General features: G+C 59.9%; 53 protein-coding genes, 1 tRNA gene and 1 pseudogene. 34 read left to right on the top strand and 21 right to left on the bottom strand.

The window, feature by feature from the left end:
* Positions 1 to 115: 115 nt before the first annotated feature.
* Positions 116 to 475 carry a PilZ domain-containing protein gene (locus HX801_RS08295; RefSeq protein WP_008432342.1) on the top strand — a complete coding sequence of 120 codons (360 nt, stop codon included), beginning with the start codon at positions 116 to 118 and terminating at the stop codon, positions 473 to 475.
* Positions 476 to 491: 16 nt separating this feature from the next.
* Here the strand turns inward: HX801_RS08295 and HX801_RS08290 are convergent, their stop codons facing one another.
* Genes HX801_RS08290 through HX801_RS08265 form a run of 6 tightly spaced genes read right to left on the bottom strand, consistent with a single transcriptional unit; the run spans position 492 to position 7,147 of the window.
* The gene (locus HX801_RS08290) at positions 492 to 1,823 is read right to left on the bottom strand and encodes a DUF58 domain-containing protein (RefSeq protein WP_177021871.1); all 1,332 of its coding nucleotides are present in this window, start codon (positions 1,821 to 1,823) and stop codon (positions 492 to 494) included.
* Between the two features lie 7 nt (positions 1,824 to 1,830).
* Complete coding sequence (locus HX801_RS08285) at positions 1,831 to 2,811, bottom strand: MoxR family ATPase (RefSeq protein ID WP_008432346.1); 981 nt, start codon at positions 2,809 to 2,811, stop codon at positions 1,831 to 1,833.
* Positions 2,808 to 3,965, bottom strand: a complete 1,158-nt coding sequence (locus tag HX801_RS08280) for a DUF4350 domain-containing protein (protein WP_177021870.1) — start codon at positions 3,963 to 3,965, stop codon at positions 2,808 to 2,810. Before HX801_RS08280 ends, HX801_RS08285 begins: the two co-directional genes overlap by 4 nt.
* Positions 3,962 to 5,491: a DUF4129 domain-containing protein gene (locus HX801_RS08275; RefSeq protein WP_008432350.1), complete on the bottom strand. Its 1,530-nt coding sequence runs from the start codon at positions 5,489 to 5,491 to the stop codon at positions 3,962 to 3,964. The genes HX801_RS08280 and HX801_RS08275 overlap by 4 nt, the downstream gene beginning before the upstream one ends.
* Complete coding sequence (locus HX801_RS08270) at positions 5,478 to 6,458, bottom strand: stage II sporulation protein M (RefSeq protein WP_003214164.1); 981 nt, start codon at positions 6,456 to 6,458, stop codon at positions 5,478 to 5,480. Before HX801_RS08270 ends, HX801_RS08275 begins: the two co-directional genes overlap by 14 nt.
* Positions 6,455 to 7,147: an RDD family protein gene (locus HX801_RS08265; RefSeq protein ID WP_003214165.1), complete on the bottom strand. Its 693-nt coding sequence runs from the start codon at positions 7,145 to 7,147 to the stop codon at positions 6,455 to 6,457. Before HX801_RS08265 ends, HX801_RS08270 begins: the two co-directional genes overlap by 4 nt.
* 189 nt (positions 7,148 to 7,336) lie before the next feature.
* Here HX801_RS08265 and sbcB point away from each other — a divergent pair, with 189 nt between their 5' ends.
* Positions 7,337 to 8,764, top strand: coding sequence for an exodeoxyribonuclease I (gene sbcB / locus HX801_RS08260; protein ID WP_177009697.1), 1,428 nt, complete (start codon positions 7,337 to 7,339; stop codon positions 8,762 to 8,764).
* A gap of 90 nt (positions 8,765 to 8,854) precedes the next feature.
* On the opposite strand, the gene mvaT is transcribed toward sbcB, so the two are convergent.
* A complete protein-coding gene (gene mvaT, locus HX801_RS08255; protein WP_008432352.1) occupies positions 8,855 to 9,229 on the bottom strand; it encodes a histone-like nucleoid-structuring protein MvaT in 375 nt (124 codons plus the stop codon).
* A gap of 349 nt (positions 9,230 to 9,578) precedes the next feature.
* Between mvaT and purU the strand changes: the two genes are divergently transcribed.
* Together purU and HX801_RS08245 are read left to right on the top strand one after the other, a co-directional pair.
* Entirely contained in the window at positions 9,579 to 10,427 is an 849-nt protein-coding gene (gene purU / locus HX801_RS08250) for a formyltetrahydrofolate deformylase (protein WP_003209762.1), read from the top strand.
* A gap of 84 nt (positions 10,428 to 10,511) precedes the next feature.
* Positions 10,512 to 10,712: a hypothetical protein gene (locus tag HX801_RS08245; RefSeq protein WP_023659227.1), complete on the top strand. Its 201-nt coding sequence runs from the start codon at positions 10,512 to 10,514 to the stop codon at positions 10,710 to 10,712.
* Positions 10,713 to 10,722: 10 nt separating this feature from the next.
* On the opposite strand, the gene HX801_RS32245 is transcribed toward HX801_RS08245, so the two are convergent.
* Together HX801_RS32245 and HX801_RS32240 are read right to left on the bottom strand one after the other, a co-directional pair.
* A complete protein-coding gene (locus tag HX801_RS32245; protein ID WP_371132408.1) occupies positions 10,723 to 11,487 on the bottom strand; it encodes a methyl-accepting chemotaxis protein in 765 nt (254 codons plus the stop codon).
* Positions 11,488 to 11,580: 93 nt separating this feature from the next.
* Positions 11,581 to 12,612 (bottom strand): annotated as a pseudogene (locus HX801_RS32240) (cache domain-containing protein); the annotation flags it as partial.
* 196 nt (positions 12,613 to 12,808) lie between these two features.
* Here HX801_RS32240 and HX801_RS08235 point away from each other — a divergent pair.
* Entirely contained in the window at positions 12,809 to 14,287 is a 1,479-nt protein-coding gene (locus HX801_RS08235) for a helicase HerA-like domain-containing protein (RefSeq protein ID WP_177021879.1), read from the top strand.
* A gap of 121 nt (positions 14,288 to 14,408) precedes the next feature.
* On the opposite strand, the gene HX801_RS08230 is transcribed toward HX801_RS08235, so the two are convergent.
* Positions 14,409 to 14,864 carry a DUF721 domain-containing protein gene (locus HX801_RS08230; protein ID WP_008432358.1) on the bottom strand — a complete coding sequence of 152 codons (456 nt, stop codon included), beginning with the start codon at positions 14,862 to 14,864 and terminating at the stop codon, positions 14,409 to 14,411.
* Positions 14,865 to 15,169: 305 nt separating this feature from the next.
* On the opposite strand from HX801_RS08230, the gene secA reads away from it, so the two are divergent.
* The 3 genes from secA (at position 15,170) to HX801_RS08215 (ending at position 20,231) form a co-directional block, all read left to right on the top strand.
* The gene (secA, locus tag HX801_RS08225; RefSeq protein WP_087693541.1) at positions 15,170 to 17,905 is read left to right on the top strand and encodes a preprotein translocase subunit SecA; all 2,736 of its coding nucleotides are present in this window, start codon (positions 15,170 to 15,172) and stop codon (positions 17,903 to 17,905) included.
* Positions 17,906 to 18,027: 122 nt separating this feature from the next.
* The gene (gene argJ / locus HX801_RS08220; protein ID WP_003209777.1) at positions 18,028 to 19,245 is read left to right on the top strand and encodes a bifunctional glutamate N-acetyltransferase/amino-acid acetyltransferase ArgJ; all 1,218 of its coding nucleotides are present in this window, start codon (positions 18,028 to 18,030) and stop codon (positions 19,243 to 19,245) included.
* Positions 19,246 to 19,286: 41 nt separating this feature from the next.
* Positions 19,287 to 20,231, top strand: coding sequence for a Nudix family hydrolase (locus HX801_RS08215; RefSeq protein ID WP_102369787.1), 945 nt, complete (start codon positions 19,287 to 19,289; stop codon positions 20,229 to 20,231).
* A 148-nt stretch (positions 20,232 to 20,379) separates the two neighbouring features.
* Here HX801_RS08215 and HX801_RS08210 read toward each other — a convergent pair whose 3' ends face one another.
* The 3 genes from HX801_RS08210 to HX801_RS08200 are packed head-to-tail and all read right to left on the bottom strand — an operon-like array spanning position 20,380 to position 23,961.
* Complete coding sequence (locus HX801_RS08210; protein ID WP_008432363.1) at positions 20,380 to 20,958, bottom strand: cob(I)yrinic acid a,c-diamide adenosyltransferase; 579 nt, start codon at positions 20,956 to 20,958, stop codon at positions 20,380 to 20,382.
* 2 nt (positions 20,959 to 20,960) lie between these two features.
* Positions 20,961 to 22,997 (bottom strand): ATP-binding protein, encoded by a 2,037-nt coding sequence (locus HX801_RS08205; RefSeq protein ID WP_003209782.1) that lies wholly within the window; start codon positions 22,995 to 22,997, stop codon positions 20,961 to 20,963.
* A gap of 46 nt (positions 22,998 to 23,043) precedes the next feature.
* Positions 23,044 to 23,961: a putative 2-dehydropantoate 2-reductase gene (locus HX801_RS08200; protein WP_102605681.1), complete on the bottom strand. Its 918-nt coding sequence runs from the start codon at positions 23,959 to 23,961 to the stop codon at positions 23,044 to 23,046.
* Between the two features lie 126 nt (positions 23,962 to 24,087).
* Here HX801_RS08200 and HX801_RS08195 point away from each other — a divergent pair, with 126 nt between their 5' ends.
* Entirely contained in the window at positions 24,088 to 24,573 is a 486-nt protein-coding gene (locus HX801_RS08195) for a YajQ family cyclic di-GMP-binding protein (RefSeq protein ID WP_003209785.1), read from the top strand.
* A gap of 134 nt (positions 24,574 to 24,707) precedes the next feature.
* Positions 24,708 to 25,550 carry a mechanosensitive ion channel family protein gene (locus HX801_RS08190; RefSeq protein ID WP_003209787.1) on the top strand — a complete coding sequence of 281 codons (843 nt, stop codon included), beginning with the start codon at positions 24,708 to 24,710 and terminating at the stop codon, positions 25,548 to 25,550.
* Between the two features lie 191 nt (positions 25,551 to 25,741).
* Here the strand turns inward: HX801_RS08190 and HX801_RS08185 are convergent, their stop codons facing one another.
* Positions 25,742 to 27,013, bottom strand: a complete 1,272-nt coding sequence (locus HX801_RS08185) for an OprD family porin (protein WP_003209790.1) — start codon at positions 27,011 to 27,013, stop codon at positions 25,742 to 25,744.
* Positions 27,014 to 27,896: 883 nt separating this feature from the next.
* On the opposite strand from HX801_RS08185, the gene HX801_RS08180 reads away from it, so the two are divergent.
* Both HX801_RS08180 and HX801_RS08175 read left to right on the top strand, forming a co-directional pair.
* The gene (locus HX801_RS08180) at positions 27,897 to 28,322 is read left to right on the top strand and encodes an HIT domain-containing protein (RefSeq protein WP_003209794.1); all 426 of its coding nucleotides are present in this window, start codon (positions 27,897 to 27,899) and stop codon (positions 28,320 to 28,322) included.
* A 3-nt stretch (positions 28,323 to 28,325) separates the two neighbouring features.
* Complete coding sequence (locus tag HX801_RS08175) at positions 28,326 to 28,532, top strand: SlyX family protein (protein WP_003209796.1); 207 nt, start codon at positions 28,326 to 28,328, stop codon at positions 28,530 to 28,532.
* Between the two features lie 85 nt (positions 28,533 to 28,617).
* Here the strand turns inward: HX801_RS08175 and HX801_RS32160 are convergent, their stop codons facing one another.
* On the bottom strand, positions 28,618 to 29,220 hold the full coding sequence (locus HX801_RS32160) for a cold-shock protein (RefSeq protein ID WP_003209798.1): 603 nt from the start codon (positions 29,218 to 29,220) through the stop codon (positions 28,618 to 28,620).
* 428 nt (positions 29,221 to 29,648) lie between these two features.
* On the opposite strand from HX801_RS32160, the gene HX801_RS08165 reads away from it, so the two are divergent.
* The 18 genes from HX801_RS08165 to HX801_RS08080 all read left to right on the top strand — a co-directional run bounded on the left by HX801_RS08165 (position 29,649) and on the right by HX801_RS08080 (position 43,537).
* Entirely contained in the window at positions 29,649 to 30,122 is a 474-nt protein-coding gene (locus HX801_RS08165) for a Dps family protein (protein ID WP_003209800.1), read from the top strand.
* 209 nt (positions 30,123 to 30,331) lie between these two features.
* Complete coding sequence (locus HX801_RS08160) at positions 30,332 to 30,685, top strand: ribbon-helix-helix domain-containing protein (protein ID WP_043225921.1); 354 nt, start codon at positions 30,332 to 30,334, stop codon at positions 30,683 to 30,685.
* Between the two features lie 218 nt (positions 30,686 to 30,903).
* Positions 30,904 to 31,125, top strand: coding sequence for an FmdB family zinc ribbon protein (locus HX801_RS08155; protein WP_003209804.1), 222 nt, complete (start codon positions 30,904 to 30,906; stop codon positions 31,123 to 31,125).
* A 108-nt stretch (positions 31,126 to 31,233) separates the two neighbouring features.
* A complete protein-coding gene (gene aspS, locus HX801_RS08150; RefSeq protein ID WP_003209808.1) occupies positions 31,234 to 33,009 on the top strand; it encodes an aspartate--tRNA ligase in 1,776 nt (591 codons plus the stop codon).
* 151 nt (positions 33,010 to 33,160) lie between these two features.
* Entirely contained in the window at positions 33,161 to 33,907 is a 747-nt protein-coding gene (locus tag HX801_RS08145; RefSeq protein ID WP_003209810.1) for a YebC/PmpR family DNA-binding transcriptional regulator, read from the top strand.
* Between the two features lie 155 nt (positions 33,908 to 34,062).
* The gene (gene ruvC, locus HX801_RS08140; protein ID WP_003209812.1) at positions 34,063 to 34,587 is read left to right on the top strand and encodes a crossover junction endodeoxyribonuclease RuvC; all 525 of its coding nucleotides are present in this window, start codon (positions 34,063 to 34,065) and stop codon (positions 34,585 to 34,587) included.
* 115 nt (positions 34,588 to 34,702) lie between these two features.
* The gene (ruvA, locus tag HX801_RS08135; RefSeq protein WP_003209814.1) at positions 34,703 to 35,314 is read left to right on the top strand and encodes a Holliday junction branch migration protein RuvA; all 612 of its coding nucleotides are present in this window, start codon (positions 34,703 to 34,705) and stop codon (positions 35,312 to 35,314) included.
* Positions 35,315 to 36,373: a Holliday junction branch migration DNA helicase RuvB gene (gene ruvB / locus HX801_RS08130; RefSeq protein WP_003209815.1), complete on the top strand. Its 1,059-nt coding sequence runs from the start codon at positions 35,315 to 35,317 to the stop codon at positions 36,371 to 36,373.
* A gap of 138 nt (positions 36,374 to 36,511) precedes the next feature.
* On the top strand, positions 36,512 to 36,967 hold the full coding sequence (gene ybgC, locus HX801_RS08125) for a tol-pal system-associated acyl-CoA thioesterase (protein WP_008432379.1): 456 nt from the start codon (positions 36,512 to 36,514) through the stop codon (positions 36,965 to 36,967).
* Between the two features lies 1 nt (position 36,968).
* Entirely contained in the window at positions 36,969 to 37,664 is a 696-nt protein-coding gene (gene tolQ, locus HX801_RS08120) for a protein TolQ (protein WP_003209819.1), read from the top strand.
* A gap of 23 nt (positions 37,665 to 37,687) precedes the next feature.
* Complete coding sequence (gene tolR, locus HX801_RS08115) at positions 37,688 to 38,140, top strand: protein TolR (protein ID WP_161635741.1); 453 nt, start codon at positions 37,688 to 37,690, stop codon at positions 38,138 to 38,140.
* On the top strand, positions 38,140 to 39,213 hold the full coding sequence (tolA, locus tag HX801_RS08110) for a cell envelope integrity protein TolA (protein WP_003209823.1): 1,074 nt from the start codon (positions 38,140 to 38,142) through the stop codon (positions 39,211 to 39,213). Before tolR ends, tolA begins: the two co-directional genes overlap by 1 nt.
* A 17-nt stretch (positions 39,214 to 39,230) precedes the next feature.
* Entirely contained in the window at positions 39,231 to 40,511 is a 1,281-nt protein-coding gene (tolB, locus tag HX801_RS08105; RefSeq protein WP_032868196.1) for a Tol-Pal system beta propeller repeat protein TolB, read from the top strand.
* A 55-nt stretch (positions 40,512 to 40,566) separates the two neighbouring features.
* The gene (pal, locus tag HX801_RS08100; RefSeq protein ID WP_003209827.1) at positions 40,567 to 41,067 is read left to right on the top strand and encodes a peptidoglycan-associated lipoprotein Pal; all 501 of its coding nucleotides are present in this window, start codon (positions 40,567 to 40,569) and stop codon (positions 41,065 to 41,067) included.
* Between the two features lie 6 nt (positions 41,068 to 41,073).
* Complete coding sequence (ybgF, locus tag HX801_RS08095) at positions 41,074 to 41,907, top strand: tol-pal system protein YbgF (RefSeq protein WP_023659229.1); 834 nt, start codon at positions 41,074 to 41,076, stop codon at positions 41,905 to 41,907.
* Positions 41,908 to 42,071: 164 nt separating this feature from the next.
* Positions 42,072 to 42,719, top strand: a complete 648-nt coding sequence (gene queE, locus HX801_RS08090) for a 7-carboxy-7-deazaguanine synthase QueE (RefSeq protein ID WP_003209831.1) — start codon at positions 42,072 to 42,074, stop codon at positions 42,717 to 42,719.
* A gap of 1 nt (position 42,720) precedes the next feature.
* On the top strand, positions 42,721 to 43,398 hold the full coding sequence (gene queC, locus HX801_RS08085) for a 7-cyano-7-deazaguanine synthase QueC (protein WP_043225928.1): 678 nt from the start codon (positions 42,721 to 42,723) through the stop codon (positions 43,396 to 43,398).
* A 63-nt stretch (positions 43,399 to 43,461) separates the two neighbouring features.
* Positions 43,462 to 43,537: transfer RNA gene (locus tag HX801_RS08080), tRNA-Lys, on the top strand.
* A 118-nt stretch (positions 43,538 to 43,655) separates the two neighbouring features.
* Here HX801_RS08080 and pstB read toward each other — a convergent pair.
* The 5 genes from pstB to lldD all read right to left on the bottom strand — a co-directional run bounded on the left by pstB (position 43,656) and on the right by lldD (position 48,694).
* Positions 43,656 to 44,435: a phosphate ABC transporter ATP-binding protein PstB gene (gene pstB, locus HX801_RS08075; protein WP_003209835.1), complete on the bottom strand. Its 780-nt coding sequence runs from the start codon at positions 44,433 to 44,435 to the stop codon at positions 43,656 to 43,658.
* A complete protein-coding gene (pstA, locus tag HX801_RS08070; protein WP_003209837.1) occupies positions 44,435 to 45,307 on the bottom strand; it encodes a phosphate ABC transporter permease PstA in 873 nt (290 codons plus the stop codon). Before pstA ends, pstB begins: the two co-directional genes overlap by 1 nt.
* Positions 45,304 to 46,299 (bottom strand): phosphate ABC transporter permease subunit PstC, encoded by a 996-nt coding sequence (gene pstC / locus HX801_RS08065; protein ID WP_177021878.1) that lies wholly within the window; start codon positions 46,297 to 46,299, stop codon positions 45,304 to 45,306. Before pstC ends, pstA begins: the two co-directional genes overlap by 4 nt.
* A 66-nt stretch (positions 46,300 to 46,365) precedes the next feature.
* Complete coding sequence (gene pstS / locus HX801_RS08060; protein ID WP_003209841.1) at positions 46,366 to 47,382, bottom strand: phosphate ABC transporter substrate-binding protein PstS; 1,017 nt, start codon at positions 47,380 to 47,382, stop codon at positions 46,366 to 46,368.
* A 169-nt stretch (positions 47,383 to 47,551) separates the two neighbouring features.
* A complete protein-coding gene (gene lldD, locus HX801_RS08055; protein WP_003209842.1) occupies positions 47,552 to 48,694 on the bottom strand; it encodes an FMN-dependent L-lactate dehydrogenase LldD in 1,143 nt (380 codons plus the stop codon).
* A gap of 107 nt (positions 48,695 to 48,801) precedes the next feature.
* On the opposite strand from lldD, the gene HX801_RS08050 reads away from it, so the two are divergent.
* On the top strand, positions 48,802 to 49,707 hold the full coding sequence (locus HX801_RS08050) for a LysR family transcriptional regulator (protein ID WP_003209844.1): 906 nt from the start codon (positions 48,802 to 48,804) through the stop codon (positions 49,705 to 49,707).
* Here the strand turns inward: HX801_RS08050 and HX801_RS08045 are convergent.
* The gene (locus tag HX801_RS08045) at positions 49,704 to 51,662 is read right to left on the bottom strand and encodes a PAS domain-containing sensor histidine kinase (protein WP_177021869.1); all 1,959 of its coding nucleotides are present in this window, start codon (positions 51,660 to 51,662) and stop codon (positions 49,704 to 49,706) included. The two genes, HX801_RS08050 and HX801_RS08045, sit on opposite strands and share 4 nt — an antisense overlap.
* A 359-nt stretch (positions 51,663 to 52,021) precedes the next feature.
* Between HX801_RS08045 and HX801_RS08040 the strand changes: the two genes are divergently transcribed.
* The 3 genes from HX801_RS08040 to nadA all read left to right on the top strand — a co-directional run bounded on the left by HX801_RS08040 (position 52,022) and on the right by nadA (position 56,286).
* On the top strand, positions 52,022 to 53,308 hold the full coding sequence (locus tag HX801_RS08040) for an OmpP1/FadL family transporter (protein WP_003209847.1): 1,287 nt from the start codon (positions 52,022 to 52,024) through the stop codon (positions 53,306 to 53,308).
* 128 nt (positions 53,309 to 53,436) lie between these two features.
* A complete protein-coding gene (locus tag HX801_RS08035; protein ID WP_218166016.1) occupies positions 53,437 to 55,008 on the top strand; it encodes a lactate dehydrogenase in 1,572 nt (523 codons plus the stop codon).
* 219 nt (positions 55,009 to 55,227) lie between these two features.
* A complete protein-coding gene (nadA, locus tag HX801_RS08030; RefSeq protein WP_003209852.1) occupies positions 55,228 to 56,286 on the top strand; it encodes a quinolinate synthase NadA in 1,059 nt (352 codons plus the stop codon).
* The last annotated feature ends 32 nt before the right edge of the window (positions 56,287 to 56,318 follow it).

The raw sequence follows: 56,318 nt of genomic DNA, 5'->3' as shown, positions 1-56,318 counted from the left end.
AAAAGTGGCAACGCGTTTGCGGTTGTCGCACCGATATCCGGGGAGAGCGGGCCTTCAGGCTCGTTTCGAATCACTGGAGCGGCCACATATATGGCCATTGGATGGCGACCTCATCATGTTTACTCACCGACGGATCGAGCGGCATCAGTTACCTTGCTTCCTTCAAGTGTTCAACCGCCTGACGGACAAGCCAATCGGCTATCTGGGCAATGTTTCCGAGCAGGGCCTGATGTTGATCAGCCAGTTACCCATGATGGTCGATGTGGAGTTCGAGCTGCGCTTGAAGATCCCCGGGCCTGAGGGTGAGGTGCAGGCGGTAGACCTCACGGCCACCTGCCTGTGGTGTCATGAGGATATAAACCCCCAGCATTACGATTCCGGGTTCAGCATATCCCAGGCCCCTGCCGAATATGGGGAGGTGATCAGCGCGCTGCTGGATTACTTCAGCTTTGATCCGTTGCAGGCCTCTGCCTAGGTGCTGCATCCGGCGTTCATAGCGCGCCGGCTTTTTTCCAGCCCAGGTAGCGGGTCACCAGGGCGGCACCCAGGTCCGAAGGCAGTGTGTCCAGTACCGACAGCCCGTGGGCGTTCAAGCGGTCGTGGAGCTCGTCCCGGGTATTGAGATAGTTGATCGTGCCGCAGTAGGCCAGGGCTTCGGGCAGGGTTTGCACGGGAGCCTGGCGTAACTGGTCAAGGACCTCCTCCCGCAGGCTTGCGACCATTACCCGGTGCTGGCGGCTGATGCGCTTTACGGCGCTGAGTAACTCTTCATCTTCCTCCTCCCGCAAATTGGTCACTACGATCACCAGCGAGCGACGTTTCTGCCGGGCCAGCAGTTGGCTGGCGGCCGCCTGGTAATCGGCCGTACGCCGGGACGTGTCCAGGTCATACACCGCATTCAGCAACAGGTTGAGCTGGCCACTGCCCTTGACCGGCGCCAGGTAGCGCGGCTGGTCGCAGGCAAAGGTGCACAGCCCTACGGCATCGCCCTGGCGCAAGGCTACATAACTGAGCAGCAGGCAGGCGTTGAGCGCGTGGTCGAAGTGCGACAGTTCGGCGTCCTGGCTGCGCATACGGCGGCCACAATCGAGCATGAACATAATCTGCTGGTCGCGCTCGTCCTGGTACTCCCTGGCAATGGGCGTGCGTTGCCGGGCGGTGGCTTTCCAGTCGATCTGGCGCAGGCTGTCACCTTCGCGAAACTCACGCAGCTGGTGAAACTCCAGGCCCAGCCCACGCCGTTGCCGCTGGCGTACGCCCAGCTGGTTGAGCCAGTTGTCCACCGCCAGCAACTGCGCGCCATACAGGCGTGCGAAGTCCGGGTAGACCCGGGTGGCGTCGCTGACGTCGATCAGGCGCCGGGCCGACCATAGCCCCAGGGCGCTGGGCAGATGCACTTCACAGCGGGTAAAGCTGAAATGCCCGCGCCTTTGGGGCCTTAGCCGATAACCCAGTTCACTGTGCTCGCCGGGCCGCAGTTCGATGGACTGCGGCAGGTCCTCCACCGCCAGGCCGTCAGGCACATGATCGAATACCTGGACCGCCAACGGCTGGGGATAATCGTGCTCCAGGCTTACCCGCACTTCCCCCCAGCGCCCCAGTGCCAGGCTGCCGGGCATCTGCCGTCGCACGCGCGGGGACGGCCGGCGGCGCAGGCGGCTGGCATCCAGCAAGGCCAGCAGCAACAGGGCCAGCAGCAGGCCCCACGTCACTGAGTGCAGGGCGTCTGGCACCTTGACCTGTAGCGCCACCAGTGCGCCGAGCAGGATACTCAGGCCCAGCAGTACACCGAGCCAGGTCAACAGCAGGCGGGTTGGTCTCATGGGCGTCTCATTGGCGTGGCGCCGGGACTTGGTCCAGCAATTGCCGGAGCACCTGGTCGACTTCCAACCCGTCGATATCCAGCTCCGGGGCAATACGCACCCGATGGCGCAACACTGCCAGGGCGCAGCCCTTGATGTCGTCCGGGGTCACGAACTCGCCCCCGCGCAGCAAGGCCCGAGCCCGTGCACCGCGAACCAGGGCGATGGAGGCCCGGGGCCCGGCGCCGATGGTCAGGCCCGGCCAACTGCGCGTAGTGCGGGCCAGGCGCACGGCGTAGTCGAGCACCTGCTCATCCAGCGCCAACTCGCTGGCAATCTGTTGCAACAGCAGCACGTCTTCGGCTTGCAGCACCGTGCGCAGCGGCTGTACGTCGAGCATGTCGGCTCGGGACGAGCGGGTGACTTCGCGCACCATGTCCAGTTCCTGCTGTGCCTCGGGATAGTCCATGCGCACCTTGAGCATGAAACGGTCCAGTTCGGCTTCGGGCAACGGGTAAGTACCTTCCTGCTCGATGGGGTTCTGGGTGGCCAGTACCATGAACGGCTGGCCGATGGGCAGCGCCTCGCCTTCAAGGGTTACCTGGCGTTCCTGCATGGCTTCCAGCAACGCTGCCTGGGTTTTCGCCGGGGCACGGTTGATCTCGTCAGCCAACAGCAGGTTGGTGAACAACGGTCCCTTGCGCAGCTTGAACTGTTCGGTATGCAGGTCGTATACGGCATGGCCGGTCACGTCGCTGGGCATCAGGTCCGGGGTGAACTGGATGCGCGCGAACTCGCCTCCAAAACAGCGTGCCAGCGCGCGTACCAGCAAGGTCTTGCCCAGGCCGGGAACCCCTTCAAGCAACACATGGCCGCCCGCGATCAACGCCGTGAGCACGTCATCGATCACCGGGTCCTGACCGATAACCGCCTTGCGCAGTTCGACGCGCAAGGCCTGGGCCAGTTGGCTGGCGCGCTGAATCGGGTCAGTGGCGGGAAATTCGCTCATAGGGCATTCCTGAGGGTTTGCAGGCAGGCCACCTGGCGGCTGAAATCGGCGCTGGAGAGCCGTTTCGTCGCAGGTGGGCCAAGGGCCTGGCTGATAACAAGGGAGGGTTGGCGGGTCAGGCGTTCAAGCACCCGCAATTGTTCGGCTGTATCGAGGTGTTCGAACCCGGGATGACGGCGCCGAGCGGTGCGCTGGATGTCGCGCTGCAAGGCTTGCAGCAAGCTGTCTTGCCCGCTGCGGCGCAACAGGAAGTCGGCACTGGCGTTCAAGTGTTCCTGCAATTGCCGGCGTGCCTTGGGCGCCGGTTGCCGGATCGGACCCTGGCGCAGGCTGGCGTGCCAGAGGCCCAGGGCGATCAGTGCGGCAAGTGCCACCAGTGCCTGGGGGAAGTAGCGCAACAACAGGCTGAACAGGTCCTCGACATCCGTGTTGAACAGCAGAGTGACCTGGGTGCCCTGGCTCAGGTACCAGAGCAGCCACGCGTTATCGTGCAGGCCGATGCCGGGGTTTTTCCACAGGTCGCTGTCGGTGACCACGGTCACACGCCCTTGCCCGAGGTTGACCTGCATCAGGTGCGTCGACCGGGCGCTGTTGGCCGAGAATTGTGCCAGGTGCCTGGGGTCGGTGAGGTTGAAGTCGGTGTCGAAGCTGAAATAGGCCGGCGCTGTTTCGTTGTCCACATAGAGTTTGGTCAGGTCCGGCGTGTTCTTTTTACGCGCGGGTGCCGGAGCGTCGAATTCTTCACTGAAGGATTGGTGTATCTGCACACGATCCAGCAACAGGTCGCCACTTTCACCGGTGTCCTCATCCCACAGCGCTTCGGCTACCAGCAGCAGATGGCCGCCAGCCCGGGTCCACTGCAGCAATTGATCAACCTGGGGCGGGCTCATGTTGCTGCGCTCGCCCAGCAACAGCAGGCTGTTGCCCTTGGGCGAAAGGCTGGCCAGCCGTTCGAGGCTGTTGGCATGTTCCACCACCAGGCCCTGCTGGCGCAGAAAGTGTTCAGCTGCCAGGTAGGGGTTGGCCAGGGCTTCGGGTGAAGGGCCGCGATCGACCACTTCCTGATAAGGAATCGCCTTGTGCCAGGCATAAAAACCGCCGGCTGCCAGCAAGCCCGCGACCAGCAGCCCGACCCACAGCAACGGCCGGTTCATTGCGCCGCTCCCGAACCGAACAGGGTTCGCCAATCGCTGCATAGCTGTTGTTGCGCCAAGGCAGGCGGCAGGCGATGGCCATAGGCAAGGTTTTGCCAGTAACGGGTCAGCTCACCGCTGAATGCCAGCAGCTGCGGTTGTTGCAGTTGGCGGATACGTTCCAGGACTTCACCTTCCGTGTCGGCACTTTTCAGCGGCAGGTTGAAGTCGTGCAGCAAGCGGCTGAGCAACCCACGGTAGAGCAGGCCGAGGGCTTCCCGGGGCTGTGTTGCCCACAGCTGTTCGGCGGCGTCTGCGATGTCTTCGGGCAAGGTGTCAGCCCCCAGTTCAAGGCCGAACAGCTGCGAAGGCACGGGTTTGGCAGCCTTGGGTTTGCGCGGGCTGCGGCGGCTGACAAAGGCATGCAGCCAGTCGCGGTAGCGCCAGATCACCAGTGCCAGGCCACCTGCCAGCAATCCCCAGAGCAGTACTTCAAGGCCCTTGGCGATGTGCTTGAACGAATCACTGTTGAGGTTTTTCAGCAATGCTTCCAGCCAGGCTGGCAGCTTGGCATCACCTGCCGCTTTGTTTTTGTCGGCTGCTTTATCCTCGCCGAAGCGGTAGCGAGTGAGCGTTTCCGGGTTCTTGAACGGTGGCTGCTCCAACAGCGTCTTGATCGAGTGACTGGCCGATTGTGTAGTCAGCGGCGTTTGGGGAACCGGTTCATCAGCCCATGCCGATGGGATCGGCGGAATCAGCGTCAGCCCGGCCACCAGCAACAGCAGCGACGCCACACCGCTCAGGCGCTGGCGCATTCGGCGGAACACCAGTTCCAGGTCCCAGGCTTCCAGCACCGTGCGGCGGTTCAGGTAAAGGCTGAAGCCACAGGCGACATAGATCGGCTCCCAGAACACCAGTATCAAGGCGTAGAACATGTTGGTCAGGTGCTCCAGCCAACGCCAGTCGTGGCCGGCGGTGAGCGCCAGTTGCTGCCAATCCCAGTCGCGTTCGACCTCTTGCGGCAGGAAGAAATAGAACACGGCCATCAACCCGAACCACAGGGCGATTTCCAGGTGCACCCCGATCAGGGTCAGCCAGCGCGCGGCGCCTGCGTTGCGCTGCTGCAACACCCCGAGACGTTGTTGGCGCGCCTGGCCTTGCAGCCCTTCGAGCTGGACCACCGGCATCTCGAAGCTACGGCTGAGGCTGAAGCGCCGCCAGGTCAGGCTGGCCAGCAGTTGGCCCTTGAGCAGCCGCGGCGATTGGCGCAGCGCTTGTTTCAGGCTGGGTGTTTCGCCGAACAGGGCCTTGGACAGGATATACAGTGGCAGGCGGTCGAATGCCGGTTTCAACCACCAGAACAGCAACAGCGCGGTGGTGGGGTGATTCCACAGGAGCACGCTGAACAGGGCGAAGACCGGCAAGGTCACGATGGCCCAACTGCTCATCAACAGCAGCCGGTGTTCCCGGGCCAGCAGGATGCCGAGGTCCATGGCCTCCCAGGAGGTACGCGGGCGGATCACGACGCTGGCATCACTCAGGCGCATGGCGATTCCGTCCGGCAAACAGCAGGTAGGCCGCCATCAGCAACCACAGGGCGGTGCCGACCAGGTACTTGACCCACGGCGCCACGGCATTGGTGGACGACCAGTACGCCTCGATAAACGCGGCGATCAGCAGGAACACCATCACACCACAAATCATTTGCACACTTTTGCGCGCGGCCAGGCGCAGGGATTCGCCTCTGGTGAGGGGCCCCGGTGCAATCAGCGCCCAGCCCAGTTGCAGGCCAGCCGCGCCAGCCAGGGCAATTGCGCTGAGCTCGAAGGCGCCATGGCCGATGACAAATGACCAGAACGTTTGCCCGTAGCCGATTTGCGTCAGGTGCCCGGCAACGGCGCCAATGATCAGGCCATTGAAGAACAGGAAAAATACGCTGCCCAGGCCGAACAGCAGCCCGGCGGCAAAGGTCTGGAAGGCGATACCGATGTTGTGCATCACGTAGTAGCCGAACATCATCCAGTCTTCGCTGGAAGCGCGTTCGGCTGCCCGGCCCAGGCGGCTGGCATCGGGGTTGTACATGGCCTGCATCTCGGCCACCTGCCGAGGGCTGACGATGCTGTAGATCAAGTCCGGAAACAGGTACACCAGCAAGGCAATGCCGAGCAGGCTGCCAAAGAACAGCAGGCCGGCAGCCAGCACAAATGGCCATTGCGCGCGAACCAGCCTGGGGAAATCGGCCAGCAGGAAGCTCAGCACGTTTGCCCCCATCCGGCTGCGATGACGATACAACTGTTGATGGCCGCGCAAGGCAAGCTGCTGCAACGGGTCCACCAGGTAGCTGCTGTAGCCGCGCTCCTGGGCCAGGGCCAGGTGCTGGCACAACTGCCGGTATTGATGAGGGAAGTCGACGAAGTCGGCGCCTTTGGCTTTGCCTTTCTCCAACTGCGTCAATTGCTCGGCAAAGGCTTGCCATTGTGGCTGATGGCGGCTTTCGAAAAGACTCTGTTTCATGCTGGCCCCAACAATCCGCGGGCCACACCGTTGAGTTCTGCCACGGCGCGGGCAGGGGAGACCTGCAGGGGCGTGGCCAGGATAGCGGCCAGTTCGTTGACCCGTTCGGCCGACAGTTCGCCCTGGCGTTCGGCGAAGCTGAGAATCGCCCGTTGTTCGTTCAGCTCAAGGGCGAACGGCAGGCGCAGCGCCGGGGCCTGGGGCACTTGCGGGCGGGAAAGCGGTTGTTCGCGGTAGATCACCAGAGTCCCGGCCGCCAGGTCGCCCAGGCGCTTGAAGTTGGGGTGTTGCAGGCAACTGATGGCGCCGAGGAAATAGCCGAAGGGCAGCATGTCGACAAAGCGCAGCAGGTTACGGATCAGCGAGGCGGACCAGCCGATGGGCGTGCCATCGTCCTGTACCACCCGCAGGCCCATGACCTGTTTGCCGGGCGAGCAGCCCTGGTTGAGCACTTCGAAAAGCACCATGTACCACCAACTGACGAGGAACAGCAGCAGCGAACCCAGGCCAATGCCCAGGTTGCCGAGAAAGGCCAATGCGATAAACAGGATGCCGAGAATCAGGCCGCGCAAACCCAGGTCGAAGGCAAAGGCCAGTGAGCGTACCAGCAGGCCGGCCGGGCGCAGGGGCAGGTCGATACCCTCCGGGGTCTCGATCTGGTAGCGGGTATCCAGTGGCGCAGGTGGCATCGCGGTCCTTGGCAGTGCGGCGCTGGCGCCTGGGCGGCAGCGGCGGGGTTGGAAAGACCGATGCTAGCAGTGTCGACGGTGGAAGCAACCACTCAACGATTTACTGAATATTTGTACAGGGAACACAGCGCTGGCCCCCGATGCCTGCAAGCGCCTAGACTTTGCCGGTCTTCAGCACAGGAATAGCCCGTGACCACCATTTTCTGGTACGACTATGAAACCACCGGCATCAATCCGCGTACCGACCGCCCGCTGCAGGTAGCCGGTATTCGCACCGACCTCGAGCTTAACGAGGTCGGGCCGCCGGTCAATCTCTACTGCCACCCCAGCGACGATATCCTGCCGCATCCGGCAGCGTGCGCGATCACTGGCATCACTCCCGGCGTGCTGGCGGAAAAAGGCCTGGCCGAAGCCGACTTCATGACCCGGGTGCACGCCGAGCTGGCCACCCCGGGCACTTGCGGGGCCGGCTACAACACCTTGCGTTTTGACGATGAGATGACGCGCTACAGCTTGTACCGCAATTTCTTCGATCCCTATGCCCGGGAATGGCAAGGCGGCAACAGCCGCTGGGACCTGATCGACGTGGTGCGCACTGCCTACGCCCTGCGCCCTGACGGGATCGTCTGGCCGGAACAGGACGGGCGCGTCACCCTCAAGCTTGAGCGGTTGACGGCCGCCAACGGCATCGACCACGGCCAGGCCCACGACGCCTTGTCCGATGTGCGCGCCACCATCGCCCTGGCCCGGTTGATCCGCGAGAAGCAACCCAAGCTCTATGACTGGCTGTTTCAACTGCGTAGCAAACAACGGGTCATGGACCAGGTGCGGTTGTTGCAGCCGATGGTGCATATTTCCGGTCGTTTTTCTGCCGAGCGTCATTACCTGGGGGTGGTGCTGCCGCTGGCGTGGCACCCGCGCAATCGCAATGCATTGATCGTCTGCGACCTGGGTCTCGATCCGCAAGGGCTGTTGGACGAGGACGCCGATACCTTGCGCCGGCGCTTATATACTCGCCGCGACGAGCTGGCCGAAGGTGAGTTGCCGGTACCGCTCAAGTTGCTGCACATCAATCGTTGCCCGGTGGTCGCACCGTTGAGCGTGCTTCGGCCGCAAGACCGCGAGCGTTTGCAGCTGGATATGGATGAGTGTGAGGCGCGGGCCCTGCGGCTAAGCGACGCACAGGAACTATGGCGCGATAAACTGGCGGCGATTTACGCCGAGGAAGATTTTGCGCCAAGCGCCGATCCCGAGCAGCAGCTATACGATGGTTTTATCGGGGATCGTGATCGACGTTTATGTGAGCAAGTGAGAGTCGCCGAGCCGGCGCAACTAGCGCGCCAGCAATGGCCTTTCGATGATGAACGTTTGCCTGAATTATTATTTCGCTATCGTGCACGCAACTTTCCAGACACCTTGAATAGTGAAGAGCAACAACGCTGGAGAGTTTTCTGTCAGCAACGTTTGTCAGACCCTCAATGGGGCGCGCCAAACACCCTTGAGGGTTTTAAGCAGGCGTGTCTTGAGTTGGCTGTTAGTGCCACACCGTTTCAGCGCCAGGTGCTTGATGAATGGCAGGAGTATGTTGATGCCTTAGCGACTCGAATGAGTCTGTAATCAGCTTCCCGGTAAAATACGGACAATAAAAAACGCCAGCAAGCTGGCGTTTTTTATTGCGTTGCGTATCACGCAGCGTCCTGGCGAGGCTTAGCCCAGCAGGGTAGCCCAGCCTTCAACCACGTCGCCGCCCCACTTGGCTTTCCACTCTTTCAGAGTCTTGTGGTTGCCACCTTTGGTTTCAATCACTTCGCCGTTGTGCGGGTTTTTGTATTGTTTAACCTTGCGTGCACGCTTGGTGCCGGTAGTTTTTACGGCGCCACGTGGAGCCTTAACTTTCGAATCCGGATCCAGCAGCGCGATGATGTCACGCAGGGATTTGGAGTATTCGCCCATCAGGGTGCGCAATTTGCCTTCGAATTCCAGCTCGGTTTGCAGTTTGTCGTCTTGGGACAGGTTCTTCAAACGGGCTTGCAGCTCTTTGATAGCTTCTTCGGTGGCGCGATATTCGTTGATCAGGGACATGGGGACTACCTTATGCAGGGCGCTGGGTGAAAGGGGATAGTGGCTCAATAATAGTCAGACAGTTTGCCCAAGTAAACATTTAAGGCCGCATTTATGTAATTTACTTTGGTTGTTTGTGGCAAAAGCGTGGAATTGAGTTAATTAGTAAGGGGGATGGCCTAAAGATACTCTGGTTAAGTCTTGGCTTACTGCCGGAGTCCACGCGTTTGCACACATAGTGGGGAAAAACCCTACGCTATTAAGGGGCAGGGTTGACGCAGCCGATCAGAATAAGCGTTGAGGAATACTGCAGTTTTTCTGCGCAATCGCTAGAATGGCGGCCTTTGCGAAGTTCTGGAGTTTCCCCCTAATGCGCACTTTTCGGCTGGTGATTGCTTGCCCGGACCGGGTTGGCATCGTTGCCAAGGTCAGTAACTTTCTGGCTTCCCACAACGGTTGGATCACCGAAGCGAGCCATCACTCGGACAATCTCAGCGGCTGGTTTTTCATGCGTCACGAAATTCGTGCCGATACGCTGCCCTTTGGTCTAGAGGCATTTCGCGAGGCATTTGCGCCGATCGCTGAAGAGTTCTCGATGACCTGGCGCATCACCGACACGGAACAGAAAAAACGCGTGGTCCTGATGGCCAGTCGTGAGTCCCACTGCCTGGCAGACCTGCTGCACCGCTGGCACAGCGATGAACTGGACTGCGAAATCTCCTGCGTGATTTCCAACCATGACGACCTGCGCAGCATGGTCGAGTGGCATGGCATTCCGTACTACCACGTCCCGGTCAACCCGCAGGACAAGGAGCCGGCCTTTGCCGAGGTCTCGCGCCTGGTCAAGCAGCACGATGCGGACGTCGTGGTACTGGCGCGCTACATGCAGATTCTGCCGCCGGAGTTGTGCAGTGAATACGCTGGCAAGGTGATCAATATTCACCACAGTTTCCTGCCATCGTTTGTGGGTGCCAAGCCGTATCACCAGGCATCCCTGCGTGGCGTGAAGCTGATCGGTGCAACGTGCCACTACGTCACCGAAGAGTTGGACGCCGGTCCCATCATCGAGCAGGACGTGGTGCGTGTCAGCCATAGCGACAGCATCGAAGACATGGTCCGTTTTGGCCGTGACGTCGAGAAGATGGTGCTGGCTCGCGGCCTGCGCTATCACCTGGAAGACCGGGTGCTGGTGCACGGCAACAAGACTGTCGTGTTCTGATTGAAGTGTTTTGATTGAAGAATGAAGGGCCTGGGCGTTAAATCGCTACAGGCCCTTTTTTTGAGCGCGGGTGAGGACTGGAGCATGAGCGATCCACTGGACAAGGCGACGTCCAAAGCCCCCGCGACGCTGGGAGAGGGTTGTTTGAGTCGATATGACCCGGATGACCTGAGCAGTGAGGACGGCACCGAGTTTCCAGGCGCCGCCGAGTTGTGGGAACAATTGCAGGACACATCCGAATTGCCTGAAGAAAAGGCGTCAGCGGCTGTGCAAGGCAGCCGCTGACCCGGCGGGATCAAATCCGGAAACTACCCACCAGTTGTTTCAAGCGCGCCGCTTGCTGTTCCAGGTCGGAACAGGCCCGCAAGGTTGATTGCAGGTTTTCCACACCTTCCTGATTGAGGGTGTTGATCTCGGTGATGTCCATGTTGATTGACTCCACCACCGAGGTCTGTTCCTCGGTAGCGGTGGCTACCGACTGGTTCATCCCGTCAATTTCGCCGATACGCTGGGTCACGCTGTTCAGACGCTCGCCCGCCAGGTTGGCGATTTCCACACTGTCCTGGCTGTGCCGCTGGCTTTCGCTCATGGTGCTGACCGAATCCCGGGCGCCGACTTGCAGCTCCTCGATCATCTTCTGCACCTGCTGCGCCGACTCCTGGGTGCGGTGCGCAAGGTTGCGCACTTCATCGGCCACCACCGCAAAGCCGCGCCCGGCTTCCCCGGCCCGTGCGGCTTCAATCGCCGCGTTGAGGGCCAGCAGGTTGGTTTGCTGGGAAATGCTGGTGATCACTTCCAGAATCTGCCCGATGTTCACTGTCTTGCTGTTAAGCGCTTCGATATTGGTGCTGGAGGCGCTGATCATCTGCGACAACTGGTTCATCGCCTTGATATTGCGTTCCACCACTTGCTGACCGTCTTCGGCCAAGTGCCGGGCATCGCTGGCCTGGTTGGAGGCCTGTGCGGCGTTGCGGGCGATTTCCTGGGCGGCGGCCCCCAGCTCGTTGATCGCGGCCGCGACGCTGTTGGTCCGGTTGGCCTGCTCGTCGGAATTGACCATCGAGGAATTGGAGGCGCTGACCACCCGCAGGGCCACTTCATTGACCTGCTCGGTGGCCGAGGAAACTTCGCGAATCGAGGTGTGAATCCGCTCCACGAAACGATTGAAAGCGCTGCCAAGCACGCCGAATTCGTCGTGGTTCTGGATGGTCAGGCGGCGGGTCAGGTCGCCTTCACCGTCGGCGATGTCTTCCATGGCGCGGGTCATGACGTGCAGTGGCTGCAGGAGGATGCGAATCAGCATGCCCAGCAGGGCGATGATGATGACCACGGCGATGATCGTGGCGATGATCGCCGAGGTGCGGAACTCACTGAGCATGGCGAAGGATTTGTCTTTATCCACCGACAGGCCGAGGTACCAGTTCACCGAGGGCAGGCCCTTGATCGGGGTAAAGGTGACGATACGTGTCTTGCCGTTTACCTCGACTTCACTGAAGTCGCTGCTGATCCTGGGGGTGTTGTTCGGATAGACGTCGGCCAGGGTTTTCATCACCAGGCCCTTGTCCGGGTGTACCAGCACTTTGCCGTCGGCACTGACCAGGAAGGCATAACCCATGCCGCCGAAGTTCAGGGCACCGATGTTGTCTACCAGGGTTTGCAGGCTCAGGTCGCCGCCCACCACGCCGACACTCTGGCCGGCCTTGGTGCTGGGAGTGGCGATGGAGATGATCAACTGGCCGGTGGCCGCGTCAATGTAGGGTTCGGTCAGGGTTGAGCCGTTGCTGCCCTGCGCGCCCTTGTACCAGGGGCGTACCCGTGGGTCGAAGCCGTCGGGCATCTTGGTATCGGGGCGGATGACGAAGCCGCCCTTGCTGTCGCCAAGGTACGTGGCCATGAACGAGGACGTCAGGGCCTTCTGTTCCAGGAGGCTGGCGACGCTGGTTGAATCCGGGTTGATGGCGATGTTCTGTGCGGCGCTTTCTATCAGCACAATGCGCCCGGTAAGCCAGGTCTGGATGTTGCTGGCAGTGACATCGCCCATTTCATGCAGGTAGTTGTTCAAGTCGTCGCGAATCGCATTACGCTGCAAGTAGTCGTTGTAGAGGGTAAACAACGCAAAGGCGGCAATGACGACAAGAGCGGCGGCAAGCAGGATTTTATGGCTGAAACGCAGATTTTTATTCATGGCTTGTGGGGTCCGCTATGGTCTTAATATCCGATGCACGTCCTTCTGGGACGCGCGGAATGGCTGCGTCAAAAAAAGTGTGATATTTCCATCTGCTCCTGCAGGAATTATCCGGCCTGTTTTTCCAAGACTTTTTGGGTCTCTCGCTTTATCTGTATCGACCATTCAGCGCCAAAGATTAACCATGGGTGACAAAATGCCTGACTCCTCGCAACTCATTATTGGTGCAGACCTTCAGGGCCAGCCGATTGCCCAGTCGATGCGCCTGGCCAACCGCCACGGCCTGATCGCAGGCGCCACCGGCACCGGCAAGACCGTGACCTTGCAGCGCCTGGCGGAAGCCTTCAGCGACGCCGGCGTCGCGGTATTTGCCGCCGATATCAAGGGTGACCTGTGTGGCCTGGGCGCTGCGGCCAACCCTCAGGGCAAGGTCGCCGAGCGCATAGCCGGCATGCCTTTCCTTAATTACACGCCCAAGGCGTATCCGGTGACGTTGTGGGATATCCACGGCCAATCCGGTCATCCGTTGCGCACCACCATGAGTGAAATGGGCCCGCTGTTGCTCGGCAGCCTGTTGGAGCTCACCGACAGCCAGCAATCGGCCCTCTACGCAGCCTTCAAAGTGGCCGATCGTGAAGGCCTGTTGCTGCTGGACCTCAAGGACCTCAAGGCGCTGCTGAACCATTTGCGCTATCACCCTGAGTTGCTCGGGGAAGACGCGGCCCTGATGACCACCGGTTCCAGCCAGGCGCTGTTGCGGCGCCTGGCGGTGCTGGAGCAGCAGGGGGCCGAAGCGTTGTTCGGCGAGCCGGCGCTGCAACTCGAAGACATCCTGCAACCGGCCAGTGACGGCCGCGGGCAAATTCATCTATTGGACGCCAGCCGGCTGGTGCATGAGGCGCCGAAGGTCTACGCGACCTTCCTGCTTTGGCTGTTGGCCGAACTGTTCGAGCAACTGCCGGAACGTGGCGATGCCGACAAGCCGCTGCTGGCGCTGTTTTTCGACGAGGCGCATCTGTTGTTTGCCGACACCCCCAAGGCCCTGCAGGATCGCCTGGAGCAAGTGGTGCGGCTGATTCGCTCGAAAGGCGTCGGTGTGTATTTCGTCACCCAGTCTCCCGGGGACTTGCCGGACACCGTGCTGGCGCAACTCGGCTTGCGCATCCAGCACGGGCTGCGGGCGTTCACCACCAAGGAGCAGAAGTCCCTGCGGGCGGTGGCCGATGGCTTCCGGCCCAATCCGGCATTTGATGCGCTGGCGGTGCTGACCGAGTTGGGTACAGGTGAGGCATTGGTGGGAACCTTGCAGGAAAAGGGGACGCCTGAAGTAGTCCAACGCGTACTGGTAGCACCGCCGCAATCGCGGATCGGGCCACTGAGCGAAGCTGAGCGGGCAGCACTGATTGCCAGTTCGCCATTGCAGGGGCGTTATGACAAGCCGATTGACCGTGAGTCGGCGTACGAAGTGTTGATGGCGCGCAAGGACTTGGGGCCGCAACAGGAGGCGACGCCCGCAGCTGAAGAACCGAGCTTCACCGACAAGGCCGGTGCGTTCCTGGGGACTACGGCAGGCAAGGCACTGAAATCGGCGATGCAACAGGCGGCCAATCAGATGGGCCGGCAGTTGGTGCGCGGGTTACTGGGGTCTTTGTTAGGCGGCAGCAAACGTAAATAACGATGGGATCAAATGTGGGAGCGGGCTTGCTCGCGAAAGCGGTGGATCAGTCAATATATCCAGTGACTGACACGCCACCTTCGCGAGCAAGCCCGCTCCCACACTTGGATCTACGCCGGTCTCAGGTTTTGGGTTTGGCGTGAGCGGCCAGCCGCTCCAGCGCAGCGCGTAAGTTCGGATCGGTAATCCCGTCTGCCGTGGCCTGAATGGTTTCGGCGGCGATTTCCGACAAATCCATCGTGTGCCCCACCGCACCTTGCGGCACGGTCGGCGGTTGCACCTTGAACTGGATGCGCGTCAGGCTGGCGAATTCGTCGAAGGCCATCAATTGGCGCTGCAAACGTTTCTGCTGGTAGCGCAGGCGCGTCGCCCAATGGCCGTCGGTGACGATCAGCAGCAGATTGCCCTCGCGCCACGAGGCCACATGGCAGTGTTCGCGAGCGGCGGGCTGCAGTTGGCTTTCTACCAGGCGTTGCAGATGACCAAGGCGTTGCGCATGGCCGAAGATGGCTTTTAAAGGCTTGGCTTCGCGAAGCAACACGGCGGGAGCTCGGGCCGTAAGAGGGCGAAATGCCATGACTAGACACCTTAAGTAACAGAGAGGCCATGGTAGCAGAAAGCGTCTGCGACACCGCCGCCATTGCATTACCGGCAGTTTATCCATTAAATCAACGAGTAACTTATTGCCCGAATGGGTTGAAGTTCAGCAAAAAGCCCTTATTTTAAACAAGCCCTCTGAGAGCGCCGTGCCTGCATCGTGGAATAACGCCACTTTCCTCACCCACGTTTCCGGGTAGAATGCTCGTTCGCATGCGGCCGTGAGGGCTGCTCGGGCGACTCACGGGGCGCCCTCCATCCCTATGTGTGGAAGAACCTGCCGATATGTTTGCGCCTTTGTTAAAGAAACTTTTTGGAAGCAAGAATGAGCGCGAAGTCAAACGCATGCTCAAGACGGTGCAGCTGGTCAATGCCTTCGAAGAGCAGATGGTTGCCCTTTCGGACGAGCAATTGCGCGCCAAGACCGAAGAGTTCAAGGCCCGCATAGCCAAAGGTGAAACCCTCGACAAGCTGCTTCCCGAAGCCTTTGCGGTCGCCCGCGAAGCCGGTAAGCGTGTCATGGGCATGCGCCACTTCGACGTCCAGTTGATCGGCGGCATGACCTTGCATGAAGGCATGATTGCCGAAATGCGTACCGGTGAAGGCAAGACCCTGGTAGCTACCCTGGGCGTTTACCTCAACGCATTGTCCGGCAAGGGCGTGCACGTTGTGACGGTGAACGACTACCTCGCCCGCCGGGATGCCAACTGGATGCGTCCGCTGTACGAATTCCTCGGCCTGACGGTCGGCGTTGTCACGCCGTTCCAGCCGCCGGAGGAGAAGCGCGCCGCCTACGCTGCCGACATCACCTACGGTACCAACAACGAATTCGGTTTCGACTACCTGCGCGACAACATGGCGTTCAGCATGGAAGAAAAATTCCAGCGCGAACTCAATTTTGCCGTGATCGACGAAGTCGACTCCATCCTGATCGACGAAGCCCGTACCCCGCTGATCATTTCCGGCCAGGCCGAGGACAGCTCGCGCCTGTACACCGAAATCAACAAGCTGATCCCGCGCCTTGAGCAACACATCGAGGAAGTGGAAGGCGTGGTGACCAAAGAAGGTCACTTCACCATCGACGAGAAGACCCGCCAGGTCGAACTCAACGAAGCCGGTCACCAGTTCGTCGAAGACATGCTGACCCAGATCGGCCTGCTGGCCGAAGGCGAGAGCCTGTACTCGGCGCACAACCTGGGCCTGTTGACCCACGTGTATGCCGGCCTGCGCGCCCACAAGCTGTTCCATCGCAACGTTGAATACATCGTGCAGGACGGCCAGGTCGTACTGGTCGACGAACACACCGGTCGTACCATGCCGGGTCGCCGTTTGTCGGAAGGCCTGCACCAGGCGATCGAAGCCAAGGAAGTCCTGAACATCCAGGCTGAAAGCCAGACCCTGGCCTCGACCACCTTCCAGAACTACTTCCGTCTGTACAACAAACTGTCCGGCATGACCGGTACAGCCGACACCGAAGCGTTCGAATTCCACCAGATCTACGGTCTGTCGGTGATGGTTATCCCGCCGAACAAGCCGCTGGCGCGTAAAGACTTCAACGACCTGGTGTTCCTGACCGCCGACGAGAAATACGCTGCAATCGTCGCCGACATCAAGGAATGCATGGCCCAGGGCCGTCCAGTGCTGGTGGGTACTGCCACCATCGAAACTTCCGAGCACATGTCCAGCTTGCTGGCCAAGGAAGGCATCGAGCACAAGGTCCTCAACGCCAAGTTCCACGAAAAAGAAGCCGAGATCATTGCCCAGGCCGGTCGCCCGGGCGCACTGACCATCGCCACCAACATGGCCGGTCGTGGTACCGACATCCTGTTGGGCGGTAACTGGGAAGTGGAAGTTGCGTCCCTGGACAACCCGACCCCTGAGCAGATCGCGCAGATCAAGGCCGACTGGCAGAAGCGCCACCAGCAAGTGCTGGAGTCCGGCGGCTTGCAGGTGATCGCGTCCGAGCGTCACGAATCGCGCCGTATCGACAACCAGTTGCGTGGTCGTGCCGGTCGTCAGGGTGACGCCGGTTCCAGCCGTTTCTACCTGTCCCTGGAAGACAGCCTGATGCGCATCTTCGCCTCGGATCGGGTGAAGAACTTCATGAAAGCCCTGGGCATGCAGTCCGGTGAGGCGATTGAACACCGCATGGTGACCAACGCCATCGAGAAGGCCCAGCGCAAGGTAGAAGGCCGTAACTTCGACATTCGTAAGCAACTGCTCGAGTTCGATGACGTCAACAACGAACAGCGTAAAGTGATTTATCACATGCGTAACAGTTTGTTGGCCGCCACCAACATCGGCGAGACCATTGCCGATTTCCGCCAGGACGTGCTCAACGCCACCGTCAGCGCCCATATCCCGCCACAGTCCCTGCCTGAGCAGTGGGATGTTGCCGGCCTGGAAGCTGCGTTGAAGAGCGACTTCGGTGTCGACTTGCCGGTCCAGCAATGGCTCGACGAAGACGACCACCTGTACGAAGAAACCCTGCGCGAGAAGCTCATGACCGAGCTGCTGGCCGCGTACAACGAGAAAGAAGAGCAGGCGAGTGCCGAAGCACTGCGCACCTTCGAGAAGCAAATCGTACTGCGTGTGCTGGACGACCTGTGGAAAGACCACCTGTCGACCATGGACCACCTGCGTCACGGCATCCACTTGCGTGGCTACGCCCAGAAGAACCCGAAGCAGGAGTACAAGCGCGAGTCGTTCACGCTGTTCTCCGAACTGCTGGATTCGATCAAGCGCGATTCGATTCGTGTGCTGTCCCACGTTCAGGTGCGTCGCGAAGACCCGATCGAGGAAGAAGCCCGCCTGCGTCAGGAAGCCGAGGCACTGGCTGCGCGCATGCAGTTCCAGCACGACGAAGCGCCTGGTCTTGAGGCTCCGGAAGTATTGGGCGAAGAGGTCGATGTGGCCCTGGCCCAGGCCCCGGTGCGCAACGAACAGAAGCTGGGCCGCAACGAACTGTGCTGGTGCGGTTCGGGCAAGAAGTTCAAACACTGCCACGGCGAAATCAACTAAGATTTTCGCCTGACGCTGCAACACCCCCGCGCCGCGACCGGCATCAGCCGTCGCGGCGTTTTGCCATTTCGTCACCGTCGATAGCGACGGGGTACACACCCAATATTTTTAGGAGCGCATTCATGGCTGTTGGTCTTGGTCCTTTGCCCACGTTGCACCCGGTTGCCGGTTTTGAACTCGGTATCGCTTCGGCGGGCATCAAGCGCCCGGGGCGCAAGGATGTGGTGGTGATGCGCTGTGCCGAAGGCTCGACCGTCGCGGGTGTGTTCACCCTGAACGCGTTTTGCGCCGCGCCCGTGATTCTGGCCAAGCAGCGTGTCGAAGGCCCGGTGCGTTACCTGTTGACCAACACCGGTAATGCCAACGCCGGGACCGGCGAGCCTGGCCTGGCCGCCGCTGCCCGCACCTGCGCCAAGCTGGCGGAGCTGACCGGCGTAGACGCCAGCCAGGTGCTGCCGTACTCCACCGGTGTGATCGGTGAGCCGCTGCCGGTAGAGAAAATCGAAGGCGCGCTGCAAGCAGCGCTGGATGACCTGTCGGTGGATAACTGGGCGGCTGCGGCTACCGGGATCATGACCACCGATACTCTGCCAAAAGGCGCCAGCCGTCAGTTTGTGCACGAAGGCGTGACCGTTACCGTCACGGGCATCAGCAAAGGCGCCGGCATGATTCGCCCGAACATGGCGACCATGCTGGGCTATATCGCCACCGACGCCAAAGTCTCCCGTGACGTGCTGCAAAACCTGATGCTCGACGGCGCCAACAAGTCCTTCAACCGCATCACCATCGACGGCGACACCTCGACCAACGATTGCTGCATGTTGATCGCCACCGGCCAGGCTGACCTGCCGGAAATCACCTCGTCCAACGGCGCGTATTTCGCCGCGTTGAAGCAGGCGGTGTTCGAAGTGTGCATGGACGTGGCCCAGGCCATCGTGCGCGACGGCGAAGGCGCCACCAAGTTTGTGACGGTTGAAGTCAACGGCGGCGGTAACCACCAGGAATGCCTGGATGTCGGTTACACCGTGGCTCACTCGCCGCTGATCAAGACCGCGCTGTTTGCCTCCGACCCGAACTGGGGCCGTATCCTGGCCGCTGTGGGCCGTGCCGGCGTGCCGAACCTGGACGTGAGCAAGATCGACGTGTTCCTCGGCGAAGTGTGCATCGCCAGCCGTGGCGCCCGGGCCGAGACGTACACCGAAGCCCAGGGTTCGGCGGTGATGCAGCAGGAAGAAATCACCATCCGTATCGAATTGGGTCGCGGTGAGTGCAGCGAAACCATCTGGACCACTGACCTGTCCCACGAGTACGTGAAGATCAACGCGGAATACCGCACCTGATACCAGGCAGGTCTTCAAACCGATTCAGAGGAAATAGTGCGGTGAAACGAGTTCATGTAGCAGCAGCGGTCATCCGGGGTGTCGACGGCAGGATTCTGCTGGCGCGCCGCGCCGATACCCAGCATCAGGGCGGCCTCTGGGAGTTTCCCGGTGGCAAGGTGGAGGCCGATGAGTCGGTCGCTACCGCGCTGTCCCGTGAATTGCAGGAGGAGCTGGGCATCCAGGTCACGGCGGCTCGCCCGTTGATCAAGGTGCAGCATGATTACCCGGACAAACAGGTGTTGCTGGATGTCTGGGAAGTCTCGGCCTTTACCGGCGAGCCCCACGGTGCCGAAGGCCAACCCCTTGAGTGGGTGGCCCAGCGGGACCTGCCGAACTATGAGTTTCCGGCAGCCAATGCGCCGATCGTTGCGGCGGCGCGTTTACCGGCTGACTACTTGATCACTCCGGGCGAGCTGGAGACACCCGTCCTGCTGCGCGGTATTCAAAAAGCCATCGCTGGTGGCATCAAACTGGTTCAGCTGCGTGCCCCCAACGGTTACGACCCCAAGTACCGTGACCTGGCGGTGGACGCCGTGGGCCTGTGTGCGGGCAAGGCGCAACTGATGCTCAAGGGGCCGTTTGAATGGCTGGGGGATTTTCCCGCGGCCGGCTGGCATATGACCTCGGCGCAACTGCGCAAGTACGCCAGCAAGGGACGTCCTTTGCCGAAGGATCGCTGGTTGGCGGCGTCTTGCCACAATGCTGAGGAATTAGCCTTGGCGGAGTTGATGGACGTGGATTTCGTCACCTTGTCGCCGGTGCAGCCGACCCAGACTCATCCTGATGCCGAGCCGTTGGGCTGGGAGCAGGCACAGCAGTTGATCAGTGGGTTCAGCAAGCCGGTGTTCTTGCTCGGTGGGGTGGGTCCTGCTGAGCGGGAAAAGGCCTGGGAGGCTGGTGCTCAAGGTGTGGCGGGGATTCGGGCGTTCTGGCCTGAGGTTTAGGCATAACCCTGGCGAGTGGCCAGGGGAGCTGTCGTGGCGAGGGAGCTTGCTCCCGCTGGAGTGCGCAGCGCTCCCAATATTTTGGGTCTGCTACGCAGCCCAGCGGGAGCAAGCTCCCTCGCCACAGGTTGCAATCGGTCAGTAAGCGTCAGTGCGGCTTTGCCGCCGCCTGCCACAAGATCTCTGCAACGCCCTGGCGCTTGGCAATCACCCTGGCTGCCACAAAGAGCAAGTCCGACAGCCGGTTGATGTACGCCAACCCGACGCCTTCCAGCGGTTCCTCTGCATTCAGGTGCTGACACCGGCGCTCTGCACTGCGAGCCAGGCTTCGGCATACATGGGCCTGGGCAATCAACGCCGAACCACCCGGCAGAATGAAGTTCTCCAGCGGCCCGACCTCTTCATTCCAGCGATCGATCGCCGCCTCAAGGCGGTCGACTTCCGCCGCGTTCAGCGCCTTGTACACCGGCATCGCCAATTCGCCGCCCAGGTCAAACAGACGATGCTGGCAAGGTGTCAGCACCTCGATCACATCCTTCAACGCTGGATGCTGCCCGCTTTGTTCCTCCAATCCCGCCAGCAACAAACCCAACTGGCTGTTCAGCGCATCCACCTCGCCAATCGCCTCCACCCGTGGATGGTCCTTGGGCACGCGGCGGCCGTCGCCCAGGCCGGTTTCGCCCTTGTCGCCGGTACGGGTGTAAATTTTCGACAGGCGAAAGCCCATGGTTAGCGCTCCAGTTGAGTGAGTTCGTTGGGTGGCAATTGGCTGCCCGCCAGGGGCAGGCGCAAGGTGAAGCAGGTACCCTGGCCAAGGGTCGAATGCACTTCCATCTGCCCCTTGTGATTGTTGGTGATGATGAAATACGAAACCGACAACCCAAGCCCGGTGCCCTGGCCGATTTCCTTGGTGGTGAAGAACGGCTCAAACGTGCGTTTGCGCACGTTCTCGCTCATACCGATGCCGTTGTCTTCCACCTGGATTTCTGCCCACGGCGGGTTGAGCCGGGTGCGCAGGATGATCCGGCCGGGCTCGCTGCCGTCTTCGCGCTGATGAATCGCCTGGGCGGCGTTTTTCAGCAGGTTGAGCAGTACTTGCTCCAGTTCGTTGGCGGTGCCGGGTACCGGGCCCAGTTGCGGGTCGAACTGGCGGATGATCGCCTGGCCCTTGAAGTCGAAGCCGACGGTGAGGTCGAAGTCGTTGCCGGCAATTTCCACGGCCTGGTCGATCAAGGCCGGCAAGTCGCACGGCGCCATCTGCCGGTTGCTGCGGCGGCTGAAGCTGAGCATATGAGTGACGATTTTCGCCGCCCGGGCGCCAGCCTGCTGGATGCCGTCGAGCAACTGTGGCACTTCGCGGCTTTGCAGGTAGCGGTTGACCGAGTCCAGGTCGATGCCCGCCTGTTCGGCGTGCTCGAGGTTTTTCGGCAGTTCGTTGGACAACCGGCGGCGAATGTTCTGCACGTTATGCAGGATCGCTCCCAGCGGGTTGTTGATTTCGTGCGCCATGCCGGCGGCCAGGCCACCGACCGAGAGCATTTTCTCTGACTGCACCATCATTTCTTCCAGGGACAAGCGCTGGGTGATGTCGTCGATCCGGATCACCACGCCGCGCCCGGCGCCGCCCATCAACGGGTAGAAGGTCAGGGCGTAGTGCTTGGGTTCGTCATCCTTGACCCAGGTAACGCGCTCGATCCGCTCCACGGTGTGTTGCTCGACCGTGGCCTTGATCTGCGGCAGGAACGGCTTGAGCGGCTGGAAGGCGAGGAAGATCGGCTGGTTCAGTGCCTCGTCCAGGCGGGTCCCGGAAAGTGCGCTGGCTTCCTGGTTCCATTGGGTGACGTAGAGCTGTTCGTCGAGGGCGATCAGCGCCGAGGGCATCGAGTCGATGATGCTGTTGAGGTAGTTCTGGAAGCCGGTGAGCTTTTTCTCGATCTTGCTGCGCACCTGCACTTCCAGTTCCAGCTTGCGGTTGGTGTGGCGGGTTTCTTCCGCCAGGCCCTGGGCTTGATCGTAGGCGGCCTGGGAATCGTCCCGCGCGCGCTTGAGTTGCTGCTCACGGGCTTCAATGCGCGAAAGCATGGTGTTGAAAGCTTCGGCGAGGCTGCCGATTTCATCATGGTTGCCGCGACCGGCGCGCAGGGCGTAGTTCTCTTCCCGGGTGACCTGGCGCGACAATTCTTCCAGTTCATGGATCGGCCGGGTAATCAGGCGCTTGATCTGCCGGGCGATCACCAGCCACAGCAGCACGCTGAAGATCAGGATACCCAGGCTGGCGGTGAAGGTCCCGGTATAGAAAGCCACCGGCAGTTCGCTGCTGGCCACCAGCAGCAAGTGCCCGGACGGTTTGCCGGCACGGGGCAGGGTGATCACCTGGTTGCTGCGAAATTCGGTGGTACGCCAGGTTTCAATGTCCCGGAAATTATCTGGCAGGTGCAGGCGATTGGCATGTTGCAGCTGGGCCAGGCGCGTGCCATCTCCGTCGTATAAGGCCGCGGCCCGCAATGGCGAGTAGCTGGTCAGTTCATCCAGCAGGGTTTGCGCCTTGAGCGGTGAGTCCAGGGACTCGGCGGCGAGCGACGGGTTGGACACCAGCCGACCGATGGCCTGCAAGGCCTGGGGCGCCATGCTTTCCTGGGAGATCCAGTAGGCGGCGCTGATAAAGGTCAGGTTGGCCACCAGCAAGACGGTGGTCAACAAAACCAGCAGGGCCGCCAGCAGTTTTTGCCCAACCGGTAGATTTTCGAGACGCTGGCGCAGTGGCATCAAGGTTTTCGCTGCAAAGGAACAAGCAGGCAGGGTAGCGCGTGCTTCAGTCGCTGGGCAATCCGCGTGCAGACAGTTGCCGTACCAGGCGCGCCTGGAGTTGTTGCAGGTGCGGCAAGCTCAGTTGGTGGCGGGCGGCCGCCTGGCAGGCATAGCCCAGCAAATAGCTGATTTCGGTGCGTCGGGCACTGGCCACGTCCTGGTACATCGAGGAGTAATTGGCCGCCGTGGCCTGGATTACCCGTTCCACTTCGCTGTGCAAATCTTCTGCGGCAGCGGGTTGGCCGCAGCATTCCAGCAGGTCGGCGAGTTCGGCGCACAGGGTGGCCACTTCGCACTGATGGGCTTGCAGCTCGCCATTGCGACATTGGTAAAGCACGGTCAGCGGGTTGATGGCGCAGTTCAGGGCCAGTTTGCGCCACAGGCGGGTGAGGATGTCGGTGCTCCACTCATGGGGAATGCCGGCGGCTTGCAGGTCATCCAGCCACAGCGGCGGAGTAGGGTGCCGAGCATCCCCCAGCCAGGTGTAGCCATGGCCGGCAAACACTACTCGCCAGTCACTCTCGCGAAACGCGCCTTCGGTGCTGGAGGCGAAGATGCAGCGTGCCTGGGGCAGTTGGGCGGCGACTGCGTCCTGGCTGCCCAGCCCGTTTTGCAACAGGATCAGTTCGGCGTCCGGCACCAGTCGATGTTCCAGCTGTGCGACGGCTTCCTGGGCGTCGTAGGCCTTGCATGCCACCAGCAGGCGATGAATTGGCCCAGGGCTGTCGGAGGTTTCGCCGACGACCGGGTAGGTGTGAGCCAGGCCTTGCTCGACCAGGGTCAGGCCATTGGCCGTCTGATAACTCGCCAACCGCCCGTGATCCCGCAGGATCAGGCGCACGGGCAGCCCGGCGCGGGCCAGGCGGGCGGCCCACAGTGTTCCAAGGCTGCCGGCGCCGAGGACGTGCCAGGTGGTCGACATCAGTTTTTACTCCGTAAGGCTGCCCGCAGTGAACGAGGCGAAAGAACCGCTATAATGCCCGGGCATTTTAGCCCGGGCGTGCTCCATCTCTACTGAGCCGCGCCCCTTTTTTATTGGAGAAATTACATGCCGTCGTTCGACGTGGTATCCGAACTGGACAAACATGAAGTCACCAACGCCGTCGAGAACGCCGTCAAGGAGCTGGATCGCCGCTATGACTTGAAGGGCAAGGGCAGCTTCGAGTTCAAGGAAAAAGAGCTGACCGTCAACCTGACCGCGGAAGCCGACTTCCAGCTGGAAGCGATGATTGAGATCCTCAAGCTGTCTCTGGTCAAGCGCAAGATCGACGCGCAATGCCTCGAAATCAAGGATGCCTATGCGTCCGGCAAGCTGATGAAGCAGGAAGCCGTGCTCAAGGAAGGCATCGACAAGGAGCTGGCGAAGAAAATCGTTGCTCACGTCAAGGACGCCAAGCTCAAGGTCCAGGCCGCCATCCAGGGCGAGCAGGTGCGTATCACCGGCAAGAAGCGTGACGATTTGCAGGAGGCCATTGCTGCCCTGCGCGCCAAGACCTTCGACATGCCGCTGCAGTTCAATAACTTCCGCGACTGAGTGGACCCCTCGGGAACCTGTGGACGTTTTTGACGTCCCACGCCCAGAACCTGCAGAAACGATTGAGCCCTTCGGGGCTCATTTGTTATGTGGGGATTGATAAGGCCGCACATCCGGCAAACAGGAGAATGTAGATGGACTTGAACGCTGAAGTGGATCACTTGATCAAGACCTCGGAGTCGTGGTTACCGATGATCATGGAATACGGCAGCCGATTTTTGCTGGCCGTGGTCACCCTGGCCATCGGTTGGTGGCTGATCAACGTCTTGACCCACCGGGTAGGGCGTTTGCTGGCGTTGCGTAATGCTGACCTGGCGCTGCAACACTTCATTACCAGCCTTGCGAACATTGCGCTCAAGGTCATGCTGGTGGTCAACGTGGCCTCGATGATCGGCGTCGCAACCACCTCGTTCGTTGCCGCGATCGGCGCCGCCACCCTGGCCATCGGCCTGGCCTTGCAAGGCAGCCTGGCGAACTTCGCCGGCGGCGTGCTGATTCTGTTGTTCCGTCCGTTCCGCATCGGTGACTGGATCGAAGCCCAGGGCACTTCCGGTACCGTCGACAGCATCCAGATCTTCCACACCGTGTTGCGCACCGGCGACAACAAGACGGTGATCATCCCGAACGGCAGCCTGTCCAACGGCCTCATCACCAACACCAACCGTCAGCCGACCCGCAAGGTGGTGTTTGACGTGGGGGTCGACTATGAAGCCGACCTGCAGAAAGCACGTGAAGTGCTGCTGGAACTGGCCAAGGATCCACGTGTATTGGCTGATCCTGCGCCGGCAGCGGTAGTTTCGACCTTGGGCGACAGTTCGATCACGGTATCCCTGCGAGTCTGGACCAAGACTTCGGATTACTGGGATGTGATGTTCATGTTCAATGAACTGGCACGTGACCGTTTGAAAGCGGCGGGGATTGATATTCCGTTTCCACAACGGGTTATTCGCGTCATGCAGGAAAGTGCTGGGAAGTAATAGTGTGACTGGATGATTAAACCTGGCCGATGTGTCAGGTTTGTTACGCAGGATTAAACTAGATAGTTAGCTTGCTAGTTATCCGGTTGTTGAGATTAAGTTGCAATAAAAAAGCCGCTCACTTGCGAACAAGTGAGCGGCTTTTTAGTTAGGGCCGAAACCCTAAGTCATCGTTGTAATCAAACTGCCAATTACAAGATGTTCAGCGGGTATTGCGCGATCAGACGCAGTTCGTCGATGGACGCCGAACCGTAGTACACACCATCGCTGGAGCGATAAGTGGCTTGACGCACGCGCAGGCTCAGGTCTTTTGCCGGGCCGCTCTGGATCACGTACTTGGCTTCGATGTCACGTTCCCATTCTTTGCCGTTCGAGGTGTCGGCGGTGTTGGCGCCGGTACCTTTGACGTAGCGAGTCATGAAGCTCAGGCCTGGTACGCCGAAAGTCGCCATGTTCAGGTCGTAGCGAGCCTGGAACGACTTCTCGTCTTCAGCGTTGAAGTCGGAACGAGCGATGGAGTTGGCAAGGAAGATCGTGCCGCCGCCGTCTACGCCGTAGCCGTAGTCACCGTCGCCGCTGACCTTCTGGTAGGCCAGGGTAAAGGTGTGAGCCTGGATGGTGTACGCGCCTTGCAAGCTGTAGGCACGGTTGTCCAGTTTGGTGGTGCCGTCTTTCTCAGCCCGTTGCAGGCCAGCGCCATCACTTTTGGTGCTGTAGATGTTGAAGTCGACCGCCAGGGACTGCTCATTGCTGAGCGCATGGGTCCAGTTCAGGTTGGCGTAGGTTTTCTTCCAGTAGTCTTCGGTCTTCGCGTAGTAGAGGCTGGCGCTGACTTCTGGAGTCAGGGCGTAGACACCACCGATGAAGTCGGTTTTTGTCAGGCCCAGGCTGTCGCGGTAGGTCTGGGCTTGTGCCACGCTCGAAGTGAAGTGACCGCCTTCAAGTTTCAGGCCTTTGATCTCGTTGCTGGTCAGCGAGATACCCTGTGGCAATTCAGGCAGCAGACGGCTGTCATCGGAAGCGAATACAGGCGCGGTGGTGTACTGGTCGCCGATTTTCAGGACCGTATCGGAGATACGGAACTTAACTGCGCCGCCGCCCTTGGAGTAATCATCCTGAGCGCGACCGTCGGAGCCAGTTGGAAACAGGCCAGTGCCGGAACGACCCTTGCCGCTGTCCAGTTTGACGCCCAACAGACCGATGACGTCGACACCCACACCGATGGTGCCTTGGGTGAAGCCCGACTGGTACAGGCCGTTGAAGCCCAGACCGGTTTCGTCGACGCGGCTCTTGCCGGTGTCATTGTTACGGAAGTCGCGGCTAAAGTTCAGGAGGCGAGTGTTGATGCTGAAAGTGCTGTCTTCAACAAAGCCCTTGGAATCGTCCTGGGAGGACGCCATTGCGAACTGCGAGGTGCCTGCTGAAACAGCCAGGGCGATCATGCTCCACTTCATCACGCGCATCGTGATTTGCTCCTTTGGTTTTAGGAAGAGTACTGCCGTCCCACCTATATTTTTGTCTGGGCGGCTCTTTCTTTTTTGTGTCGGCGCAAAGTTATATCACGCAGACATTATTGACGATACTTGCACATCTATCCTTTCAGCTTCTTTACGGGCCTGTCGTAAATTGCTAGCTCCATGTCGCAAATTCACAGTCCACTTGTAACCGGACTGACAACTTCAATGCTGTTTTAAAACCTTGGAAGCGGGGTGGAAAAGTCACCCCTGAAAGTTTCAACTCATCCCTGCCAGGCATTGAACCGCTGTTATTTTCCGTCGCGAAACACCTGCTTCCCGCCGGTGCCGTTGTCGACGATATGGGTGTGAATGCAACAAGCGTGCACAAACCGGTAACCGAATGTGATTTTTTCGTGAAAAGTGTCAACGGCCTGTAAAAACCGCATAAGCACGGGCTTTTTACGCCGTTTGGTTTGGCCTTGACGCGCCTGCCGCACTCCGGTTCGGTGGCGCATAAAACCTGTACCAGAGCAAAACGTTACCGGTTCACCCCGTTCGGTGGGTAGTTGGCGGATCCCTTTGAAGCACAAATGGGTCATTTTGGTGCAGTGCTTCACTGACTGCGTTTCTGCTCCCGTTCAGCCTTCGCCTTTTGAAAGCCGTCTGGCTCAAGGTCTTGAAGCATGTTCCGCGTCCCGACTTTGACCAGAATTGGATACATTGGTCATTTAGCGTAGCTGAAATATTGGCCTGTCTCGAAATGGTGCGCTTTTTTTCGTGGCGTCCTGTTTGGGCGCGTATTCGGCCACGCGCATTCGCCGTGAAGCGACTGGCATTCGCAGGTATGCTGGGCGCCTGAAACCTGACCCGCCGAACGGGAGTGACTGCTGTGTTCGCCTTAGATCCACGTCTTCAACAAGACACCTTGCCTATCGGGGATTTCCCCCTGTGTCGGCTGCTGCTTTCCAATGACTCGAATTACCCCTGGTTCATCCTGGTGCCGCGCATCGACGGTATCAGCGAAGTGTTTCAACTGGATGTCGCCGACCAGCAGCGGGTGTGGCAGGAAAGCACGGCACTGGCACAGTGGCTGAACGAAGGGTTCGGCGCCGACAAAATGAATATCGGTGCCTTGGGTAATGTGGTCAGCCAACTGCACGTGCATGTGATCGTACGCAAGCGCGACGACGCGGCCTGGCCTGCGCCGGTCTGGGGCAAGCACCCGGCGAAGCCTTACAGTGACGAGCAAGTGGTGGCAATTCGTGCGCGCCTGCGCGAGATCCTGCCGGCCGACTTCACGTTCCTGGAGGCTTGAGCCATGGATCTTCAAGCCCGCGTGACCGACCTGGAAAGCCGCCTGGCCTTTCAGGACGACACCATCGAGACCCTGAATGACATCCTGGTCACCCAGCAGCGTGCCGTGGAACGCCTGCAGTTGCAGATGACTGCGTTGCTCAAGCGCCAGGAAGAAATGGGCGGCCAGTTCGAGTCGTCCGAGGAAGAGGCGCCGCCGCCTCATTATTAATAAGGCGGGGGTTGAACCCCCGGGCATAAAAAAACCGCGATGCAGCCAGGCTGCATCGCGGTTTCTTTTTTTCGGGGTGCTGGAATCAGCGACGCGGCAATGCGGCGATCACATCTTCAGCTTGCAGCCCCTTGTCACGGTTCATGACGGAGAACTCCACGCGCTGGCCTTCCACCAGTACGCGATGGCCTTCGCCGCGAATCGCCCGGAAGTGGACGAAGATATCGTCGCCCGAATCCCGGGAAATAAAGCCGAAGCCCTTGGAGGTGTTGAACCACTTGACGGTCCCGGTATCCCGGTTGGTCATGTCGTAGCTTTGCGACGCAGCGGCCGGGGAGGAGCGGTAAAAACTGATGGCCAGATGAAGAACGATGGCGACCAGTGCTATTGCCAGGCTGAGCAGGACGGCCGGGTGGCCACCCACTTCAGGCATAGGCGCCAGCAGGGTGAGGGTTTGCACGACAACAGCCAGGACCAGCAGGGCGCTGACCAGGTTTTGCAGTTGATGACGCGGGCCTTTGTTCCAGTAAGGAATGACTGGAGCCAGTGTCAGGTTAAGAAGACCAAAGAAGGTCAGGTAGAGAGCGTCAGGTTGCTGCAGGTAAGGCAGGGTCTCTGATCGCAGGCTGGGGATAAAGGACAGCAGCAAAGCTGCAGCGCCCGTTAGCAGGTGGACGATTTTCAACATTTTGATTAACTCACGTTAAGACGGATCACAAGGAAGAGCTGACGGGCACGGTTCGCTTCTGAACAATGGGAGGCGTTGGGCACGTGCACGGGTATCAGCCTATGCCGCTTGCCGCGAAAAATATCGGCGGCGACACGCTGCCTATTTAACAGCAAAGCCTGTGCCTACTCAAATCAAGCATTTCAGGCTGTTACAAGGGGCACGGCATTTCTGCGTCAAACACTTGTCCTAGACAGGTGCAGGCTTTTTCGCAGGTGCTGGGTAATTTTTCCGGTAGCTGTTGAAGTCTTGCCTGTCGGGCAAGCCCGCTCTGCAAGGGGCGATTTGCCGCACCTCGAAAGGGTCAGCCAGGCTGCGCACGGCCGGCACTCTTGCTAGAGTGGTCCTGCACCTGATCAATGAATTTTTATCAATTGAAGGGGAAACACATGGCAATCGATATTGGTATCAGTGAAGAAGACCGTAAATCAATCGTTGATGGACTTTCGCGACTGCTTTCCGATACCTATGTACTTTACCTGAAGACCCACAACTTCCATTGGAACGTAACGGGGCCCATGTTTCGTACACTGCACTTGATGTTTGAAGAGCAGTACAACGAACTGGCGCTGGCGGTGGATTCAATCGCAGAGCGTATTCGTGCCCTGGGCTTTCCCGCACCGGGTGCCTACTCGGTGTATGCGCGACTTTCTTCGATCAAGGAAGAAGAAGGTGTGCCGAGCGCTGAAGACATGATCAAGCAACTGGTCGAAGGCCAGGAAGCGGTGACTCGCACAGCCCGGGGTATCTTCCCGTTGTTGGATAAAGTCAGTGATGAACCGACGGCGGACTTGCTGACCCAGCGTATGCAAGTGCATGAAAAGACCGCATGGATGTTGCGTTCCCTGCTCGAAAACAAGTAACACCGGTGGCGGGCGGGCGTCGAGCTGACGCCCCTCGCATGCCTGCTTCCCGGCGATTTCCGTGATTCCGCGAGCTTCCTGATACGCGCGTTGGCTTGTCCTACGGTGATCGGCTCCCTGTCTTCTGGCTGCACTTGTCGTCTTGATGTTTTATAGCTCAACGGCCAACGAGAACATGAGTGGCCGTCAGGCAATGGAGTGTCAAGTGTATGTCACGCGGAGCAGGTAATGGAGTTATGGAAACGTGCGGATTGCACAAGATAAAGGTAGATCCCTTTGCCAAGGGGTTCGATATGAACTTGGCCAGGCCATTGTCCCGATCGGTTCGGCTTAATGGTTTTTCGACGTGTTTGCGGCTCGAAGAGGTGTATTGGAATATCCTCGCGGAGATCGCCAGGATCAATACGTGTTCGGTCAGTGCGCTGCTGTCTTACGTAGACCGGGAAGTGCACTTGCGTTATGGCGGTGTAAAGAACTTCAGCGGTCTGGTCAGGGTAGTTTGCGTGGTGCATGTATTGAAAGGGCGGCTTGTCGCGCCCAGTGTCCAGCCGGACCCTGCATGAACCTTGTGCCGGGCGCCCGTCCCGGGATTGCCCCGGGTCGGGCGGCTGGCAGAAGCCTGCTGCAGACATCTATATAAAGAGCAGCGCGCCGCTACGGCTGCACAGCCTCGATTTACCAGATATAATCCCGGGCTTTGCTGCGCATGCCGGGACTTTCCCACAGGATAGAGCCAGGGCAGGGCGTGGCGCAGTAATGATCTGATCGCCGAGACATCTCCATGCCCATGTACGACTATCAATGCGCTTCCTGTGGTCATCAGTTGGAAGCCATTCAAAAGATCAGCGCAGCGCCGCTGGTCGATTGCCCTGCCTGCCAGGCACCGGAGCTCAAGAAGATGTTGTCCATGCCGGGCTTTCGCCTGAGTGGCAACGGTTGGTACGAGACCGACTTCAAGACCGGTTCGAAGAAGAATCTGGCCGGCGGCGACAAAGCAGACTGAGTTGAACTCTACGCGCAGGCTCCTGCATTATCCGTCACCTGACTTAGCTGTACGGTGATGAGGCGGGCCTCCACCGAATTTCGAATTACGAGAAGCGAAACCACTATCATGATGCGCAGCCACTATTGCGGCCAACTGAACGAGACCCTGGAAGGTCAGGAAATCACCCTTTGCGGATGGGTTCACCGTCGCCGCGACCACGGCGGGGTGATCTTCCTCGATATCCGTGATCGTGATGGTCTGGCCCAGGTGGTGTTCGATCCGGACCGCGCCGAGAGCTTCGCCGCCGCCGATCGCGTGCGCAGCGAGTACGTCGTGAAGATCACCGGCAAGGTTCGCCTGCGTCCGGCCGGTGCCACCAACGCCAACATGGCGTCGGGCATGATCGAAGTGCTGGGTTACGAACTGGAAGTGCTGAACGAGTCGGAAACCCCGCCGTTCCCGCTGAACGAGTTCTCTGACGTTGGCGAAGAAACCCGCCTGCGTTATCGCTTCCTGGACCTGCGTCGCCCGGAAATGGCCGAGAAGCTGCGCCTGCGTTCGCGCATGACCACCAGCATCCGTCGCTTCCTCGACGAGAACGGCTTCCTCGACGTCGAGACGCCGATCCTGACCCGTGCTACCCCGGAAGGCGCCCGCGACTACCTGGTGCCGAGCCGTACCCACGCCGGTTCCTTCTTCGCCTTGCCGCAATCGCCACAGCTGTTCAAGCAACTGCTGATGGTCGCCGGCTTCGACCGTTACTACCAGATCGCCAAGTGCTTCCGTGACGAAGACCTGCGGGCCGACCGCCAGCCGGAATTCACCCAGATCGACATCGAGACCAGTTTCCTCGATGAAAAAGAGATCATGGGCATCACCGAGCAGATGATCCGCAACCTGTTCAAGGAAGTGCTGAACCTGGAGTTCGGCGAATTCCCGCACATGACCTTCGAAGAAGCCATGCGCCGTTACGGTTCCGACAAGCCAGACCTGCGTAACCCGCTGGAACTGGTTGACGTTGAAGACCAACTGAAAGATGTCGACTTCAAGGTGTTCAGCGGCCCGGCCAACGACCCGAAATGCCGTATCGCCGCACTGCGCGTGCCTGGCGCTGCGAGCATGCCGCGCAAGCAGATCGACGACTACACCAAGTTCGTCGGCATCTACGGTGCCAAGGGCCTGGCGTACATCAAGGTCAACGAGCGCGCCAAGGGCGTTGAAGGCCTGCAGTCGCCAATCGTCAAGAACATCCCTGAAGCCAACCTCAATGTGATCCTGGATCGTGTTGGCGCAGTTGACGGCGACATCGTGTTCTTCGGTGCCGACAAGTCGAAGATCGTCAGCGAAGCGCTGGGTGCACTGCGGATCAAGGTCGGCAACGACCTGAACCTGCTGACCTGCCAGTGGGCGCCGATGTGGGTTGTCGACTTCCCGATGTTCGAAGAAAACGACGACGGCAGCTTCAGCGCACTGCACCACCCGTTCACCGCGCCGAAGTGCACGCCGCAAGAGCTGGAAGCCAACCCGGCTGGCGCTCTGTCCCGTGCCTACGACATGGTGCTCAACGGCACCGAGCTGGGTGGCGGTTCGATCCGTATCCACCGCAAGGAAATGCAGCAATCGGTCTTCCGCCTGCTGGGCATCAACGAAGATGAGCAGCAAGAGAAGTTCGGCTTCCTGCTCGACGCCCTGAAATACGGCGCGCCACCCCATGGCGGCCTGGCCTTTGGCCTGGACCGTCTGGTGATGCTGATGACCGGTGCCCAGTCGATCCGTGAAGTGATTGCCTTCCCGAAAACCCAAAGTGCTGCCGACGTCATGACGCAAGCACCGGGTGTGGTGGATGCCAAGGCACTGCGCGAGCTGCATATCCGTCTGCGCGAGACACCAAAGGCTGAGTAAGGCCGCAGCGTGAAAGCGCGATAAGGTTTTACATTGTCAGCTAAGGGCGCATCTTCGGATGCGCCTTTGCGTTACAAGGGCTGCACGTTAAAGAGGGAAGTCCCGCCTGGGGCGGGATCGACAGGTTTCTACAGAATTTCGGAGTTGTGTTATGGCTGGCCATTCCAAGTGGGCGAACATCAAGCACCGCAAAGAGCGTCAGGATGCCAAGAAAGGCAAGATCTTCACCAAGTGGATTCGCGAGCTGACCGTTGCCGCGCGCCAGGGTGGCGGTGACCCGGGTTCCAACCCGCGCCTGCGCCTGGCCCTGGACAAAGCCCTCGGCGCCAACATGAGCCGCGACATCATCGACCGCGCCGTGGCCCGTGGTGCCGGTGCGGCCGATACCGACGACATGGTCGAGTTGAGCTACGAAGGCTACGGCCCGGGTGGCGTGGCGGTGATGGTCGAGTGCATGACCGACAACCGCAACCGTACCGCGGCTGCCGTGCGCCATGCGTTCAGCAAATGTGGCGGCAACCTCGGCACTGACGGTTCGGTAGCCTACCTGTTTGAGCGCAAGGGGCAGATTTCCTTCGCGCCTGGCGTGGATGAAGATGCGCTGATTGAGGCGGCAATGGAGGCCGATGCCGACGACGTGGTGACCAACGAAGACGGTTCCATCGACGTGTTCACCTCGTTCGCGGGCTTCTATTCGGTGCGTAACGCCCTGGAAGCGGCTGGTTTCAAAGGCACCGACGCGGAAATCGTGATGCTGCCGACCACCAGCGCCGAGCTGGACCTGGACGGGGCGCAGAAGGTACTCAAGATGCTCGACATGCTTGAAGACCTGGATGACGTGCAGAACGTCTATTCCAATGCCGATATTCCGGAATCGGTGGCTGAACAGCTAGGCTGAAGGATGATGCAGATCTAATGTGGGAGCGGGCTTGCTCGCGAAGGCGGCGTGTCAGTCAGTCAATACGGTGACTGATACACCGCCTTCGCGAGCAAGCCCGCTCCCACATTTTGATCTTGGCTATATCAAGAATTTTTTATCCAACTGCAGGCGTTATGACTCTAATCCTAGGTATCGACCCCGGTTCGCGAATCACCGGCTTTGGCGTGGTCCAACAGACCCCGCGAGGCTGCGTGTACGTGGCGTCGGGCTGTATCCGTACCGGCGCCGGCGAGTTGGCCGAGCGCTTGCAGATCGTGTATCGCGGCGTGCGTGAAGTGATCCAGACCTATGGGCCAGTGACCATGGGCATCGAAAAAGTGTTCATGGCGAAAAACGCCGACTCCGCCCTGAAGCTCGGCCAGGCCCGCGGTGCGGCCATCGTGGCCGGAGCCGAGGAGGGCATGGAGATCGCTGAATACACCGCGACCCAGGTCAAGCAAGCCGTGGTCGGTACCGGTGCTGCCAATAAAGAGCAGGTGATGATGATGGTCATGCACATGCTCAAACTCACCGCCAAACCGCAAATCGATGCCTCCGACGCCCTGGCCATTGCCATTTGCCATGCCCATACCCGTTCCAGCCTGATGCCCCATGGCTTGGGGACCGCACGCAGTCGTGGCGGCCGGCTGCGTCTCTGATAGCATCAGCGCATTCATTCTGCGTGGGGTGCATGAACGGCCTGTGCTGTCGGCCGGCATGCCCGCGTTATTACCGGCCAGGCCTTGATTTGAGCCGATTCTTAAGGATTCGAACGTGATTGGACGCTTGCGCGGCACCCTGGCTGAGAAACAGCCACCGCACCTGATTCTGGATGTAAACGGGCTGGGTTATGAGCTTGAAGTGCCCATGACCACCCTCTACCGCTTACCGTCGGTCGGTGAACCGCTGACCCTGCACACTCACCTGGTGGTGCGCGAAGACGCGCAATTGCTCTATGGGTTCGTTGGCAAGCGTGACCGGGATTTTTTCCGTGAGCTGATCCGCCTCAACGGCGTGGGGCCGAAGCTGGCGCTGGCGCTGATGTCGAGCCTGGAAGTGGATGAATTGGTGCGCTGTGTGTCGGCCCAGGACACGTCCGCGCTGACCAAGGTACCGGGCGTTGGCAAGAAAACCGCCGAGCGCCTGCTGGTGGAGCTCAAAGACCGCTTCAAGGCCTGGGAGGTTGTGCCGAGCATGTTTGCCCTGGTGCCCAACCAGCCTGATGCGCCGGGTGTGCCGGTGGCCAGCGCTGAAAGCGATGCGGTCAGCGCGCTGATCTCCCTGGGCTACAAGCCGCAAGAGGCGAGCAAGGCCGTGTCAGCCATCAAGGACAAGAACCTGAGCAGCGAAGACATGATCCGCCGCGCCCTGAAGGGAATGATTTAAGTGATTGAAGCTGATCGTCTGATCGCGGCCACCGGGCCTCGTGATCGTGAAGAAATCCAGGACCGGGCGATTCGCCCCCTGAGCCTTGCCGAATACATCGGCCAGCCCACCGTGCGCGAGCAGATGGAGCTGTTCATCCAGGCCGCGCGCGGGCGCAGCGAGTCCCTGGACCACACGTTGATCTTCGGCCCGCCCGGGCTCGGCAAGACCACCCTGGCCAACATCATCGCCCAGGAAATGGGCGTGTCGATCAAGTCCACCTCCGGCCCCGTGCTGGAGCGCCCGGGCGACCTGGCGGCGCTGCTGACCAACCTGGAGCCCCACGACGTACTGTTTATCGACGAGATCCACCGGCTTTCGCCCATCGTCGAGGAAGTACTGTACCCGGCCATGGAAGACTTCCAGCTGGACATCATGATCGGTGAAGGCCCGGCGGCGCGCTCGATCAAGCTCGACCTGCCACCGTTCACGCTGGTGGGTGCGACCACCCGTGCGGGCATGCTGACCAACCCGCTGCGAGACCGTTTCGGGATTGTTCAACGTCTAGAGTTCTATAGCACGGCGGATCTGGCCACCATCGTCAGCCGTTCGGCGAGCATCCTTGGCTTGCCCCTGGACCCGGAAGGCGCCTTTGAAATCGCCCGCCGCGCCCGTGGTACCCCGCGGATTGCCAACCGTCTGCTGCGCCGGGTGCGCGACTTTGCCGAAGTGCGGGCCAAGGGGCATATCACCAAGCCCGTGGCAGACCTGGCGCTGAACCTGCTGGATGTGGATGAGCATGGCTTTGATCACCAGGACCGGCGCCTGCTGTTGACCATGATCGAGAAGTTCGACGGCGGCCCGGTGGGCGTGGACAGCCTCGCCGCCGCCATCAGCGAAGAGCGGCATACGATTGAGGATGTACTGGAGCCGTATCTGATTCAGCAGGGCTACATCATGCGCACGCCAAGGGGGCGTGTGGTCACCCGGCATGCGTATCTGCACTTTGGGTTAAACATTCCGTCACGATTGGGCGAGATGCCCGTAGTAGACGAATTCCTCGATGCAGTAGACGATTAAAAACGCTTGGCGATTCGATTTATTCGGAGTTTGTGCTGTCCTAGTGGCTGGCGTCGTCATTCTTTCGTTAGAAATGTGCCACAGAATGAAAAACAGTTGCCTGGCCGGATTGGCAACCTGAGGAGTAAGCACTAGAGTATGCGCGCGCAAAACGGGGATCAGTCGTTCGCACATCGCTGTCGCGTTTATTACGAGGACACCGATGCTGGCGGCATCGTTTATTACGTCAATTACCTAAAGTTCATGGAGCGGGCTCGAACCGAGCGGCTACGGGAGCTGGGCTTTGCCCAATCCCAGCTGGCAGGGGAGGACCTGTTGTTTGTCGTGCATTCCAGCGAGGCGCGTTACCACGCGCCGGCGCGACTGGACGATGAACTGCTGGTCAGCGCAGAAATAACCGAATTGAACCGTGCCAGCCTGCGCTTTAAACAGCAGGTCAGGCGGGCTACGGATGCAACGCTGCTCTGTGAGGGGCAGTTCCTGGTGGCCTGTGTTCGCACCAATAGTTTGAAACCCCGGGCCATTCCCGAAACTCTACGCGCGGCCTTTGCCGGCGTGAGCGGCGCGGGTAAACATTCAGAGCAGGAGATTTAGCGTGGAACCTACCGTCGTCGACCATTCCTCCATGTGGAGCCTGGTCAGCAATGCCAGTGTCGTGGTTCAACTGGTGATGCTGGTCCTGGTAGCCGCATCGGTTACCTCTTGGGTCATGATTTTTCAGCGCAGCAACCTGCTGCGTGCTGGTCGACGTGCCCTGGAGAGCTTCGAAGAGCGCTTCTGGTCGGGTATCGACCTGTCCAAGCTGTACCGCCAGGCGGGCAGCAACCCGGACCCGGATTCGGGCGTCGAGCAGATCTTCCGCGCCGGCTTCAAGGAATTCTCCCGTCTGCGCCAGCAGCCAGGCGTTGACCCGGAAGCGGTCATGGAAGGCGTGGCCCGTGCCATGCGCGTCGCCATCTCCCGCGAAGAAGAAAAGCTTGAGCAAAGCCTGCCGTTCCTCGCCACCGTAGGTTCCGTCAGCCCGTATATCGGCCTGTTCGGTACCGTATGGGGGATCATGAACTCCTTCCGCGGCCTGGCCCAGGCCCAGCAAGCGACCCTGGCCACCGTGGCCCCGGGTATCGCCGAAGCGCTGATCGCCACCGCCATCGGCCTGTTCGCAGCTATTCCCGCAGTAATCGCCTACAACCGTTTTGCCGCTCGTGGCGAAACCTTGATCAGCCGTTACTACACCTTCGCCGATGAATTCCAGGCGATCCTGCACCGTAAAGTGCACACCAGCGAAGAATAAGCAGGTAATTCCCAATGGCTTTAATCGCTCGAGCTCGCAAAAAGCGCAAGCCGGTCGCCGAGATGAACGTAGTGCCTTACATCGACGTGATGCTGGTGCTGCTGGTTATCTTCATGGTGACCGCGCCGATGCTCAATCAGGGCGTGAAGGTTGATCTGCCCAAGGTTTCCAGCGAAGCCTTGCCGCAGGACAACAACACCCAGGTCCTGACCATTTCGATCAAGGCTGACAAGACCTATTACTGGAACCTTGGCAGCGAAGTCGACACTCAGAAACAGCAGGACAAGGCCATGACCTTGCCGCAGATGACTGATGCCGTGACCAAGATCATTCGCGCCGGCAACGAAGGTGGCAAGCACACCCAGGTGTTCATTCGCGGCGACAAGGTCGTCGACTACGGCTCCGTCATGGGCGCCATGGGCGGGCTGCAGAAGGCCGGGGTCGGTAATGTTGGCTTGATTACCGAGGCGCCCTGATGCACCAACAGCGAGAGCCGTCCGCCTCGGAAAGCTACTTCTGGCCTAGCGTCTGGGCAATTGCCCTGCACGTCCTGGTGTTTGGCATGCTGTTCGTCAGCTTTGCCATGACCCCGGACCTGCCGCCAGCCAAGCCGATCGTGCAGGCGACCCTGTATCAGCTGAAATCGAAAAGCCAGGCCACCACCCAGACCAATCAGAAGATTGCGGGTGAGGCCCAGAAGTCGGCTGCGCGCCAGACTGAAGTCGAGCAGATGGAACAGAAGAAGGTCGAGCAGGAAGCGGTGAAGGCTGCTGCGGAACAAAAGAAAGAAGAGGCGGCTCAAAAGGCCGAGGAATCGAAAAAGGCTGACGAGGCGAAGAAAGCTGCAGAGGCGCAAAAGGCTGATGAAGCCAAGAAAGCCGATAAAGCTGCCGAAGCCAAGAAGGCTGAAGAGAAACAATTGGCTGATATAGCCAAGAAGAAATCTGAAGAAGAAGCCAAGAAGGCTGCCGAAGAAGAGGCCAAGAAAAAGGCCGCTGAAGACGCGAAGAAAAAGATAGTCGAAGACGCGAAGAAGAAAGCCGCGGACGACGCCAAGAAGAAAGCTGAAGCTGACGAGGCGAAGAAGAAGATCGCCGACGATGCGAAGAAGAAAGCTGCTGCCGATGCCTCCAAGAAAAAGGCCCAGGAAGCAGCGCGTAAATCGACCGAAGACAAAAAGGCCCAGGCCTTGGCCGATTTGCTTTCCGACACGCCGCAGCGCCAGCAAGCCTTGGCCGATGAACGTGGTGATGAAGTCGCGGGCAGTTTCGACGACCTGATTCGTTCACGGGCAGCGGAAGGGTGGACCCGTCCTCCTTCGGCACGTAAAGGCATGACAGTAGTGCTGCAGATCGGCATGTTGCCGGACGGTACGGTGACTTCGGTCAGCGTGGCCAAGTCCAGTGGCGACGGTTCGTTCGACAGTTCGGCGGTAGCAGCGGTCAAGAACATTGGCCGGTTGACCGAGATGCAGGGAATGAAACCAAGCGACTTCGCTCCCTACCGTTCATTCAAGATGACATTCACACCTGAGGATCTAGCCTTGTGAGAAACCTTCTTCGAGGAATGCTTGTCGTTATTTGCTGCATGGCAGGGATAGCGGCGGCGGATGAAAAGAACATCCTGGTCACCAGCGGTAGCGATCGGGCCACCCCGATCGCCGTTGTGCCGTTTGGCTGGCAGGGCGGCAGCGTGCTGCCGGACGATATGTCGCAGATCATCAGCGATGACCTGCGCAACTCCGGCTACTACGCACCGATCGACAAAGGCAACATGATCAGCCAGCCGACCCAGGCCAGCGAAGTCATCTTTCGTGACTGGAAAGCGCTGAACGCCCAGTACCTGATGGTGGGCAGCATCACGCCCGCCGGCGGTCGCCTGCAGATCCAGTACACCCTGTTCAACGTCGCGACCGAGCAGCAAGTGCTGACCGGCAGCGTGTCGGGCACCACGGATCAGCTGCGGGACATGGCGCACTACATCTCCGACCAGTCGTTTGAAAAGCTGACCGGGATCAAGGGTGCCTTCTCCACGCGCTTGCTCTATGTAACGGCCGAGCGTTTTTCGGTAGACAACACTCGTTACACTTTGCAGCGTTCCGACTATGACGGCGCGCGTGCAGTGACGCTGCTGCAATCCCGTGAGCCGATCCTGTCGCCGCGTTTCGCGCCAGATGGCAAGCGTATCGCCTACGTGTCCTTTGAACAGAAGCGTCCACGGATCTTCGTCCAGCACATCGATACCGGTCGCCGTGAGCAGATCACCAACTTCGAAGGCCTGAATGGCGCGCCAGCCTGGTCGCCGGATGGTTCACGCCTGGCATTCGTATTGTCCAAGGATGGCAACCCGGACATCTACGTGATGAACATGGCTTCGCGCCAACTGAGCCGTGTTACCAGCGGCCCGGGTATCAACACCGAACCGTTCTGGGGCAAGGATGGCTCGACCATCTACTTCACCTCCGACCGTGGCGGCAAGCCGCAAGTCTACAAAACCAGCGTCAACGGCGGCGGCGCCGAACGTGTGACCTTTATTGGTAACTACAACGCTGCACCTAAGCTTTCGGCTGATGAAAAGACGTTGGTGATGATTCACCGTCAGGATGGTTTCACTAATTTCCGGGTTGCGGCCCAGGATTTGCAGCGTGGAACCGTAAAAATCCTTACAGATACCAACCTTGATGAGTCAGCTACTGTTGCGCCCAACGGCACCATGGTAATCTACGCCACCCGCCAGCAGGGCCGGGGAGTCTTGATGCTCGTGTCCATTAATGGACGCGTAAGGCTCCCGCTTCCTACCGCTCAAGGCGAAGTCAGAGAACCGTCCTGGTCCCCTTACCTGAACTGACGCGGCGCTACAAAAAGAAGTACTTAACACACTGGGGTTCATTAGGAGTTTCACGATGGAAATGCTGAAGTTTGGTAAGTTTGCTGCTCTGGCTCTGGCTCTGTCCGTAGCCGTTGGTTGCTCGTCTAAAGGCGGCGACAATGCCGGTGAAGGCGCAGCTGTTGATCCAAACGCTGGTTACGGCGCTAACACTGGTGCAGTTGACGGCTCCCTGAGCGAAGAAGCTGCTCTGCGCGCTATCACCACTTTCTACTTCGAATACGACAGTTCGGACCTGAAACCAGAAGCCATGCGCGCTCTGGACGTTCACGCGAAGGACCTGAAAGCTAACGGCGCTCGCGTTGTTCTGGAAGGTAACACCGACGAACGTGGTACTCGTGAGTACAACATGGCACTGGGCGAGCGTCGTGCGAAAGCCGTTCAGCGCTACCTGGTTCTGCAAGGTGTTGCTCCAGGCCAACTGGAACTGGTTTCCTACGGTAAAGAGCGTCCAGTTGCTACTGGCCACGACGAGCAGTCCTGGGCTCAAAACCGTCGCGTCGAACTGCGTAAGTAATTCGTCATGCGAACGTGCCGTCGTGCTCTAACTGTATTGGCTCTCAGCCTGGCACCGCTTGCGGTGTGGGCTGCGGTTCCTGTGGAAGATAGCAACTCTGGCTATAACAATAGCGGGAGCAGTTATCCGCCAGCGGGTTATGGCACGAACGGCGCCTATGCCGGGGGCGCGGCAACTGCCGCGCCTTCGGCACAGGGCGAACTGTTCAACCAGCTGCAACGCATGCAGGATCAATTGTCGCAGCAACAAGGCACGATTGAGGTTCTGCAGAATCAAGTGAACCAGCTGAAGCAAGAAGGCCTGGAGCGTTACCAGGATCTTGATCGACGCATTGGAGCCGGCGTTACACCAGCCGCCACTCCTGATAATTCTTCTGCCGGTGGCGCCGCAAGCGCCGCCGGTGGTGCAGCGGCAGGGGCCGCGGCTGCGAGCCAAGCCCCTGCCGCCAGCAGCGAACCGGGTGATCCGGCGAAGGAAAAGCTGTATTACGATGCAGCCTTCGACCTGATCAAAGCCAAGGATTTCGATAAGGCCAGCCAGGCTTTTACCGCATTCCTGCGCAAATACCCGAACAGCCAGTACGCGGGCAACGCCCAGTACTGGTTGGGTGAGGTGAACCTGGCCAAGGGTGATCTGCAGGGCGCAGGCCAGGCATTTGCCAAGGTCAGCCAGCTGTACCCCAAGCACGCCAAGGTGCCGGATTCGCTGTACAAACTGGCTGACGTAGAACGCCGCCTGGGTCATACCGACAAGGTCAAAGGCATTCTGCAGCAGGTGGTGGCCCAGTATCCGGGTACCTCTGCGGCCCAGTTGGCTCAGCGGGATCTGCAACGCATGTAAGCGTCGCAACCCGTTCAGAAGAAACCCGCGCCCTGCGCGGGTTTTTTCGTTAGAATCCACGCCCTTTTATGAAACACGCTTCCTGGGGTTTACGCGTTGGCGGAATTCCTCGAAGTGCCTGACGGAGGCGGACAGCCTGTTTAGCTGTTACGCCCGTGGCGACTATGCAAGACACATTACGTATCACCGAAGTTTTTTACTCGTTGCAGGGTGAAACGCGCACTGCCGGGCTGCCCACTGTATTTGTGCGCCTCACCGGTTGCCCGCTGCGTTGCCAGTACTGCGACAGCGCCTACGCCTTCAGCGGCGGCACCGTGCGCACCCTTGAAGACATCCTTGAGCAGGTGGCCGGTTACCGGCCGCGTTATGTCTGCGTCACGGGTGGCGAGCCCCTGGCACAGCCCAATGCCATTCCCTTGCTCAAGCAGTTGTGCGATGCCGGTTACGAGGTGTCCCTGGAAACCAGCGGCGCCCTCGATATCTCTGCAGTCGACCCTCGGGTCAGCCGAGTCGTCGACCTCAAGACCCCAGGCTCCAAAGAAGTGCACCGCAACCGCTACGAGAACATTGAGCTGCTGACGGCCAACGACCAGGTCAAGTTCGTCATCTGTTCCCGTGAAGACTACGACTGGGCGACCTCCAAGCTGATCCAGTATGGCCTGGACCGCCGGGCCGGCGAAGTGCTGTTTTCCCCCAGCCATCATGACCTGAATGCTCGCGACCTGGCCGACTGGGTCGTTGCAGACAACCTTCCGGTGCGTCTGCAACTGCAGCTGCACAAGTACCTGTGGAACGATGAGCCGGGGCGCTGAGATGACTGATCAAAAACGTGCGGTGATCCTGCTGTCCGGCGGCCTCGACTCCGCGACCGTGGTCGCCATGGCCCGTGCAGAAGGCTACAGCTGCTACACCATGAGCTTCGACTACGGCCAGCGTCACCGTGCCGAACTGAACGCTGCCGCCCGTGTCGCCCGAGACCTGGGCGCGGTTGAGCACAAGGTGATCGGCCTGAATCTCGACGGCATGGGTGGCTCGGCGCTGACCGACAGCTCCATCGACGTGCCGCAAGGCCCCAGCGAAGGCATTCCGGTGACCTACGTGCCGGCACGCAACACGGTCTTCCTGTCCCTGGCCCTCGGCTGGGCCGAGGTGCTCAATGCCCGCGACATCTTCATCGGCGTCAACGCCCTGGACTACGCCGGATACCCGGACTGCCGCCCCGAGTACATCGAGTCGTTCGAGCGCATGGCCAACCTGGCGACCAAGGCCGGTGTAGAAGGGCAGGGCTTTCGCATCCTGGCGCCACTGCAGAACCGCAGCAAGGCCGATATCGTGAAGGCAGGCGTAGGACTTGGCGTCGATTACTCGCTGACTGTTTCCTGCTATCAGGCAGACACTGATGGTCGCGCTTGTGGGAAATGCGACAGCTGCAGACTGCGTGCAGAGGGCTTCCAAGCGGCCGGAATTACTGACCCAACGCGTTATTTCTGATTTATTTTAAATAAGGTGTTGAATAATCCTTAGAAATCAGTATTATACGCGCCACCACACAGCGGGTCGTTAGCTCAGTTGGTAGAGCAGTTGGCTTTTAACCAATTGGTCGTAGGTTCGAATCCCACACGACCCACCATTTTTGGCGGTTTAGAAAATCCGGAAGGCCCACGCAAGTGAGGATTTCCGGGTTTTTTTTTGCCCAGTAAAAAGCCGATCACTCTCGCGACAGAGAGTGATCGGCTTTTTTGTTAAAGCTAGCCAAACCGCCCGGTGATGTAGTCCTCGGTCTGTTTCATCTTCGGCTTGGTGAAGATCTCATCCGTATTGCCATGCTCAATCAGTTCGCCCATGAACATGAACGCCGTGCTGTCCGACACCCGGGCGGCCTGCTGCATGTTGTGGGTCACGATGATCACCGTGTATTGCTCTTTCAGCTCGGTGATCAACTGCTCGATGCGCCCGGTGGAAATCGGGTCGAGCGCCGAGGTCGGTTCATCCAGCAACAATACTTGCGGGCGCAGCGCAATGGTGCGGGCGATGCACAGGCGTTGCTGTTGTCCGCCTGAAAGACTCTGGGCGCTTTGTTTGAGTTTGTCTTTCACCTCATCCCACAGCGCGCCGCCGCGCAAGGCTTGCTCGACTCGATCATCCATTTCCCGGCGCGACAGCTTTTCGTGGTGGCGCACGGCATAGGCGATGTTGTCGTAGATCGACATCGGGAACGGCACCGGCTTCTGGAAGACCATCCCGACGTGGCTGCGCAGGCGGTTCATCGAGTAGCCGGGGGCGAGGATGTTTTCGCCATTGAGCAGCACTTCACCGCGGGCTTCCTGCTTCGGGTACATCGAGTAGATACGGTTGAACACCCGCAGCAAGGTCGACTTGCCGCAGCCCGATGGGCCGATGATCGCGGTGATGCGTTTTTCCGGAATGTCGATGTCGATGGATTTCAGCGAACGTTGGTTGTTGTAGAAAAACTCCAACCCACGGACACGGATTTTGGTTTTTTCAGGATCAAGGCGGGTCGATTGCATCAGTGGGACCTATTGCGCAAAAGAATCAGGCGAGACAGCAAGCTCAGCACCAGCACGAACATCGTCAGTACCAAGGCGCCTGCCCATGCGAGGGAGTGCCAGTCATCGAAGGGGCTCATGGCGTACTGGAAAATAACCACCGGCACGCTGGCAATCGGCTTGAGCAGGTTGCTGCTCCAGAACTGGTTGCCGAAGGCGGTGAACAGCAGCGGCGCGGTTTCCCCGGTAATCCGCGCCAGCGCCAGCAGGATGCCGGTCACCACGCCGGCCTTGGCCGCTCTCAACACGATCTGCAACGTCAGTTTCCACTGGGGTACGCCCAGGGCCAGGGCCGCCTCGCGCATGGTGGAAGGTTGCAGCTGGAGCATCTCGTCGGTCGTGCGCACCACCACCGGAATCACCAGCAAGGCCAGCGCCAGGGCACCGGCAATGGCGGAGAAACCTACCTGGTGATTGGTCAGCAGGTTCAGCGGCAGGATCACCCCGGTGTAGATGAACAGGCCCAGCACGATCGACGGCGCGGACAGCAGGATGTCGTTGATGAAACGCACCGTGGTACCCAGGCGCGAGTGCCGTGCGAATTCCGCCAGCCAGATACCGGCCATCAGTCCGATGGGCGTGCCAATCAGCAGCGCAATCCCGGACATCAGGGCGCTGCCATAAAACGCGTTGGCCAGGCCGCCGTCTGTTCCGGGTGGCGGCGTCATCTCGGTAAACAGGCGCAGGTTGAGCGCCTGAAAGCCGTTGATGATGGTGGTCAGCAGAATCCACGCCAGCCACAGCAGGCCAAAGACTGTCGCGCCACAACTGAGCAGCATGGCCACCCGGTTCTTCAAGGCACGCTTGCGGTACAGGCGTTCGTTGCTGCTCATAGGCCCTCCTTGCGGGACAGGCGCATGAGCATCAGCCGCGCCAGTGCCAGCACCACGAATGTCACGATAAACAGCAGGAAGCCCAGGGCGATCAGCGCCGAACGATGCAGGTCGGTGTACGCCTCGCTGAACTCGTTGGCGATGACGGACGCGATGGAACTGCTGGGCATCAGCAACGAGGCGGAGAACTGTTGCGCGTTGCCCAGCACGAAGGTGACGGCCATGGTTTCACCCAGGGCGCGACCGAGGCCGAGAAAGATCCCGCCGATCACTGCCGAACGGGTGTAGGGCAGGACGATGTCCCACACCACTTCCCAGGTAGTACTGCCCAGTGCGTAGGCCGACTCCTTCAATTGAGTCGGCACACTGCGGAAAACCTCATGCATCACCGACGTGATGAACGGCGTGATCATGATCGCCAGCACGATGCCGGCGGTCAGCATCCCGATGCCCAGCGGTGGCCCCTGGAACAGCGATCCAATAAACGGAAGCGCACCCAGGTAATCGTTGATCCAGGGTGACAAGTGTTCAGCCATAAAGGGCCCGAAAACAAACAGGCCCCACATGCCATAGATAATCGAGGGAATGCCCGCGAGCAATTCAACGGCGGAGGCGACCGGCATTCTGAGCCAGGGCGGCGCCACTTCGGTGAGGAAAATCGCGATGCCGAAACTCACCGGCACCGCAATCAGCAACGCCAGCAACGAGGTGACCAAGGTGCCGTAGATCGGTACCAGGGCGCCAAAGTGGTTGTTGACCGCATCCCACTCGGTGCTGGTGATGAAACCGAAACCGAAGGTCTTGAAGGCCAGGCCACCGCCCCACAGGGTGGAGGCGGCGATGCTTGCCAAGAGCAGCAGCACCAGCATCGCGGCCCCGAACATCGAGCGTTTGAACCACAGATCGTGGCGCTGATCGCGAGCGGCGCGGCTATCACCCGACACGTCGCTTGCGTGAGTAGTCATAACCAGGGATTGCACGGTGTCGTTCATATCAGAAGTGCTCACCCGCCTCCATCAAGCATGCACATGCTTGAGGAAGGGGGCTATAGAGGCGGATCAGTGGGCGAAGTCAGACTTCCAGTAACCTTCGATCCGGGTCACGAGGGAATCGGGCAACGCTACGTAGTCCAATGCCGCAGCCTGCTGCTGACCTTTCTCCAACGACCATTTGAAGAAGTTGAAAGCGGCCTGGCTTTGCTCGGCGTTTTTTGCCTGCTTGTACATGATGATCCAGGTGGTCGCCGTGATCGGCCACGCGTTCTCGCCCGGTGCGTTGGTCATGATCAGGTTGAAGTCATGGGCGTTGGCCCAATCGGCAGTATCAGCCGCTGCCTGGAAGGCCTTGGCGTTGGGCTCGACGAATTTGCCGGACGCGTTCTTCAGTGAGGCGTAGGTCATCTTGTTTTGCAGGGCGTAGGCGTATTCAACAAAGCCGATGGAGTTCTTGATCTGCTTCACGTAGGCCGAAACACCTTCGTTACCCTTGCCGCCCACACCGACCGGCCACGGCACGGTGGTGCCGAAACCGATTTTGGTTTTCCAGCCATCACTGACTTTGGAGAGGTAGTTGGTGAAGTTGTACGAGGTGCCCGAGCCGTCCGAGCGGTGGACCACGGTGATATTCGCGCCCGGCAGTTTCAAGCCGGGGTTGAGGGCGGCAATCGCCGGGTCGTTCCAGGCCTTGATGTCACCGAGGAAGATCTTCGCCAGCACATCACCATCGAGTTTCAGCTGGCCAGCTGCAACGCCCTCGACGTTCATCACCGGCACGATGCCGCCAATCACGCTTGGGAATTGGCCGAGGCCGCCGGCCTTCAGTTCATCCGCCGACAGCGGCGCGTCGGACGCACCGAAGTCCACGGTAGCCGCCTTGATCTGGGCGATACCACCACCGGAGCCGATGGACTGGTAGTTGATCCGGTCACTGGAGCTTTTGCTGTATTCCTGGGACCACTTGGACAGCACCGGGTAGACAAAACTGGAGCCTGCGCCCGTGACGTCAGTGGCGTGAGCGACACCACTCAGGCACAGGGCAGTGAACAACACTGACAGACTCTTTTTGGTCAGCAACATCACGACGACACCTCAAAGGAAGGGGGCAGGTGGAGGGCCCCACCTGCCTGGGACGTGACGATTTAATTCCTGAAATGTGTCTGTTTAATGACGGTTTGGCTTTATGAAGAAACATTTAGAAATATCTGTGGGCGACCCCGGAAGGGATGCTCCGAGGTCGCTGCACTGATCAACCCTGGCTGCGCACCAGGATCGACTCATCGATCTGGGCGATCGACGTGACTCCGGTCAACGTCATGGCCACGCGCATTTCCTTGGCGAAGATATCCAGCAGGTTCTCCACGCCACGCTGCCCGTCGGCGGCCAGTGCGTAAGCCTGTGCACGGCCCAGCAGAACGCCCTTGGCGCCCAGCGCGAGCATGCGCACCACGTCCAGCCCCGAGCGTACGCCGGAGTCCACCAGCACCGTCAGATCGCTGCCCACGGCTTGTACGATAGGCGCCAGTGCCTTGGCTGTGGACAGCACGCCATCAAGCTGGCGCCCGCCGTGGTTGGATACGACGATGCCGTCGGCACCAAAGCTCACCGCGTCCTTGGCATCCTGTGGGTCGAGGATGCCTTTGATGATCATCGGGCCTTTCCAGAATTCGCGGATCCACTCCAGGTCTTTCCAACTGATGGAAGGGTCGAAGTTGTTGGCCAGCCAGCCGATGTAGTCCTTCAGTTGGGTGGGCTTGCCCAGGTACTTGGAGATGTTGCCCAGGTCGTGGGGGCGACCCAGCAGGCCCACATCGAAGGCCCAGGCCGGTTTGGTCATGGCCTGCAGGATTTGGCGTTGCGGCCCGTAGGCACCGGACATACCCGAATGGGCGTCGCGATAACGCGCGCCGGGGGTGGGCATGTCGACCGTGAACACGAGGTTTTTCACCCCGGCGGCCTGGGCGCGCTCCAGGGCGTTTTTCATGAAGCCGCGGTCTTTCAGCACATACAGCTGAAACCAGATCGATTGCGGGCTCTGGGACGCCACTTCCTCGATCGGGCACACGGAAACGGTCGACAGGCAAAACGGAATGCCCTTGTTCGCTGCCGCCTTCGCCGCCTGGACTTCACCACGCCGGGCAAACATGCCGGTCAGGCCCACCGGGCTGAGGACCACCGGCATCGCCAATGGCTGGTCGAACAACGTGGTTTCAAGGCTCAGGCTTTCGACGTTGCGCAGGATGCGCTGGCGCAGGCTGATATCCGACAGGTCCGAGCTGTTGGCCCTGAGGGTGTGTTCGGCGTAGGCGCCGCCGTCGATGTAGTCGAACAGGAAACGCGGCAGTTTGCGGCGGGCGGCTTCGCGGTAATCCGATGCAGACGAAATGATCATGAACAGTGATGCCCCGAGTGAAGAAAACGGTGGGGTGAGGATAGACAAAGGCCTTTCATGGTAAAAACAACTTTTCCAACTTGAATCAAGTCGCAAACGGAATACTCATGAACCTTCGTACGTTGCTGGCCTTTGTCGAAGTAGTTCGCCAGGGCAGCTTCTCACAAGCAGCCGAGGTGGTTTCGCTCACCCAGTCTACCGTCAGCAAGGCGGTCAAGACTCTGGAAGATGAATTGGGCACGCCGCTGTTCAATCGCATCGGCCACAAGAGCGAGCTCACGGCCGCCGGCGAAATTGCCTACCGCCGAGCGCTGGTGTTGCTGGCGGAGCGCAGTGACCTGGTGGCCGAGATCAACGACTTGCTGGGGCTCAAGCGCGGTGTATTGCGCATCGGCTTGCCGCCGGTGGGCAGTGGGGTGCTGTTTGCGGCGATGTTTGCCTTGTATCGGCAGCGCTATCCGGAAATCGAGATCGAGCTGATCGAGCATGGCAGCAAGAAGTTGGGCGAATGCCTGGAGGCCGGGGAGGTGGACCTGGCCGCGTTGCTGGTACCGGTGGCGGGAGAATTTGAATATCAGGATGTGCGCGTCGAGCCACTGATGGTGGTGATGCCGATTGACCATCCTTTGGCCGGGCGCAAAAGCGTCGATTTTTCCGACCTGGCTGACTCGCCCTTTATTCTGTTCGAGGCCGGGTTTGCGCTTAACCGGATCATTCTCACAGCCTGCGAGCGCAGAGGCGTAGTCCCGCGTATCACCGCCCGCAGTGCCCAGATCGACTTTATCGTCGACCTGGTTGCCGCAGGCCTGGGTGTCGCGTTTCTACCGAGCATGCTGGCTTACAAACACCTGCACGCCGGCATCGCCCTGATCCAGCTGGACGAGCCCCAGACTGATTGGCACATCGCCCTGGCTTGGCGGCGACAGGCGCACTTGCCACCGGCGGCGCGGGCCTGGCTGGATCTGGCCCTGGAGATGGGGAATGTTCCGGACACGACCCGGCCTGCGGTCTAGCCTTGTGCGACCAGGGGCAGGCGGCTCTTGACGACTTTTTGCAGCAGCAGGGCCAGCACCTCGGTGGAATACGGCTTTTGCAGCAAGACAAAACGGCTGGCTTCTTCCTGGGCGATACGCGCGTATTCGTCGTTGTAGCCGGTGGTGAGCACCACCGGCAGCCATGGGTACAAGGCTTCGATTGCGTCCAGCAACTCCAGGCCACTCATACCGGGCATGGAGATATCGGAGAACACCACCTGGAAGCTTTCCGGGTTGGGGGCCAGGGCTTCCAGCGCGCTGTTCGCATCCGGCACCCACAGCACGTGAAAGCCCATCTGTTCCAGGGTTTGCGAGGTGTACAGGCCCACATCGGCGTTGTCCTCGACCATCAGCACGCACAAGCCTGAGATGATGGGCGAAACGCTGGTGTCTTGAGGTACCGGCATGGCACTTGGCTCGACCTTGGGCAGGTACAGCGTAAATTGGCTACCCCTGCCGCACTCGCTCTGTACCAGGATTTCCCCGCCTGATTGCTTGGCGAAGCCGTACACCTGGGACAAGCCCAGGCCGGTGCCCTGGCCGATACCCTTGGTGGTGTAGAAGGGCTCAAAGATCGCGTCGAGTTTTTCCGGCGGGATACCCGAGCCGGTGTCCGCCAGTTCGATGGTCACGTAATCGGCGACACGTACCGGGTGAGCGCGAACCGAGGGTAGCCAGCTTGCCGTCGAAACGGTGATGGTCAAATGCCCGTTGCCGGCCATGGCATCCCTGGCGTTCACCACCATGTTGACCAGCGCGGTATCGAACTGGCTTTCGTCGGCGTTGATAAAGCAGGCGTCGTCAGGCACCTGGATGCTTACCTTGACCCGTGAACCGGTCAGGCTGTCCATCATCTCGCCCACCCGCTTTACACTTTCGCCGACGTTGAACACCTCGGGTCGCAAAGCCTGGCGGCGGGCGAATGTGAGCAACTGGGCCGTCAGGCGGGCCGCGCGATCGACCGTGCTGGCGATGGCTTCCACGTATTTCACGCGGCGTGCTTCGCTCAGGGCAGGTGGCTTGAGCAAGTCGGCACAGGACTTGATCACCGTCAGCAGGTTATTGAAATCATGTGCGACACCGCCAGTGAGTTGGCCGATGGCTTCCAGTTTCTGTGACTGACGCAGGGCGTCTTCCGACAGTCGCAGGGCTTCCTTGGCTTCTTCCTCAGCCTGGATATCACGGCCCACGGCGTGGATGTAGTCGCTGTCGGGCACGGCCGTCCAGGCGATCATGCGGTAGCTGCCGTCCTGGTGGCGGTAACGGTTCTTGAAATTGGGGAAGTTCTTGCCATCGCCCAAACGGCTGACCGCCGAGGATGAGACGGCCAGGTCGTCGGGGTGAACCAGGGCCAGCAACTGGCTGCCCACCAGGTCGTTTTCGGCGTGGCCGAGCATGCGTGTCCAGGCCGGGTTCACGGCGGAGATCACACCGTCGAGTTGTGCCACCAGCATCAGGTCCGGCGACAGGCGCCAGATACGGTCGCGATCGCGAGTGCGCTCGACCACCCGCTGTTCCAGGGACTCGTTGAGTTTGCGCAGGGACTCTTCGGCTTCGCGCAGGGGCGTGATGTCCCGGGATACGCAGAGGATTTTCTCCGGCAGGCCGTCACTGCCCATGATCGGGCTGACGTTCACGTGCCACCATTTAAGGTTGCCGGCCAGGGTGTGGGCAGCGCCGACAAAGCTGGCATTGCGACCGGCCTTGGCGGCCTCAACGGCAGCCTTGGCATCGAGATTGCCCTGGTCGTGCCAGAAGTCGGGCCAGGGGCAGCCGCGGATCGCATTGAAGTCGCTGACTTCCATGATCTGCTTGCCGCCTTCGCTCATGAAGGTCAGGCGGGCGTCGAGGTCCAGCACCTTGATGCAATCGTTGATGCTGGCAAGCACGCGTTCGGTGAAGGCTTCGCTGTGGTTGAGGCCCGCGGCGGACAAATCACTCTCGCCAGATTCAGGTGGGCTGTTTGTCTCAGGACCCGTCCCGATAGTGCTATTCATTTGAGTGCTGCCACGCGTGTTAAATGGCCGTCATCATGTCATTGCGACACTTATATCACCAGCGCCTTCACGCTTATTCGATGGCAGGCAATCCGGCATGCTGCAAGCGTGACGGCGAGATTAAAACCCGTCAGTCATATTCAGGTTCCGGGGTCTGAATAAGTGCTGGAAAAACCGTCGAAGTCTTTGAAAGAAATAGGATTGTCGGACAATTTTGTGCATGAAAAACTCTTCATAATTTGCCCGCTCGAAGATTGGTAGCTTCCTCTCGCTGCCCAATAATTCGAGTTCTAATAATGAATAAAAAACTCTTCAAGAGCGCTTTGGCGCTGTCGATTTCCCTTGCCTCCACTTCCTTGTTTGCCGGTGGTTTCGCCCTCAACGAACAAAGCATCAGTTCAATGGGGACCGGTTACGCCGGGCGTTCCTCCTCCGCGGATGACGCCAGCACGGTGTTCGGCAACCCGGCGGGCATGTCTCGCCTCAAGCAGAATGAAGTGAGCATCGGGGCGACCTACCTGGATGCCAAGTCGAACATCAAGGACGCCAGTTCCAGCCAAGGTGGCGTGGACAACCCCGGCACCAACAAAGGCGATATGGTCCCCGGCATCGCCGTACCGATGGGCTACCTGGTGACGCCGATTGATGAACACTGGGCGTTTGGCCTGGGAATCTACGCGCCGTTCGGCCTCGTGACCGACTATGAACACAGCTTCCAGGGCAATGGCTTTGGCAACAAAAGCAAGGTTCAAGTCATCACCGTGCAGCCAACCGTCAGCTATGCCTTCAACGACAAGGTTTCGGTGGGCTTCGGTCCGACCTTCAACCGTATCAGTGGCGAACTGGACTCCAAGGTCCCGGCATTTGGCCTCGGCACGGAAAACGTGAAGGTCAAGGGCGACGACACCGCCACCGGTTTCAACGCCGGTATCCTGGTGCAGCCGATTGAAAGCACGCGCATTGGTGTGACCTACCACTCGCAGGTTGTGTATCACCTGTCGGGCAAAACCAACGCCTCGGGGGTGCTCACCGACCTGGTGGATGGCGGCCCGCAGCGGTATGACGCCAAGCTGGATGTCACCACGCCGTCGTCCGTGGACTTCTCGGTCACCCATAAACTCAACGATGACTGGACCCTGTACGTCGGCAGCACCTACACCCGCTGGAGCCAGTTGAAGAAGATTACGATCAACAACAGTGGCGTCTCTGACCTCGCCACCGAACTGGCCGGCCTGAACTCCATCACCGAAGAACAGCACTGGCATGATACCTGGTCTCACGCCATCGGCCTGTCGTACCAGTTGAACAAGCAACTGGTGCTGCGTACCGGCTTTTCGGTGGACCAGACGCCCACCAACAACACCGACCGGTCCGTACGTATTCCTACGGGCGATCGCACGGTGTTCAGCTTGGGCGCCGGCTGGACGCCAGTGGATAACCTGACCTTCGACGTCGCTTATTCCTACCTGAAAGAAGAGCCGATCAAGGTCCGCGACAATAATCCGCAACTGGCGCTGACCTACGACGCCAAGTATGAAAACAGCGCCAACGGTTTCGGCGGTTCGGTGACTTACCGCTTCTGATGCACCGAAAGAGGGCAAAGAGTCAGTTTTCTTACATGGCTCTTTGCTAGCAATTGTATCGGTCGCGCTACCAAACCTTCCCTGTCTTGGTTAAATTGGCTGCAATCCAGCTCAAGACAGGGATCGTCATGACTACGCTTTCGCCGATCAGCTCCGCCATCGCCCTTACCAATCGACCCGCCGTTACCCCGCCAGCTACGCAGGCGCCAGAAACGGACGCCGCTGCCGTGCGACCTTCCTCGGTGGTCAGCCTTGGCAATGTCACGGTAGACGTTCAAGCCGAGACGTATTCCCGCAACGGCCAATTGCCCGGCCATGGGCCGATCAATGCCTGGGAAAGTGACAGCGACGATGCGGTCACCAAAGCGATCAGCACGAATTTCCCTGCACTGCCCAGAGGCACAGGCTTCAGCGGCCTGGGCGCTACCCTGATCGAGCAATTTGCGAAGAGCGGTACCGACATTTCCCAGTCGGCGCTGAGCACCAGCGCTTCCAGGACCCAAAGCCCTGCCGAACTCAAGGTTCAACAGACGCTGCTGCACAGCAAGGCCGACAACCTGGTCAGCCTGACCGTCAAGACGGCCAGCGGCAAGACCGTCACCTTCAGCCTGGCCAGCCAGTCCGCAGGCCTGGCCGCGCAGGCGAAGGTGGACGGTGGCGCCCTCAGCGCCGCCGAACTCAAGGAAGTCGCCAAGTTGGGCGAAGCCTTCCAGGACGCGATCGACGGCCTGGCCGCCCAGCCGCCGAAACTCGAGCTGAGCAAGCTGACGCAGTTTGATTCCAGCGTATTGGCTTCGGTGGACCTCAGCGGCAAATTGAAAGTGAGCAATACTGACGACCTCACGCTTGCATTCCATGCGGACAGCCAGGGCCGCACCACGCGCATGAGTAGCCCGGCGGGGGAAGTGAGTCTCTCGGTCGACCTGAAGAACGCCGGCATCCTCGGCAACGCCAAGCAACAGGCAATCGCGCTGAAAAGCTACCTGGCCCAGTTCGACAAGGCCCAGGCGCGGGGCAAGGCCGATGCTGACCTGATGGCGATGTTCAAGGATGCGTTTACCGCCATGAACAGCAACTACCCGCAGGGCGCCAAAGCGCCTGCGCCGCTGACCCGCAGCGCGGCAGATCAAGGCCTGCTGACGGGCCTGGCGGATTTCAAGGCCTCCATCAGCCAGGCGGCCAGCTCCCCCAACCCGGCGCGCCCAGGGGAAACCGATACGTTTGCCTATGGGATTTCCCAGAAAACGCGCATCGGCGGCAATGACCTCTCCAATCGCACGATCGATCAGGTCCAGCGATCAAGCCTCGAGGCCAGTTTTCATCAGGGCCTGGATGGCGGGAAGCCGCCGGCTTTCGATACCAGGCGCGAGTCGCAGAACTACCTCTATGTGCAGGTCGACGACAAGGCCAGCAGTGCGGCGAACATCACCTACAAGGATGGTTTCCTGACCAACGCCTCCGTGGACCAAAGCGCCAGCCAGAACACCCGCACCCAGCGATACGAGATGGCTCGACTGGTTAAAGACAGCGTGGTACCGAACGAGGCCACCAGCCATCGCGACTACCTGGTACTGCTGGAATATGCGGCGCGGGAAGGCAAGAGTGCCAAGGGCGCCGATGAAACCATCCTGAAGGATGCCCTGGCGAACATGCATCAGTGGGCGTTGCTGCAAGACGATCCGTCCGCTTTGCCCGGTTAAACCGGTCGTTGTAAAAAAGGGAAACCCCTGGCCGGGTTTCCCTTTTTCATGCCTGGCCGAATCCCAGATTAGGCTTTTGAAACCATTCGATATTCTGTAGCCTTGCGCAGCTTCACCGTGCTTGATGAACACAATCACTTCGTCCGGCGGCGCCCGAAAGGCTCCAGAGCCGGTGGTACACTCGACTTTCGCGCAACTGCGCCTGCAGGTCTTGCGAACATGACGCAAATTTCCGAACGCCTTCTGGTCCAAGCCCACCTCGACGCCAAGCAGCCCAAGGTGCTGAGCGCCGAAGAAGAGGCGGGCTACCGCGCCGCCATCGCCGCCGAGCTCAAGGCTCAGGACGCGGTGCTGGTGGCACACTTCTACTGCGACCCGGTGATTCAGGCCCTGGCCGAAGAAACCGGTGGTTGTGTGTCCGACTCCCTGGAAATGGCCCGCTTCGGCGCGGCGCACCCGGCCAAGACCGTATTGGTGGCGGGCGTGCGATTCATGGGGGAGACGGCCAAGATCCTCACGCCTGAAAAACGCATCCTGATGCCGACACTGGAAGCCACGTGCTCCCTGGACCTTGGCTGCCCGGTGGATGAGTTCTCGGCATTCTGTGATCAGCACCCTGAGCGCACGGTGGTGGTCTATGCCAACACGTCGGCGGCGGTGAAAGCCCGTGCTGATTGGGTGGTGACTTCCAGTTGTGCGCTGGAGATTGTCGAAAGCCTGATGGATAACGGCGAGACGATTATCTGGGGGCCGGACAAGCACCTGGGCACCTATATCCAGCGTCAGACGGGTGCAGACATGTTGCTGTGGGATGGTGCGTGCATCGTGCACGAGGAGTTCAAGTCCAAGCAGTTGGAGGACATGAAGGCGTTGTACCCGGACGCGGCGATTCTGGTGCACCCGGAGTCGCCGACGTCGGTGATCGAGTTGGCGGATGCGGTGGGGTCTACCAGCCAGTTGATTGCGGCGGCGCAGCGGTTGCCGAACAAGACGTTTATCGTGGCCACCGACCGCGGCATTTTCTACAAGATGCAGCAGCTGTGCCCGGACAAGGTGTTTGTCGAGGCGCCGACGGCGGGGAATGGGGCGGCGTGTCGCAGTTGTGCGCATTGCCCGTGGATGGCGATGAATACCCTGGAGCGCACCCTGCAGTGCTTGCGTGAGGGGAGTAATGAGATTTTTGTTGAGCCTTCGGTGATTCCGCAGGCGGTTAGACCGCTGAAGCGGATGTTGGATTTTACTCAGGCGGCTCGGTTGAGGTTGGCGGGGAATGCTTGATCTTGTTTGAGTACATATCCGTTATTTAGGTA

Source organism: Pseudomonas sp. G1002, assembly GCF_013385455.1.
In the GTDB taxonomy this organism is placed as follows: domain Bacteria; phylum Pseudomonadota; class Gammaproteobacteria; order Pseudomonadales; family Pseudomonadaceae; genus Aquipseudomonas.
Note: the sequence above shows the minus strand (reverse complement) of the source record. Positions and strands in the feature narration are given on the sequence as shown.

Excerpts from the sequence above, each read along its gene's own strand:
- mvaT (WP_008432352.1), bottom strand. The coding sequence starts at position 9,229 with ATGTCCCTGATCAACGAATATCGCGCCACCGAAGAAGCTATCAAAGAG.
- HX801_RS08195 (WP_003209785.1), top strand. The coding sequence starts at position 24,088 with ATGCCGTCGTTCGACGTGGTATCCGAACTGGACAAACATGAAGTCACC.
- queE (WP_003209831.1), top strand. The coding sequence starts at position 42,072 with ATGCAAGACACATTACGTATCACCGAAGTTTTTTACTCGTTGCAGGGT.
- HX801_RS08235 (WP_177021879.1), top strand. The coding sequence starts at position 12,809 with ATGCCTGACTCCTCGCAACTCATTATTGGTGCAGACCTTCAGGGCCAG.
- HX801_RS08145 (WP_003209810.1), top strand. The coding sequence starts at position 33,161 with ATGGCTGGCCATTCCAAGTGGGCGAACATCAAGCACCGCAAAGAGCGT.
- aspS (WP_003209808.1), top strand. The coding sequence starts at position 31,234 with ATGATGCGCAGCCACTATTGCGGCCAACTGAACGAGACCCTGGAAGGT.
- argJ (WP_003209777.1), top strand. The coding sequence starts at position 18,028 with ATGGCTGTTGGTCTTGGTCCTTTGCCCACGTTGCACCCGGTTGCCGGT.
- purU (WP_003209762.1), top strand. The coding sequence starts at position 9,579 with ATGCGCACTTTTCGGCTGGTGATTGCTTGCCCGGACCGGGTTGGCATC.
- tolB (WP_032868196.1), top strand. The coding sequence starts at position 39,231 with ATGCTTGTCGTTATTTGCTGCATGGCAGGGATAGCGGCGGCGGATGAA.
- HX801_RS08035 (WP_218166016.1), top strand. The coding sequence starts at position 53,437 with ATGACTACGCTTTCGCCGATCAGCTCCGCCATCGCCCTTACCAATCGA.
- secA (WP_087693541.1), top strand. The coding sequence starts at position 15,170 with ATGTTTGCGCCTTTGTTAAAGAAACTTTTTGGAAGCAAGAATGAGCGC.
- HX801_RS08245 (WP_023659227.1), top strand. The coding sequence starts at position 10,512 with ATGAGCGATCCACTGGACAAGGCGACGTCCAAAGCCCCCGCGACGCTG.
- HX801_RS08160 (WP_043225921.1), top strand. The coding sequence starts at position 30,332 with ATGTCACGCGGAGCAGGTAATGGAGTTATGGAAACGTGCGGATTGCAC.
- queC (WP_043225928.1), top strand. The coding sequence starts at position 42,721 with ATGACTGATCAAAAACGTGCGGTGATCCTGCTGTCCGGCGGCCTCGAC.
- HX801_RS08205 (WP_003209782.1), bottom strand. The coding sequence starts at position 22,997 with ATGCCACTGCGCCAGCGTCTCGAAAATCTACCGGTTGGGCAAAAACTG.
- HX801_RS08185 (WP_003209790.1), bottom strand. The coding sequence starts at position 27,013 with ATGCGCGTGATGAAGTGGAGCATGATCGCCCTGGCTGTTTCAGCAGGC.
- HX801_RS08165 (WP_003209800.1), top strand. The coding sequence starts at position 29,649 with ATGGCAATCGATATTGGTATCAGTGAAGAAGACCGTAAATCAATCGTT.
- HX801_RS08285 (WP_008432346.1), bottom strand. The coding sequence starts at position 2,811 with ATGAGCGAATTTCCCGCCACTGACCCGATTCAGCGCGCCAGCCAACTG.
- HX801_RS08050 (WP_003209844.1), top strand. The coding sequence starts at position 48,802 with ATGAACCTTCGTACGTTGCTGGCCTTTGTCGAAGTAGTTCGCCAGGGC.
- HX801_RS08175 (WP_003209796.1), top strand. The coding sequence starts at position 28,326 with ATGGATCTTCAAGCCCGCGTGACCGACCTGGAAAGCCGCCTGGCCTTT.
- ybgC (WP_008432379.1), top strand. The coding sequence starts at position 36,512 with ATGCGCGCGCAAAACGGGGATCAGTCGTTCGCACATCGCTGTCGCGTT.
- pstS (WP_003209841.1), bottom strand. The coding sequence starts at position 47,382 with ATGTTGCTGACCAAAAAGAGTCTGTCAGTGTTGTTCACTGCCCTGTGC.
- ybgF (WP_023659229.1), top strand. The coding sequence starts at position 41,074 with ATGCGAACGTGCCGTCGTGCTCTAACTGTATTGGCTCTCAGCCTGGCA.
- HX801_RS08280 (WP_177021870.1), bottom strand. The coding sequence starts at position 3,965 with ATGAACCGGCCGTTGCTGTGGGTCGGGCTGCTGGTCGCGGGCTTGCTG.
- pal (WP_003209827.1), top strand. The coding sequence starts at position 40,567 with ATGGAAATGCTGAAGTTTGGTAAGTTTGCTGCTCTGGCTCTGGCTCTG.
- HX801_RS08190 (WP_003209787.1), top strand. The coding sequence starts at position 24,708 with ATGGACTTGAACGCTGAAGTGGATCACTTGATCAAGACCTCGGAGTCG.
- HX801_RS08230 (WP_008432358.1), bottom strand. The coding sequence starts at position 14,864 with ATGGCATTTCGCCCTCTTACGGCCCGAGCTCCCGCCGTGTTGCTTCGC.
- nadA (WP_003209852.1), top strand. The coding sequence starts at position 55,228 with ATGACGCAAATTTCCGAACGCCTTCTGGTCCAAGCCCACCTCGACGCC.
- HX801_RS08290 (WP_177021871.1), bottom strand. The coding sequence starts at position 1,823 with ATGAGACCAACCCGCCTGCTGTTGACCTGGCTCGGTGTACTGCTGGGC.
- ruvC (WP_003209812.1), top strand. The coding sequence starts at position 34,063 with ATGACTCTAATCCTAGGTATCGACCCCGGTTCGCGAATCACCGGCTTT.
- pstB (WP_003209835.1), bottom strand. The coding sequence starts at position 44,435 with ATGCAATCGACCCGCCTTGATCCTGAAAAAACCAAAATCCGTGTCCGT.
- HX801_RS08040 (WP_003209847.1), top strand. The coding sequence starts at position 52,022 with ATGAATAAAAAACTCTTCAAGAGCGCTTTGGCGCTGTCGATTTCCCTT.
- HX801_RS08210 (WP_008432363.1), bottom strand. The coding sequence starts at position 20,958 with ATGGGCTTTCGCCTGTCGAAAATTTACACCCGTACCGGCGACAAGGGC.
- HX801_RS08295 (WP_008432342.1), top strand. The coding sequence starts at position 116 with ATGTTTACTCACCGACGGATCGAGCGGCATCAGTTACCTTGCTTCCTT.
- pstC (WP_177021878.1), bottom strand. The coding sequence starts at position 46,299 with ATGAACGACACCGTGCAATCCCTGGTTATGACTACTCACGCAAGCGAC.
- lldD (WP_003209842.1), bottom strand. The coding sequence starts at position 48,694 with ATGATCATTTCGTCTGCATCGGATTACCGCGAAGCCGCCCGCCGCAAA.
- HX801_RS08275 (WP_008432350.1), bottom strand. The coding sequence starts at position 5,491 with ATGCGCCTGAGTGATGCCAGCGTCGTGATCCGCCCGCGTACCTCCTGG.
- pstA (WP_003209837.1), bottom strand. The coding sequence starts at position 45,307 with ATGAGCAGCAACGAACGCCTGTACCGCAAGCGTGCCTTGAAGAACCGG.
- HX801_RS32245 (WP_371132408.1), bottom strand. The coding sequence starts at position 11,487 with ATGGTCAATTCCGACGAGCAGGCCAACCGGACCAACAGCGTCGCGGCC.
- tolA (WP_003209823.1), top strand. The coding sequence starts at position 38,140 with ATGCACCAACAGCGAGAGCCGTCCGCCTCGGAAAGCTACTTCTGGCCT.
- HX801_RS08155 (WP_003209804.1), top strand. The coding sequence starts at position 30,904 with ATGCCCATGTACGACTATCAATGCGCTTCCTGTGGTCATCAGTTGGAA.
- HX801_RS08265 (WP_003214165.1), bottom strand. The coding sequence starts at position 7,147 with ATGCCACCTGCGCCACTGGATACCCGCTACCAGATCGAGACCCCGGAG.
- HX801_RS32160 (WP_003209798.1), bottom strand. The coding sequence starts at position 29,220 with ATGTTGAAAATCGTCCACCTGCTAACGGGCGCTGCAGCTTTGCTGCTG.
- HX801_RS08200 (WP_102605681.1), bottom strand. The coding sequence starts at position 23,961 with ATGTCGACCACCTGGCACGTCCTCGGCGCCGGCAGCCTTGGAACACTG.
- HX801_RS08270 (WP_003214164.1), bottom strand. The coding sequence starts at position 6,458 with ATGAAACAGAGTCTTTTCGAAAGCCGCCATCAGCCACAATGGCAAGCC.